The sequence below is a fragment of the Holdemanella sp. MSK.7.32 genome, from assembly GCF_024460475.1.
GTDB lineage: Bacteria > Bacillota_I > Bacilli_A > Erysipelotrichales > Erysipelotrichaceae > Holdemanella.
Map to the genome: position 1 here is coordinate 1 of NZ_JANFYN010000003.1, position 57,671 is coordinate 57,671.

A 57,671-nucleotide genomic window follows, 5' to 3' on the forward strand; every position below is an offset into this window, starting at 1 on the left:
CCAACACAAATCCACTCATCAATAGTAAACTCAACCATTGATTCATATTGTCTGAATAAGCCGTATTCAAAGACTTCTTCTTTTCAGACTTAACATTCGCTTTCTTATCTACCTTTGAAGTTGTTGGCTTTTCTGTATTCGTACTAGGCTTTTTATCTTCTTCTGGCGTTGTCGGATTTTCTGTATCCGTACCAGGCTTAGCATCTTCTTCTGCTCCAGGCTTTTCAACAACTTTATTCTTCACTTCAAATTCAGTTGTACATTCTCCATCCGTGTAAACCACACTCAATGTATGTTTACCAACAGACAACGTTTCAAGATAATCCTTCTTCAATGTGACAAGAGTAGAACCAGTAATCACTGTATACTTATCTGCACCAATTAAAGTGCCATCCACCTTAACACCTGTAAATTTAGAGAATTCACCATCCGCTTTGAAGCCAAGATCCTTACCACTATTTTTGATCCACTCTCCACTTGCTCCGTCAATAAAGTTATATGTTGGAAGAGTTCGCTTGTAACCACAAACATTACATGTAGTATCTCGGCTCGTACTAAACTGATGATAACCTTGATATTTTATCGTATACGCTTTATTTGGACACAATGGATCTGTACACTCTTGCCAATGTCCAATATTATCATAACTCCACTTACCATAAGTATGCGTATGAACTGGAACTATTTTCTTATATAAAGCTTCAATTTCAGCATTGGAATCCAAGATTGTTACAGTTGTATTTATACTCTTGTAATTGTCAAAAGTTACCTTACCTGAATTTGTTTTCCACCGATCAAATTCCATACCAGCAACAGGTGCATCCGCTTGAATACTTACAACTTCATTTTCTTCATACGTTCCAGAACCCGTACCATTCTTCACAATTAAATCAAATTTCAAAGTTGGTGCAGGAATAGAACTTTCCTTATATACAGCCCTAATGTTTGCGGCCATTGCCTTCGTTGTAACTTTTGTGATTACACTATTTACATCTTCAATGACTGCATCACCAGAAACAAGTTCCCACTTATCAAATTCTTTACCTAACTCCGGCGCATATGCCTTAATAATGACCTCACTATTTTCACCATATTCTCCAGAACCAATTCCACCATCAACCTTTAATGCGTATTTTGCAGGTCCCGGTGGCGTAATTGGAGTTGCATCCTTATATACTGCTTCAATCTTTACATCAGCTTGTTTAATAATCACTTCGGTAGTATCTTCTAACCAATTTTGAATATACGGATGTCCCTCTTTTACTTCCCATTTCCAGAATACTTTTCCTGCAGGGGGAGCATCTGCTTTGATTGTTACAACAGTACCCTGTGTAAAACTTCCAGAACCCGTACCATTGACAACATTAAGTTTAAAGCACTTATCCTTATAAACAGCTTCCACTGTAACTGGGCCATCCACATTTGTAATTGTTGTAGTTTCACTATTTACATCTTTAATTGTCGCTTTACCAGCCTTTATGACCCATTTATCAAATTCTTTATCATAAGAAGCAGACGTTTTGGCTACAAGCGTTGCAACATCACTCTTGGAAACAATTAAAGAATCACTACCATTCACAGTTCCATTACGAACAATAATTTTACTTGTTGTATCATCATATTCTGGAACTATAACCTTCGTATAAGGACTTGCAGCATAATTCGGTTTCTCAGCATACCAAACTACATACTCGCCCGGTTCTAAACCCGTGGTTTCCCCATCGTCACAATAATGAACATAGTCACCTGTTATAAATGCTCTCTTATAACGCATTGCGGATGTTGTACCCGTAATCTTACCATCCTTAGCACTTGAACTCGAAGGAGCTACACCCTGTAAACCACCTGGCGTATCTTGCTGGGCCTCACGAATTTCCCATTCAATCGTTTTTTCATCCGTCGAACCATCTTCCCATTCATAACCTTCAAGTAAATTCACTTTCGCTGTATAATTTCCAGCATTCGTTGCCTTATAGTCACCACTAAGTGTATAGCCTTCACCTGCATCTACACCTACTTGTTCTTTCCCATTATAAGTGTAGAAATTCATATATAAATATTTATATTTTGCCCAAGGCACAGATACTTGTTTAATGCTGGAATACACTCTAAATCTAAAATTCACTTTATGACCATTTCCACAATCATAATCATACGTAACAAAATCTTTCCCATTCTCAACAATCAACACACCCGAATTCACAGTCGCATTTTGCCAATTCGAAGCTTTACTCACATCAAATCCAGCCGGAAGCTTTGATAAATCAAATCTTCTTCCCTTACCAACCGTTATTGGATATATATTATTTGCCATATATAGTGTCATAGATGGGGAATTATTACTCAAATCAATTGATGTTAAGTTATTCAATTCGCTCTGTAACTCCATTAACTTCACATTGTTTTTCACATTTAAAGTTTCAATCGGATTACGCCCAATATACAAAGTCTCTAATTCTGTATTCTGACTTACATCAATTGAAGTAATCTTATTACTATAAATATCAAGCTTCTTTAACAATGGATTATAACTCGTATTTAAAGAAGTTAATGCATTTTTACTACAAATCAATTTAACCAGCTTTGTATTTTTACTGACATCTAATGAAGTCAATTGATTATTATCACAATTCAACTCTAAAAGCTCAGTAAAATACTCAATACCCTTTAAATTCGAAATTGTTTTTGATGGTGCATAAATGTATTTAACATTCGCAATCTCCTCATCATCCAACTTTTCATCTCCATTCGAATCGAATGATGCTAAAACATAGCTTCTAAAGTTCGCATCTGGAAAGTTTGTTTCATCAATTGCCAAACCACTCGATACAGGTGCAGGAGCCGTCAACATCATCGGTAAAGCTTCTAATACCTCTTCTTCAATAATTTCTTCTTCAACAATCTCCTTTACAACCTCTTCTGGTTCAGATTCAACTATTTCTACCACTTCTTCAGATTCACCCTCAACAATGGGTTCTTCTTCCTCCACAAGATCTAAATCCTTTTCTTCAACTATTTCTTGATCCATCACACCCTCATGAGTATCGAACTCATCCGCATAGATTGCCGTAACCGGAGTTAAAGTCAAAACCATACATAAACTAAGCCCCACACTCGTCCAACTCTTTTTCATAGATTATCAACTCCTATTCCATTTTTCATATCACCCATTTACTTATTATTCCCGAATAGGTAACGGAAACTTCTCAAAACCTCCTCTCTCCTTTAATTATTTAAGGTAGACAAAACATACCCCTTAAAATCACTATAAGACTTCAATTATACTGATTTTAAGAGATAAGGCTCCCTCCTTAAAAAGAGCCTTGATCTTATTTAATCTTTTCTTCATACCCAAAGCCAACACAAATCCACTCATCAATAGTAAACTCAACCATTGATTCATATTGTCTGAATAAGCCGTATTCCCTATATTATTAAAAGTGGAAAATGCAGGGGTTTGATCCTGCATTTTGCGGCATTAGAAGCTACCGCCACCACCACCATACGTGTCGCCACTACTACTAGTGAATGTGCTACTTCCTCCGCTCGAACTATCATCATCGTCAGATTTAATTCGATTTCGAGTTATTGTATGATACAAGAAGTAGTCATGAGACTCTTTCATCTTCAACGTATTTTTCTTCATATAGTTATGTGCCTTGTCTTCAAAACTAACAGAATGAAGTTGTTCACGCTTTTTACTAACCACAAAGACTGCACAAACAAAGCCTACTAAAAGACTTATTGGAACGCAGTACCATGGAAGCCATTTAAACGGCATATTTCCAACATCATAAGGCTTACCATTATGTGCTTTTTCTACAAACTTTTCGCAAAGACTACCAAACGTTGTAAAAGCCATCATGTACTTCTCTTTCTTAAAAGAAGGACCTAGCTTTTCACTAATATAACTAATTCCGGCATCCGTAAATGCTGTAATACCATAACCATGAGTAGCCATCCAGAACTTACGTGTTTCCATGTTGACCACTAAAAGAATTCCATCTTTATTTTTACCCTGACCATACTCAAGCGCTTCATACATCGTCATCGCATAATCAAGAAGTGCCTTACCACCCGTATCTTTTGTAGTCAATATCGCAACATCTAAACCTTGACGCTTACCAATTTGGGTTAAAGTATCATTTAACTCTTTTCTTTCATCCTCAGTTAATAAACGCGCATCATCATTCACAAATCTTAGTCCATCTTGTAATGAAGTAAGACCACTTAAAGCTTGCGCATACTCTTCGGAAAGATTAGGTGCTCTAGTAATATAGTCATCGCAAAGTCTAGCGTATGTATAGAATGCACTCGCATATTCTCCATTACTTAAATAAGGTGCAAACTCACTACCAATCGTACTAATATCTTCTGATGAAATAGCTGTAGTACCTTTTCCATAAGTAGACATCCACCACTTGCGAACTTCCATATTGACAACCAATAAAGCCCCATCATCACCATAGCCACGCTCATTATATTTCGCTTTTGCGTAGTCTTCTATGGATTTATCACCCATATCATTCGCAGTAATTACGGCAACATCTACACCTTGTCTTTCACTAATTTCGGTTAAAGTATCATTTAATTCCTGCTGTTCACTTACAGTTAATAAGTCTGCATTATCCTCTACATATCTTAGATCTTCACTCGCAAAAACCGGGAAGCACATCATAAGTGCAAGTAGAAGAGATGAACATAAAATACTAAGTTTTTTCATAAACAACCCCCTACTTTCCCCAACTCATAATCAATATTACGATATAAGCTAAAACACTTCCAAGAAGCGTAACCACTACATAGTATAAGTAAACTAAGCTCTTATTTTCTGGAAGATTCCCTACAAATTTACCCGTTTGACCATTCATCGCAAAACTGTAGTTTTCACCCTTCCATTTCGTATTTAAGATCCACACTGGATACAACGCATATTTTGCCGTACCATTCTGAATCTGAACTGCACTGTCCTCACAAGTAACCGTGTCATACTTACCACAATTGGTCATAAACGCATCTTCCGTAGACTTCTTCACACGGGTATTGGCACGATCAATACTTGAATCGGCATCCACATCATATTTATCAGCTAAAAAGCCAGCTAAATAAGCCGTCTGGAAGTCTACCGCATCTTTTAAGTCATAAGGCTCAATAGACTCCATCATATCATCTGGCATCTTACTCGAACCATCCACCGGAATGTTTTCAAATCTTACATGCCCCTTACGATATAAACGATAGTATTTGGTTTCCGTATAATCATATTCTGAGTCCGACCACATACGAACCTTTGTCGCATTATAACGAACCTCACCATCGGCATCCGCATCAAACAACCAGAAAGGAACATATACACCTTTAATTTCTTCAATATGATTTTCTGATTTGAATTCTTTAGGCAATAAAGTCTTACCCTTATAGTGCTGTTTCAACCCTTCCTTAGCCGCCTTTTTATCCAATTTAAACGGAATCACTAAATCTGGCTTTAAGATACCACCCAATTTTTCCTTTACGACAATCGGACTTCCACAAAACGGACAAGATGCAGCCGCCATATTTTCATCCGCAACAATTTCACCACCACACGAATTACAAACATATGTCAATAATCCATCAGTTTCATTTTCAGCCCACTCTTGACCTGGCTTCACATCCCACTCAAATTGATCTTCTTCCTCGATCTTTACAGAATCATATTGCTGAAGTGTTTCCAGAGAAAATTCTGTATCACAATAAGGACACTTCATCTTCTGAAGTTTTGTATCAAACGAAATGGAACCATTACAACAAGGACATTTAAACTCTTGTAAAGCACTCATAATTAAAACCCTCTACTTTTCTATGTCATTATCATCAAATGGGTCACCACACTCCGGACAGAATTTAGGTGGATGATGCGGATCCTCAGGTTGCCAACCACACTTATCACAACGATACAATGGTTCATGTGCCGGCTTTTTTGCACCACACTCTGTGCAGAATTTACCCTTATTTACCGTTCCACAAGTCGGACAAGCCCAACCCTCAACACTAGGCTTAGGCGTTCCACACTCCGGACAGAATTTACCACTTGCTAGATGTCCACAAGTTGGACAAGTCCAGCCATCTGCCTTTACCTCAGGCGTAGGTGCAGGAGTCGGTGTTGGAGTTGGATCAGGAGCTGGTTGAGTAGCAGCACCCGCCGCATATAAGTTTTGCGCACTAATACCACCCTGATTCATGGCCATACCCATGCCCATAAATCCAGTCATTGCACCTGACGCATTATTGGCAGCATCCTTCATAGCTGTAGCCTGGGCACCAACCAAACGACTTGCCGCAACCGTTTGATTCATCGTCATCGCATTTTCTTCCCACTCTGTGATCTTCTTTTCTTGATCCTCAGGAATACTCAAAGAGTTAATATTGAAAGATACAACTTCCAAGCCACGCTTAGCACGCCAAATATCACTCAACTCATCATTTAAAGCTGCCGCAACATCCATTGTGTGAGCTGGAATCTCATAATACATCACACGATCCGCACTCAATTTTGCCAAAGCAGGCTGTAAAGCCGTCATCAATTCACCTTTTAACTTGCCCTCAATGGTTTCAGACTCAAAATCCTCTGCCACATTTCCACAAACATTCGTATAGAATAAGATTGGATCGGCCACACGATATGTAAAGTTACCGTTACAACGCAATTTCACAGACAACTTGAAGCCCAATTCTTCATTCACAACCACTCTAAATGGAATTGGAGTCGCCGTTCCATAAAGAACCTCGCCCATTTCTTTTGTGTTCACATAATACACTCTTTGATCCTTAGCCGTATCTCCACCAAAAGTGAAACGCTTAGCCATTGTTGAGAAAGAATCCTTAATACTCTGGCCTAAGCTTCCCGCAAAGATAGAAGGTTCACTTGAAGAATCATACACAAATTCTCCTGGCGTTGCACAAAGCTCAACAACACGACCCTGATCAACAATCAACATACATTGACCATCCGCAACCGCAATCACACTACCATTTGAAATGATATTGTCACTTCCTTTATTACTCGACTTTTTACCCGTCCTTTTAGAACCCTTACGAACCAATACATCCTGCTCTAATGCATCACAATAAAAGTACTCCTTCCATTGATCGCCAAAAACAGAACCAACAGCTCCAGCACCCGCTTTAATTAATCCCATATTATTTACCTACCATTCTTCTATTGTTTTTACTTGTATTTCTTTTACAATCGCTCTTACTAAAGAATCAAATTCATTCGATTTACTCAGAATTTCGATTCTCAATACACCACTTGATATATCTGGATAGTCCACAAGATATGTACGTTTTATATAATTACCATCCTCTTCCTCATATATACATGTCTTATAAGCAAGTATCTCTAAATCTTTATAATCTAGATTTTCAAACTCAACACGAACCACTTCATCATAAGACATCGCATTGTTTCGAATATAAGGAATAGTATCCACAAACACTAAAATATCCGTATTCTGACCAAGAATGCGATACATCATTCCAGACGCAACCACTTTACTTTTATACGAAACCCGCTCATCCTCTACAAGAAAATAAGCATCAATATTCGAAAGAGTGAATGTACAAGCCAATCCTTGTACACTCATCTCTTTTCTTTTGGCATATCCATCATTCGGATTCGACATAAAGTACAATTATTCAACATCTAAAAGTTCAACAACTTTGAACTCTTTAATGATTGCTTCTGCCAATTCATCGGAAATATCATTATCATCATATTCACAGACTTCAATACAAACGATTCCATTTGGAAGATCTGGATGTTCAATATAGTATTCTTTCTTTAAATTATCCTCATCCGATAAATCTGCAACTAAAGCTCTATAGCCACCGACTTTTGTCTCTGTATATTCAGCTTCCCCATTCAAATCTTTTGTCGCAAGCTCTTCAATAGTATATCCATCACTCCATTCTGCGAATGCATCGTCTCCTACATATACTAGAAGAGCCGGAAGATAATCATCACGAACTTCATATTTTATGCTTCCAAGTGATAATTCCGTATTGTAAACAGGCTTTTCTAAACCCTTCACCAAATAGAAAGAATCCAAGTTTGGCAATTTAAAATTACAAGCTAGACCCTCCGATTCATACTCTTTTCGATCCGCAAACTTCTGCTCCTCTTTCTTCTCTACCGTTTTTGTACCATCCGTCTTTGTAGTCGTACCACCATCACTTGCACCACACGCAACTAGACTTAAGCCCATACCAAGCACAAACAGACTTGTTAATAACTTATTATTTTTCATATTATGTTCTCCTATTATTATTTAATTTCTACCTTCAATTGCTGCAAAGCCGCCAATAATATATCTTCTAATCCTGTCGTATCATCCGAATTATCACGAAGTGTTACAGAACATGACAATATTACATTTTTATCGCCCACTGGATAATTTAACTTATACCTATACGTCGTATCATTGGCACTATTCCAATAATTCGTGTAGCTCATAGAACGATATCCAGAATATTCACCCAATGTATACTCTGTAAATGGCTCTTCTCCTTTACTTAAATGTTCATTATGGAAGACGATAGCCTCTTCAAGCGTATCACTTGAATCCGTACATATGTTTACGTATATTGAACGATCTGGATCTTTTCGACTTAATGTATAACCAATGTTTCCCTTATCTTGCTCACCCTTGATCGTGTCATACTTTTCACTAGGCGTATAGAACGAAGTCAAATCCCTTGGTAAAGTTAATTTTGCACGAGACGATTCACCAACAATTTCCTTGCTGTTTTCATCCACCTTCTCTTCTTTAACTTCCTGCTTTACTTCCTCTTTCTTTTCTTCCTTCACCTTTTCTAGCTTCATATTCTTAATGATAGCCTTCGCAAAAGGTTCTAAATCAGAAGTATCCTTTTCTTTATCATTCTTCTGGTTGATCTCAATAGAAACGACCTTATTGATATCCTCGACTGGATAATCTACATAATAGTGAAGTCTAGTATTTTCAACTGTACCCAGATTGATGGTGTGACTATACGCATCAAAGCCCTCAAACGTACAAGGCTTATACTTTTTATCCTCGTCATTTTCACCATACATTGAATTCTGTAGATCCGCACTCTTTTCAGCAGAGCTAGACGACAACAATTTAATTTCAGCATTCAACTCATACTTATTCTCTTCATTTAAACACTTATAGACAATCGAACCATTATCCTTTAACATACTCTCCATTTTACCTACACCCTCTCTAGATGAAGTAAAATAAGGAGATAGATCTTCAGGAACACTCAATTTAGCCGTTCGATCCTGCGTATCCATTCGTTTTTCTTCTTTTTTCTTTTCTGCTACCTTAGCCTCATCTTTTTTAGGCTCGGGCTTATCACTTGAACAAGCCACTAAACTCAGTCCCATACCCAAAACTAAGAAGCCGGTTAATAACTTATTCCCATTCATATTATTCTCCTATTAATTCAATCTTTAAATTATGTACCACATCCAGCAACAATGGCTCTAACAAGGAAGTATCGTCATCATCACGTAATTCTTCACGAATGGTTAGTACGACATCTTGACCATCCACTAGATAATCAAGCACATAATGATATTCAATCGATTTATCACTTGACACCATATACTTATATCCAGAATATTCACCTACAGTACATGGCTCATACATTTTTGATTCATCCTTACAAACCTTGTTGTGAGAAATACTGGCAGCCTCTGCTGAATCCCAGCCATCCGTTCCAATTGAGAAATGAATGGTAAACGTACGATCTTTCGCATACAATGAATAACCAAGAACATTCGATTCTTCCATATAGCTATATCTAGAAATTTCTCTAGCAGGCGTATGGAAAGAAGTCAAATCTTTAGGTAAAGTAACTCTTACCTTTTTATTCGCATAACTAATAATCGTACTATCCTTTTCTTTTTCTTCCTCAGCTGCCTTAGCCTTTTCTTCTTCCTTCTTCTCTTCTTTTACCTTTTCTTCTTTTTCTTCGATTGCCTTAGTCTCTTCTATTTTCTTTTCTTCTACCTTTTCTTCTGGCTCATTAGATGAACAAGCCACTAAACTTAGTCCCATACCCAAAACCAAGAAGCCAGTTAATAACTTATTCCTTTTCACTCTTATCACCTACTCTTCCATACAAATTTCAACAACGATATTATCCAATACAGCAAGTGTTACCTCATCCAAATCATTGGCTTTTTCTTGTTCTACATAAATTTGTAAGACAACATTATCTTCACCAACCGGATAATCGATCAACATCTTAGAATAGGTTTTATCAGACGAATCATATACCGTTGTTTTCTTGTAACCCGAATACTTACCAATCGTAAATTCCTTATATTGATCTGCCTCATCTTCAAAACCTGCATTCAAGACATCCGCCGTTTCCTTGGCCGCCTTACGATAATCACAATCAATTGAAATTCGCGTTATATACGTACGATCATCCGAATGTAAATCATATTTAAGAATACGACCACCCTCTAGCTTACCCGATATGTTTAAACCTTCTTGTTTCGGTGTATAAACCGACAATAAATCTGGCATTGTCATCTTAATGAAATAGCCATTCATTTGTGCGACTCCAGTCATTTCACCAATCTCTGTCTTTTCTTCTTTTTTCACTTGTGAAGACCTTGGTTCTTCTGGCTTTTTTGCACAAGAAACTAGGCTTAAGCCTATACCTAGCGCAAGCAAGATCTTAGCTAGCTTATGATTCATAGGCTTACTCACATTTCTTCTTTTCGACTTTTACATTATCTAAAATTGCAGTAATAATAGCTTCTGTATCCGAATCATCCGCTTCCGCTTTTAGCTTTTCAACAACAACCTTAATTGTTCCTTTAAAACCATCTCGATCCAAATTGAAATACATATTGTACGTTACATAATCATCATAAGAATAATCCGAAATCTTATTTACACCTGTATAGTTTCCAACCTGATAAGGCTTATAAAGCTTACTCTCATCTTCCTCACCCTTATTGAAGATTTCAGCCACTTCATCCGCTGTCGCATCTGCACTAGCTTCAATAGCCGCAATCTTTTTCGTATCGGCTTCTTTATTTTCAAAGCTATAGCGAATAAAGGAATCATTGACAATCTCTCCTGTAACCTCTACACCATCTGCTGGCGTATAAATCGTTGTGAAATCTTTAGGCATTGTGATGATGATCTCATACTTCTTGTTGTAGTTTTTGCTCACCACAAAATCCGTTGTTTTCTCTTCCTTCTTTTCCTCTTTCTTTTCTTCCTTTTTAGCTTCGACAACCTTTGTATCTTCCTTTTTAGGCTCTGGATCATTCGATGAACAAGCAACTAAACTCAAGCCCATTCCGATTACTAATAAGCTCTTCACAAAGTTTGTGTTCATGACTACTTAACCTCAACTTTCATATTGTCCAAAATAGCTTTCATCGCTACTTCCATATCCGCAGTATCCGAATCATTGAATTGTTCTACCGTTACAGACATCACTGCACTTTCAAAATCCAACAACAAGTTATCTTTACATTTGAAACTAGGATTTTCACTTGTAGTCACTTTTCTAAAACCATTGAAATCACCCACCGTGCTAGGCTTATATTGTTTCGATTCATCATCCTTGAATCCTTCATTAATACGATTCGCATAGGCTTCTGCACTCTCAGCACTGATTGGGTTTACATAAATAGCCATTTTAAAATCACCAAATTCATCTTCAAGCGTATATGAGATTTGTTGTTCATTTACTTCTGTTTTAACTTCTAAACCATCTCTACTTGGTGTATAGAATGAAGTAAGCTCAGGAATTGTGACTGTATATGTCTTACTCGAAATTTCTCTTACTAATACAGCATCTGTACTTTCTTCCTTTTTTTCCTCTTTCTTTTCTTCTTTCTTTTCTTCTTTCTTCTCTTCTTTTTTCTCTTCCTTCTTTTCAACAACCTTTGTATCTTCCGGCTTTTCACTTGAACAAGCTGTTAATCCAAAAAACATACTTAGTGCTAGTGCACTCGCAAACAATTTTTTATTATTCATATTGATACTCCAATTCTAATTTGTCATGATCAAACAAATTTTTGATCTCTAATTTTTCATATAACGGCATTACTTTACAATACGATAAGACTTGTTGATTATAGTCATCATATCCATACACAAATCCATCTTCTTCCATACCTACACTAAACAATAGGCCAGAATGCGAATTCTCTTGATCCTGCATTGCATACAAACCATTCTCATCGATTTGAAGTGTTACACTCTCATTTGTATACGTACCCTCAAGACTTTTAAACGGCTGATTTCTCAATGCATCAAATAAATCAATCAACTGATCCTTTTCTGTCAGTGCCTGCCCACTACGAAGGCTTTTTACTTTATCTAACCCATATAATGGTCCTTGACTACAAACACGCTCAATCGGCAAGCCATCCTCAATCGCAATCACTTCCACCAAACCATTTGTCGTTAGCGCAAAACCATAAGTGACACCAGGACCTATTTCATACACATGAACTTGTTTATACTCATTAAAACAACCATGCACCTCATACGTTTTATCCGTTCCACTATAGTAAAGCGATAGCTTATTATTCTTTAATGTCATAGTCATCTGGTCAAAAGTGGAAGAATCTTCTATCTTATAAGACTTCTTGCGACTTGGCCTATACAAAACCATCTTTGTTCCAGAACCAAAATTTGTGGCGACAGGAATCAATACATTCAATTTTCCTTTGTGGTAAAACACATCCAGATTTGAAGGCAACAAGCCAATTGTTTGAGCTCTTAATTCCTTTACATTGTCATAATATTCATTGGCATATTCCTGATCAAAAGCCTGTGCAGCCCATACCTTCATATCTTTTTGACTGATTTTATATTTCTTATATAACTTTTTATTCGAAACACGCTTCTTCGTTTTAGAATCAAAATGATACACCTTATACCTAGGATATTCCGTCTCTACTTCTTCCTTAATAACTAAACTCAATAGATTTGAATGTGTATACACATCATAACTAACCTTTGTGTACGGCAACGTATACCCTTCTTCTTTTGCCTCATCTAAAGAATCTACCAAATCCTTGTATTCATTTTTAATTGTCTGATTCAATTTTTTTGCGCTCTTTGAATCACAATGAATATAAGGTAAGGAAATGTCGTACTTACCAACATTTCCCCATGCATCCTTATATTCTTCATGAATATTGTAGAAATCTGAAATATATACCTCTTCATTAGGTTGTGATTTACAACCTGTAAACATTAGATTCAAACTAAGAAACAAGACCGAACAAAATTTAGTCCAGATCATAGTTCGCAAGAGCTTGATCGGCTGCATCCTTAAACTGTGTACGATCTCCAATGATCGTTGCCCCAAACGCATCCACTGTCGCTTTCGCTTTTTCTTCTAAATTTTCACCATTCTTTTTAGCTTTCGCCAAATCCCACATACTCTTTGTTGCCTTAAATTGAGTTACAGACTTTTTAATGCCACTTCTAAATGAATCATCTAAGCCAAACAATTTATTTAGATAATCTACACATTGATGACATCTTGTTTCATCATCAAATGGAATATAGACATCATTTAAACCTTTTGTATGTACAAAGCCTAAGTGAACACACATTTTATCTTTATCCGAACCACTTGTTCTTGCGGGCATCCTTTCAGTTCTATATAGCTGAAGATTTTCTAAACGATATACACACGCATATGTTTTTGTATTAAACAAACCTCCACGAGCTTCAATAACCGCAATCAAACCTAGACTTGGTGCAATATAAATAGGGTGGAAAGACTGCATCTTTTGATTTTTATCACGTGTTTTTTTCAAAGGTTCCATTAAATCTTGCCAAACCTTTGTACCCACCTCAGTTTGATGAATATGGTCCTTGACATTATCTAAATCAGAATGAACATAGTCGTAATATTTTAATCCCTTTGCACGACAACCCTTTGTACAAATATAGTTTCCATCCATTAATTTCTGTGATTGTAAAACATTAATTGTAGCACCACAAATTGCACATGTATTTGCCATATATGATTCCTCCTTTTCTGTGCATTATTATGATTCAAGCGCATCCTTTAATGCGTTTGCCACCTGTAAAGATTCCTGATACTTTTCGTTTGACTGTACCATTACTTCTTTATCCTGCATTTCTGAAATGATCTTGACATCCTCTTTGGTAATCTTCAAAGAAATCATTTTGATGAATGGATGATTCGTTTGAATATTTACCTTGAATTGGTACGTAAATTCGTATCTTGCTGGTTTATAGGAACATGTCTTCCCTTTCTTATTTGTGAAATGAAGTTCTCGCTTATTCTCTTCAATTTCTACCAAAACATTTTGAATGTCACTTAAGTCAAACACATCTGGATTTTCATCACTAAGCTTTGTTGCCTTTGTCACGACAAACCAGTTGTGCTTTCGATCAACCATTACCTTTGGATACTCACCAAACGTTTCAGCTGCCACAAACGCTTTGACTCTTTGTGCGTTTTCTTCACGATATGTTAGCTGCCCTTTGATCTGTGTTATTGTTGTGTTTTTGTAGTCTGTAAATAATGATGACATTTTTTTCTTACAGTCATTACAGATCGTACCATCCGCACATTTATAACCTTCCATCAATGCCATCTTCTTTTTACACACATCACATTCCTTTTTAGAAAACAACCCCATTTCATTTCCCTCCTTTCTTCGTTTGATTGACTTGTTTACTTGTGCTATATTGTATTTAGAAAGCACTTTCAAAACTTATGTAATCAACTTACAAATTCATTATAGAAAGTATTATAAAATTTACCCCACCCCAAAACTTAAAAAGGGTGGGAACTGCGGTAAATAAAGGGGAAAATCATGAAAAAAGTTATAAAATATTTATTAGTATTTGGTCTAGGCCTATGCAATCTATATGGGTGTTCATCAAAATCTTTACTCGATAAAGATAACCCCGTGACCCTGACAATGTGGCATGTTTATGGAGAACAAGCCAATTCTCCAATGAATCAATTGATTGCTGAATTCAATGAAACAGAAGGCAAAGACAAGGGCATTATAATTAATGTCACAAAAATAACCAATGCGAGTAAAATTGGTTCTGAGCTTGAAGAAAGTTTATCTAAAGAACCAGGTGCAGATCCAATGCCAGATCTTTATACAGGACATATTCATAATGCCAAACAGGTAGGCTTAGATAAGAGTGTTGTATGGAATGATGTATTTACAGAGAAGGAAATTTCAAATTTTGTTGATGAGTTTTTAGATGCTGGAATGCTAGAGGATAAGCTTGTGGATCTTCCATTATCAAAATCAACAATCGTTTTATTTATGAATGGTACACAATTTGAAAAGTTTTCTAACGATACCGCTGTTTCATTAAATGATTTTGACACTTGGAATCAAACGTTTGATGTAGCCGAAAAATATTATGAATGGTCAAATGGAAAGCCGTTATTATGCTTTGATTATCTATTAAATTCCATTGAATCTTATGCGATCGCATTAGGAACAAAGAATATGTTTACAGAGAATGGCTGGTACAATACGGAGGATCCTGCTTTTAAAGAAGCCTTTAGAACCTTTCTAGAACCATTGATCAAAGGCCATATTTCTGCTTCAGATTTCTATTCAAGCACAGAACTTACAACCGGAGAAACACTCATTGGTGTATCCAGCAGTGCAGCCTATCTCTATTTAAATGACATCGTTACATATCCAGATAATACAACGGAACCATTAAATGCGATTGCCCTGCCTTATCCAAAGGCCGATAAAGACCATGCCCTCATGACACAAGCTGGTGTTGGATTATGTGCCTATAAGACTACAGAACAAAAACAAGAAGCCGCTAGTGTCTTTGCACATTGGCTTGTGGAGCCAAAACGAAACATGGACTTTGTGATCCAAGCAGGTTACATGCCAGTCACAAAAAAAGCATTTAAAAACTTAAAAAATGAAAAGTTTGAAGATGAAGAAACACAATCTTTATACAATACACTCACCGAAATGAAATCCGACTATACCGTTATTTCTAGAGAGGTTCCAAATGCGATTTCTAGAAAGGCCTATGCATTTTATGATCAAGTAAGAAGCCACCAACAAGAATGGCAAGCACGAGCTAATGCCGGTGAAGATATTGATGAAATTGTAGATGAAGCAATGAATATTTTAAAAAGCCTTTCTTGAGGTTAGCCTATGCAATTAAGTTTTAAATCAAAAGAAAGATCCATGAAACGAAAGCTTTTCGTATATATGTTCTTTCTAGTGACTACCATCAGTATTACTTTATTAATGGGACTCTTCCTATTTGGAAGACTTGGAACGACCGAACAAGATTTTCATAAAAAACTATCCATTCAAAGTGAATACTCCACAAAGAATATGGAATCCTATTGGGATGACTTGGCCTCTATGAATATCGCATTGGCTGATAATATGGAAGCTATATTAGAAACAACCCTAGCGAATCAAGGATTAACCTTTCAACAGCTGCAGGACAATCCCAATGCCATCTATTCTTTAGAAAACGATATGATTCAGCCTTTAGGACAATATCTTGAACGATCTAATTGTTCAGGAGCTTATGTACAACTAGATACGACAATCAATTCCACTTTGGATAATGCGCAGACACAACGAAGTGGTGTGTATCTTCAAAAAACGACAATGTCCTATTCAAAGGAAGACTTGATTTTATATCGTGGAATTGCCAATATCGGCAAAAAACATGGCATCATGCCACATCGTAAATGGAGACAGGAATTTGATATTACACTTGTACCCGATTATGAAGAATTAAAAAAAGGGAACTTTGATTATTCCCTATCAAATATTATTCAATTGCCATACACAGGTGAAAGAATCGCCCTATTACGTGTTCCTTTAGTTGGAAAGGATGGTACCTTCTATGGTCTTTGTGGTTTTGAAATTTCACAAAGCTGGTTTAAATTTGCGCATCCCCAGCCCTCAACTCTCAACCATTTAACGTGTCTTTTAGTGCCAGACTCCGATTCAATCATCACAAATGAAGGCTTTAGTACGGGAAGCCAAAACGGATTCTATTATATGCCAAATGGAGATCTTTCCATTAAGCCTATTGGCAACAACTTATTGAGAATCATAAGTAAAAATCGTAATTATATTGGGGTTAAGAATACTGTCAAAATTTCTAAGAATCAAACCTATTCAACATATGTTATGATTTTGGATTCTGACTACAATCGAGCCATCGTAAAAAGTAATATTGAATTATTCTTCTTTACCATTGTCCTATTATTATTTGTATTTTTAGGATGTTCCTTCTTCAGTCAAAGATACCTGTCCCCAATTCTAAAAGGATTAGAACAGCTGCGTAAAGACAATAAAAACAGTATGCGCTATGATGTACAAGAAATTGATGATCTTTTGGATTTCTTATCTTCAAAAGACTATGAAGTTGAAAATAAAATGTTGACGCTTGAGCTAGAAATGCAGGAAAATCGCAAGAAGCTTGAACAAATTGAAAATGAACATGAACTCATTCAAAGAGAATATGACAAGGCAAGAGTGGAAGTTGAGCGTCTGGCAAAAAAACGTGAAGCCGATGTAGATGAAGAAGAATATAAACGTTTCCTTGAATGTCTTGCGACACTGACACGCAAAGAAAAAGAGATCTTAGATCTCTATGTGAAGGGATATTCAAGTAAGGATATTCTAGAAACATTAAATATTACGGACAATACATTAAAGTATCACAATCGTAATATTTATAGTAAGCTTGGTGTAAAATCAAGAAAACAATTGTTGATGTACATGACATTATTAAACAACAAAAGGAGCTAACAATTAGCTCCTTTTACTGTACATAGCGCTTTAAATAATCTACATCTAAAATTAAGATTTTATGATATACCATCGTAATAACGTTTTCTTCTCTTAACCCACGCAAGATACGATTGACACTGTTTCTTGTGGATACCCCACAGAAATTGGCAATATCATCGTTCGTGATTTGCAGATCAATAAATATACCTTTTTTAACTTGTCTACCAAATAATGGAATCAAATGATAGATAAATGCACACACAGCTCCATTTTTCCCATTCATTGTCATGAGTTGCTGGCGATAAATAGCTTCGGTCATCTTTTTACGATAATACGATTCTATATATGCATGTAATTCTTCATTTTCTTTCACATATTGTTCAAACAATTTTCTGTTGATTCGATAAAAAGTTGCCGTATCACTTTCGATACGAGCATGAAATGATGCCGTAGTCATTTTATTGATTTCATCTTTCAACAACGAAATCATATCCAAACCTTTTAAATAAGTGATATTGAATTCACGCCCATCACATAAAACAATACTCACTTTCACAACACCATCTTTTAATATGTAAATATCTTCTTGGTCGTGTCCATCCATCATCAAATATGTATGTTTCTTTTTTGTGACTTCAGGAAGATTCTTTTCTTCAAGAAAATTTAAAACTGACTCACTCATAAATAACCCCTTCTCAATACGTCTAATTATAACATACTCACCAAGCCCAATTTAGTAACATATGTTATGAGAGAATATAACATTTAAACCTTACACACTTAATATATCATACTTTTATAAACAACACACAACATCAACTAATTTCTGCAAATAATTGTTAAAAAATATAAGCGATGTAAAGCAATACCATTATAAAATATCGATATTCTCCCCAGATAGAGCTTTATTCATACTTCTTACAGCACAAAATTTACCACACATACTACAAGTATCACTATGATCATCTTCTGGCATACGAGATTGACGAATTGCTTTTGCGGTTTCTGGATCTAGCGCACACTCAAATTGTGCATCCCAATCTAGATTCTTTCTTGCGTCGGCCATCTTATCATCGATATCTCGTGCTCCTTTAACACCTTTGGCAATATCAGCCGCATGTGCTGCAATCTTAGAAGCAATGATTCCTTGTTTTGTATCTTCGACATTTGGTAAAGCCAAGTGTTCTGCCGGTGTTACATAACATAGGAAAGCTGCTCCTGACATAGCTGCAACCGCACCACCAATAGCCGCTGTAATATGATCATAGCCTGGCGCAATATCTGTAACTAATGGGCCTAACACATAGAATGGAGCGCCCATACAGATTTGTTGCTGAACCTGCATATTGGCCGCAACCTGATCTAATGGAACATGTCCAGGTCCTTCCACAATAACTTGTACGTTATGTTCCCAAGCACGTTTTGTAAGTTCTCCTAAACGAACCAATTCTTCGATTTGACATACATCTGTGGCATCTGCTAAACATCCAGGACGACAAGCATCTCCTAAAGAAATCGTCACATCATATTTTTCACAGATATCCAAGATTTCATCATAGTATTCATAGAATGGGTTTTCTTCACCTGTCATTGACATCCACGCAAAGACTAAACTTCCTCCACGAGAAACAATATTCATTTTACGTTTGTGTTTTTTGATTTGATCAATCGTCTTTCTTGTGATTCCACAATGCAAAGTCACAAAGTCCACACCATCTTTGGCATGTAACTCGACTACATCTAAGAAATCCTTTGCGGTTAATGTATTTAAATCTCTTTGGTAGTGAATCACACTATCATATACAGGTACAGTACCAATCATAGCTGGACATTCAGCTGTCAACTTTTGACGGAATGGTTGTGTATTTCCATGACTCGATAAATCCATAATTGATTCTGCGCCAAGATTTACGGCTGCCATAACTTTTTCCATTTCGACATCATAATCTTTACAATCTCTAGAAACCCCTAAGTTTACATTAATCTTTGTGCGTAACATACTTCCCACACCTTCAGGATTTAAAGATTTATGGTTTTTATTGGCCGGAATTACAACCTTACCACATGCGACTAACTCTCTTAGTTCTTCTTCTGTCATTTTTTCTTTTTGGGCTACAATCTTCATTTCTGGCGTAATAATCCCCTTACGCGCAGCATCCATCTGAGTGGTATATGTAGCGCCTGTACTTACTGTACTTTCATTTGTGTTCATTTTAAAATCTCCTTTTCCAAATGATTATTTAACGTGACAAAAAGTGGTGCTCCCATTTTGCCACCAAAAAAAAGTGAGCAACCAATATAGGTATACTCACACTAAAAAGACAAAGTATTTCCCTACGTTGGCATTATCCAAATCAGGTTATAGGTCGAAAGTCACACTTTCCTCTCAGCCTGTACTACAAGCTCCCTTTTTTTATTTACATCTAAGTTATACACTAATTCTAAAAGATAGTAAAGGAGTATAACATTTATTTTCGAACTGGCTTTTCTTCTTTATCCCAAATTCCAACCCCAGTAATGGCACAAATCATTGAGAAAATAGGAACAATAAAGATAAACCATGCGTATGGAATATAAGCTGTTGAGCATCCAAGTACGCCCATGACATAAATTGTCGCAACACCCCAAGGAACGATGGGTGCAGACAATGTACCAGAATCTTCGAGTGTTCTAGATAATACTTTACGAGAAATATTCATATCTTCATAAGTCGATTCAAACGTTTGTTCAGTTACGATGATAGATACTGTTTGTCCGCCAGCTGTTAAGAAGTTCACGACATAACAATATACTAAAGTGACAAATACGAGTACTGTACGATTCTTGATAAATTTTAAAAGAACATTTTTTGCCAAAACATCCAAAATACCAGTAGACGTAATGACAGCGCCCATTACACTGGCAACCATAAATGTCACTAATAATTCAGACATAGAAAGCACACCACCACGATTCAACATAGGATCAACAATGGATACACCTGTTTCAATGCTGAAACCATTAAAGGCATAGTTCATTAAATCAACAAAGTTAACGCCTTGAAATACCATCGCAAAAGCAGCAGATACAACTACGGCTAAGCCCATTCCTAATAAGGAAGGTAATTTAAATACAGAAATCAAAATAACTAGAATGGCAGGTAAAATCAATAGAATATTGATATTGAAATGTTTAGATAATGTGTCTAAAATCAATTTTTGTTGGGCAAGATCCATACTTCCACCACTATAATACAAGCCGGCAATTGTAAATAAAATCAAAGCGACTACAGCTGCAGGAAGTGTTGTATACTGCATAGAATGAATGTGATCATATAAAGGTACTTTACTTACACCACTCGCTAAATTGGTTGTATCTGATAAGGGCGACATCTTATCTCCTAGCCATGCTCCAGAAACAACTGCACCCACAACTAATGGTACGGGAATACTTGTTGTTGCGGCAATTCCCACCATCGCAAGACCCATAGTTGCCACAGAACCAAAGGATGTTCCTGTAAATTCACTCGTTAGGGCACAAAGGACAAAGGCTAGAGGCACTAAGATCTTCGGTGAAATCACTTGCATACCATAATACATCAATGATGGAACGGTTCCACCGGCCATCCAGATTCCCACAAGCATACCGACCATAATGACAATCAAGAATGTCGGCATACATTCAGCCGCTGTTTTAATAATATTCTGTTCCACTTCACTCCATGGAATATTTAAAAGTTTTGTGGTAATAACCGCAACGATCACACCCGCAAATACAGATAGTGTTGTATTGCATCCTAAGTTGATCATAATGATCAATACGGCAATAATAGCCAAAAATGAAACCACCGCAAATAGGGTTGTTGGCTGTTTTCTTTCTTTATTCATATCAAATTTCCTTCTCTTTCATCTATAACAATTCGTCCTTCAAAAAGTCTAGAGTCCCTTTCATTCTTGCTTCTCTAAACGCAAATGATTTAAAGCGATGCTCTGCTCCTTTGACAATAATACATTTTGCTCTTTCCTTAAAAATTTCTTTATACTTGTAACTACACTCACACGAAGCTGTAATGTCTTGATCTCCATGAATAGTACAAACATTTTTATCAAACAATGAAGCCTCTTTATAAGGATCGAGTGTACAGGCATCTTGGTAAAATTTAAGGCTCAACTTCAATCCTTCCACATCCGCACATCCATCTTTTTCAATGTTTGAAACATCCTGACCACACAAAGTCAAATGTTTTTTCAAGTTATAAACTAGATCTGGTGCAGGACACCATAACGACAACGCTTGAATTCTTTCTTTACATTGTCCTGCCACCATACTCGCTACGCATCCTCCTAGACTACATCCGTGAAGCGCAATTTTTTTAGAATCGACAAAATCTAACGATTCCACATAATTCAACATGGCTTTCGCATCCAAAATCTCACTTGAAATAGTCATATCTTCAAAGCGTCCATCGCTTTCGCCGCTGCCATTCATGTCAAAGCGAACACTCGCAATACCAGCATCACACAATCTTTGAGATAACTCATTATGCACAAAATTTATTTCATTGCGATCATCGCAAAATCCATGAAGTAGAATGACCATAGGCACTTTAGAACTTACATTGTCTGGCACATGAAGCATACCTCGCAGTGTCAGTCCATCCCGCTTAATTTCTACATACTTCTGCATATATTTCCCTCCGTTTTGGGTATAATACCACAAAAAATATAATTTGTTTATACTTTTTTAACACATGTATACATTTTGAATACAGCAACAGCCTCTTTGTTCATCAAGAGGCTATTTTTTTTTATATATTGTTGCGCTGTATCCTTCCACTTTTTTACTTTGATACATTGCCATATCGGCTCTGCAGTATAATTCATCAAATGTCAATTCTTCTTTTCCATCATAAATGCAAGCGCCTAAACTCATTATAATCGGATGATCTTTTATAGATTCAATTTGGATTTGTTTCAAATTCTCAAACAAACGTTTAAAGAAAGCATTAGCACACTTACGATCCGTAACACCTGGAATAAATAACGCAAACTCATCTCCACCAAGACGCATGACTACATCTTTATCACGACATGATTTTTGTAGCGTATGCGCAATCGCAACAATGACCTCATCCCCGGCCATGTGTCCATACGTATCATTAATGGATTTAAATTTGTCACAATCCACTAAACACATCATGCCACTGACTTTGTTGTTTAAAACACGCTCAATCATCTTCTCTCCACTACGACGATTTGAAATTCCCGTCATTGTATCTGTTTGAGCTAAATATAATAATTTGTCTTCTCGCTTCTTTTGATCATCAATACATTCCACACAATATAGAACATGGAGTAAACTTCCATCCTCATCATAATCAACCGGAATAAAACGAGCTCGGCACCAGCCAGAAAGCTTACCATAGAAAACACTATCTATGGATTTTTTGTCTTGAAGTCTTTCTTCTAATGTCTCAAGATCCATAAATTCAACTTCTCGATCTACATAATCAGCTTGACAGAATTTTCGATGAATCTTACAAATATGATCCGTAAAATTATCTTCTATATCATAAATTTCATGTTTTCCTAAATACGTTAGAATTTGCGGCTCCATTTTCACAATATGAAAGCGATTGGTTTTCACATTGATATAATGCATAGAAGTATAGATTTGTCCCAAGGCTGAATAGCCACTTAATTTTGCCTCACGCTTGGACTTATTTTGTGAATTCCGAATCTTTAAAAAAGAGATGACTAACGTTGCGATCATATCTAAGAATGTAGTTAAACCCAAATGATCATAAATCGGTGGATTGTCCACGCCAAAGAAACCACTGATTTCATTTTTATAGCGAATTGGACATACCACAAGACGCTTTACATTTTGAATCTTTAACGTATTATATGTATACACATGCTCATTTTTTATTGTTTCAACATCACGAATGATCACATTTTCTTTCTGATCAAAAGCTTTGTACCACCAATCGATGATATCCATATCAACGCCTTGTAGATAATCCATTTCACTTTCAATGCCTTGACGGCACCATTCATATGTATTATCGGTCACATGTTCTTTTTTATTATCTTCAAAAATATAAATTCGATCACATCCAATATGTTTTCCAAAAAAACGAATAAACTCATTGATCTGTTCATCCGGTGTATCCAACATAAGCGCGGAACGCAACGCTTCATTGATGACCAATTCATATCGTATGATTGCCTGCATATAGGACCTACCTTTCATTTATTCAATTATATCTTTAACTTGGTTATATTTTAGTTATTTTTTTCGAATAATTACCAATCGCTTCAATTACTTTTTCCATCGCCAAAGGCTTAGAAAAATGCTCATTCATCCCCACCTTTTTGTACGTTCAATATCATCCCCAAATGCATTGGCTGTCATCGCAAATATAGGTACAGAATCGGCATCTTCCTGACTCCATTCATATGTCTTTGTAAAGCCATTCGACAACTCAAACAGGCAGACATGACTTGCCAAAGAACACATGCCTAGATATTCTAATAAATCAGGAATACATTTGCGTATTTTTTCTTCACTCGTTGCCTGATTGATGATTGCGATCACATCTAAAATATGATTGATATCTGCTACTATATTATTTGTCATAATTCTAGCCTTTTTCTCACTTATTATAATTGTAACAAATCTAACCCATAAAGAAAAGAACCACACATAATGGTTCTTACTTACGCTTTTCTATTTTAATTTCCATAACTGATCAACAACACCACAAGTTCGAACACTTTTAATGGCAGCATCGATTACATCCATATTTGTGCCAAGAAATAAGAATTGCCACCCATGCATCGATCCACTTCAATCGATAATAAAAACAATTTCTGCACAATTTTTTTATCACTTGGTTACAGTATAGTTTTTATCACAACCAAAATGATCGCCAAGAAAGCGACATTTATAAAGCAATCTAAGAACACTCGTGACTTTAGTTATAAGATGAATTAGATTGGTAGATGTTAGATAAATAATTAAAAAATAAATATAGTACTTTAATTATATACATATGTTATACCATGAATCCAAAACATTGGTTTGTGGTATTCGCAATCGCATCTACTTTTAATTTTGTGATATCTTAACGTATGATTTTAAATGGCATAATCTCTTAAACAAGAAAAGAGCTTGATAAAGCTCTTAGTTTCTCAATAAAATCTTCTTGTTTTAAAGGCTTTGAATAATAGAAGCCTTGAATCATATCACAATGCATTTCTTTTAAACAATCCTTTTGTTCTTTGCTTTCAACACCTTCGGCAACAACCTTCATATCCAGTCCATGACCTAAATCAATGGCTTGTTGCACTATTTTCTTTCCACGCATTTGATCTATATAATCAATCAAGCTCTTGTCTAATTTTACAGTGCTAAAGTTCAATTCATTTAAAGATGTCAGTGAAGAATAGCCTGAACCAAAATCATCCATGTGAAGTGTAAATCCTGCATTCACTAATTGATCTGTAATTTCAAGAATCTTCTCTGAATACAATGTCGCAGATTCCGTTAATTCAATTGGAACACATTCAAATGGAATTTGTTTCTGATTCACAATATCCACATAGCGATCCACAACATCGCTAAAATGAATACTGGCACGAGAAAGGTTAACCGAAATAGGAACCATAGGAAGTTTGTTTTCCATTCTTTCCTTTTGGAACTGACAAACGCTCTCAAATACATATTCATCCAAATGAACAACTAATCCATCACTTTCAAACAATGGAATAAAGGCTCCTGGTGAAATCAATGTACCATCTAATTTCTGCCAACGAACCAAAGCTTCTGCACCCACAATATTTTCTGTATTCACATCATACTTTGGCTGATAATATACCTTGAATTCTCTATTCGAAATCGCAGATTTAAAATCATTTTCCATCTGTCTTTGCGCTAATTGTTTTTGATTCAACTCATCTGTATAAAAGGCCACATTGGTCTTAAAATCTTTGGAGATACTCTTTTCTGCCATCAATGCACGGTCACAAATAATAGGGATAGAAAGATTTGTATCTACATCTTCATAAATACCCACTTTGATACGAATATTTGGTATGGGTGCTTCTTCGGCAATTTTATTTATGTTCCTGTTGATTCTTTCAACATCCATCTTAACTTTACTATGGAACAATCCTAACAACTGATCTCCTTCATAACGCGTCAACAAGCCATTCTTCACATAATATCTAAAGGCATTTGAAAGATAAACCAATACTTCATTTCCTTTCTTTGTGCCATATGTACCATTGATCAATTTAAAATCCGCAACATCTAGGATAACCACATTAAACTTTTCTTCCGTCATAAAATGTGTAAATGTTCTTGCGTGATGATAAAAGGCTTGTCTTGTATATAGACCTGTCAATTCATCTTTTTCAATAGCGGCCAAAGTCATGCTTGATTCTCTAAGCTTGATTACACTATCGATTCGACTCTTCACAATTCGCGCATTATAGGGCTTCGTGATAAAATCCACAGCACCTAGACCTAAACACTTTAATTCATCTTCTTGCGAGTTATTTCCAGTTGTCACAATAACGGGAACACTTGCCAACAAGGAATCAGATTTTTGGCGTGATAAGAATTCAAAGCCATCACAAACAGGCATCACCACATCCAATAAGATAAGTGATATATCTTTATAGTATTGAGATAAGATATTTAATCCTTCTTCTCCATTTACAGCTTCAAGTACATCATAATCATCTTCTAAAGTTACCCTTAAAATTTCCCGGTTGATTTCATTATCTTCGACAATCAATACTTTTCTTTTAAACCCATTACTAGGCAATGCATTATTAAACATATCAATATTGTTTCTACGAATATCCAAATCTTCATTCGCAAAACCAATAATGATTTGACTTAATCGACCATCTTCCATTACACGCCCAAAGTGTGAGTACATAAAATGAACTTCCGAATCATTTTTAGATTGGTAATGAATATTAAAATGTTCCGTTTTTTCTAACCTAGAAAATAAAGAGTTAAATGAAAGAGCCATTCGTAACATGTCACGATTCTTTTCGTAAACACGATCATCAATATATTGATTCATCGCATCGTTATAACTCGTATATGACGAAAAACCAGGCAACTTCAATGTTTCCTTAAAAGTATGAATTTGTTGATCTTCACAATCCACAATATAGATGTTTTTAAATTCATCGCCTAGTGTTTGGTAGATGCGATTGGAATCAAAATCTTTCATAAAAACCTCTTCTAAAACAATAACTTATTTATTACTATTATATAACCAAAACTTTCATTACGCAAACAACCTAGGAAAAGAAAAAAAGTGTCATAAGACACTTTATCATTATTTACGGTTTGCGTTTACCGATTTCATGATTTGACGAATCTGTGCTTCACTAGGTTTACGTCCCATTTGTAAGAACATTGCACGAATCATCTTTTCATTAATTGGTGGATTTTCTTTAATTTCTTTTTCAAACTTCTTACGAGTGAAGTAGAAAGTAACCAAGCCACCAATGATGGCTCCCACTATCGTATATAAAATTGATGCAACCATGTTTTAGTCAACCTCACTATCTACTCATCTATTCTACTATCTTTTTGGGGTTTTGACAATATGAATTGACCACTATATTCCGTTAAAATGATGGAAACAAAGATCAAAAGTCCCCCTAAAATCATAATTGGACTTTTCTCTTCATGCAACAATAAGAATCCAAATACATTCGCAAATAAGGATTCTGTACATAAAAGAACACTCGCACTCGATGCATCTGTATATTTTTGTGCCAAAGTCTGAAGTTGAAATGCCAAGAACGTTGCCACTATGATCATATAGGCACAACTCATATACGCATGTACAGTGATTGTTTGTGGTATCGTTTCTAAACTTAAGGCTAGTGGAATCGAAAGGATAGCCGCAACACTCATTTGTACAGCATTGATCGCAATTGAATTCGAATTTTCTGTCGCATACTCTAAAGATATGATGTGACACGCAAAGAAGAAGGCACATGCTAAAGATAAACTATCGCCAAAACTAAATGAGAAATACCCTTTAGATAAGCTTAGGCAGGCAATTCCTGCAAGACAAACAACACTTGCCGCAAGTTGATGATTGCTCGGTTTCTTTTTCCATAATAGCCATACAATATAGGGTACAAGAACGACGTTGACAGCTGTTAAAAAGGCATTTTGACCTGTATTCGTTAAGAATAAGCCGAAGGTTTGAAACGCAAAAGCTAAGTACATTAAAACACCTGAAATACTTCCACGAAACAAAGCTTCCCTAGAAATCTTTACACGACTGACTAAACATACAATAATACTAACGATGCTAGCGCCAATAAAACGAATCATTAAAACAGTAAAAGGATCAAATGTCTGCAAAGCTGCATCGGTCGCGATAAAACCGCCACCCCAAATGGCCGCAACTAAAAGGCATACTAAATTAGCTTGTTGTTTACTCATGCTTTTTCCTCATCAAATAAAGATGGTTGTTCAAAATCATCTTGTTTGACCCAAGAACCATCCGTAACATTTTCAAGTGGTGAGACCCACTCAAACTTGTCCACCTTGCCTAGTGGTGAAGAGAATGTAGCTTGGGCATTCATCAAACTGATTTCTTTTGCCTCAAAACGCATAATATCTTCTGTATAAATTTCAAATGGAGTATTTAAATCGACCATATGTACATTTAATATCACATTCGGATTGGACTTCACTAACTTACAAATACGATTTCCTTTCGCCGGACGATTTAATGGTGCAATCTCCGTTTGTTTCATACGCTTTAAAGAAAGGGTTGTCGTAGAAACTAAGACTTGTTCCTCACGATTTTGACTGACACAAATAGAAGCTACGCAATCATCCTTTGATAAATTCATCGCCTTCACCCCTTTGGATTTATTTGAAACCAACGGAATTTGTTCAACCGGATACATCAAGCCATAGCCTTGTTCACTTACTAGAATGACTTGATCATCTGGTTTATAAGATAAAGATACACTAATCATTTCGTCCATAGCCCCAATCTTCATACAAGCCATTGTTTTATTAGAACGTGAAACTTCAAATTCTTTTAATTCGGTACGCTTGATCATACCATGACGACTTGCACTTATGACATGAACTCCTGTTTTAAAGGAATCCAATACATAGGCTGCGATAATTTTTTCACTTGAATCCATCTTAATATAATTTGAGATATGACCACCCAAATCTTTCCATTTTGCCTCTTCAATCTGGTAAACCGGAATATATCCATATGTACCACGGTTTGTGAAGAAAACTAATGTCTGTAATGTATGACTCGCTCCGTAACAAACTAATGAATCTGTATCTTTTCGTTGTGTCATGGATTCACTAGAAGCATTATAGCTTCTCATAGATACACGCTTGATATAGCCATCACGCGTAATTGTGATCATACATTCTTCTTTGGAAATCATAGCCTTTTCATCAATTACGATTTCTTTCACTTCATGTACAATATCCGAAAGACGAGGTGTATTAAATTCTTCATTCACCTTTTCTAATTCTTCCACCATGACTTTATGAAGTTCATTTTTGTCGGAAATAATCTTCTCTAATTCGGCAATGTCGCATTGTAGTTGTTTAAATTCTGCCTTTAATTCTTTAACATCTGTATTTGTTAAACGATATAAGCGCATTACGACAATGGCTTCTGCTTGTTTTTCTGTAAAGTCAAAACGTTCAATCAAATTCTTTTTGGCATGGGCCTTATCTTTTGATTTACGAATGATACGAATGATCTCATCCATTACACTTACAGCTTTGATCAAACCTTCTAATATGTGTGCACGATCTTTTTTGGAAGCTAAATCATATTTACTTCTACGAATCACTACATCTTCTCTGTGGTTGATAAAGGCATCTAACATCATGGCTAATGACATTTGTACGGGTGCCTTGTTCACAATCGCAATGACGTTGTAATTGTATGATATTTGAAGATCTGTATTTTTATATAAATAGTTTAAGATCTGTTCATCATTACTATCTTTTTTAAGATCCACGACAATTCTTAATCCCGTACGATCACTTTCATCGCGCACATCTAAAATGCCATCGATTTTTTTGTTTAAACGAATCTCATCAATTTTCTTTACCAAGTTCGACTTGATTACTTCATAAGGAATCTCATGAATCACAATTTGTTTAATTGTACGTGTTGGTACAATTTCCACTTTCGAACGAATTAAAATACGTCCACGACCTGTTTGAAAGGCTTGTTTGATTCCGTCAAGTCCCATCACGATGCCGCCTGTAGGAAAGTCAGGGCCTTTCACAAACTGCATCAATTCTTCTAATGAACAATCGGGGTGTGAAATACGATAAATACTTGCTTGAACCACCTCATTTAAATTGTGAGGTGGAATATTTGTGGCATATCCAGCCGCAATACCTGTAATACCATTGACTAATAAGTTAGGAAAGCGTGCAGGAAGTACAGTGGGTTCCATCTTTTCATCGGAAAAGTTGGGTGCCCATTCCACTGTATCTTTATCAATGTCCTGCAACAAAAAATCACTAATTTTGGCTAAACGCGCTTCTGTATAACGCATCGCAGCCGCCGGATCATCATCAATAGATCCATTGTTTCCTTGCATGTCAATTAAAGGATTAGTAATCTTCCAATTTTGTGACATACGAACCATCGCATCATATACAGAGCTATCACCATGAGGGTGATAATTACCAATGACGTTACCGACAGTTTTTGCGGATTTATGATATGGCTTATTGTAAGTATTCCCATCTTCATACATCGCATATAAAATACGTCTTTGTACTGGCTTTAAGCCATCTCTTGCATCTGGTAAAGCACGCTCTTGAATAATATATTTAGAATATCTGGCGAAACGATCGGCCATGATATCTTCTAAAGAATTCTTTAAAACATTATGTTTTACTTCTTTTTCTTTCACGCATTTACCTCCTTATAATCATCTTCTAGAGTAAATACAACATTGTCTTCGATCCAGTTACGACGAAGCTCTGCCTTATCTCCCATTAATTCAGTCACTCTTTTTTCAGCCATCATCGCATTTTCAATGGTCACACAAAGTAAAGTTCTTGATTCAGGATTCATTGTGGTATCCCAAAGTTGAGTGGCATTCATTTCACCAAGACCTTTATATCGTGTAATGGTGTAACCATTTTTTAATTCGGCTTTTTTCTCATCTAATTCTTCATTTGTATATAAATAGTATTCTTTACCCGCCTTGGCAATCCGATATAGTGGTGGCAAGGCAATATACAACATTTCATGCGTAATTAAATCACGCATATAACGATAGAAGAATGTCAATAATAAGTTTTGAATGTGAGCTCCATCATCATCGGCATCGGTCATGATAATGACTTTATAGTAGTTTGAATCTTCAGCCGTAAAATTTGCACCTACACCAGCACCTAAGGCATGAATAATGGTATTTAACTCTTCATTCTTTTCGATAGCTTCAAGACTTGCCTTTTCTGTATTCAATACTTTACCACGCAAAGGAAGAATCGCTTGGTATTTTGAATCACGCCCCTGTTTTGCAGAACCACCCGCAGAATCCCCTTCGACTAGATATAATTCTTTTCTTCTGGCATCCTTACTTTGAGCCGATGCCAACTTTCCAGATAACACTCTTTCCGAACGGTTCTTTCCTTTTCCATTACGAATATCGGCACGTGCTTTTCTTGCGGCATTACGAGCTTGAGCTGCCTTGATGATCTTACGTACTAGAGCATTGGCAACCTCTTTATTTTCTTCCAAGAAGTAACGAAGGTTTTCCGATACCACCGTTTCTGTTGCTGGCTTAGCTTCTGGTGTACCTAACTTTTCTTTGGTCTGCCCTTCAAATTGTAGATAATCTTCTGGAATTGTCAGATTGATGACTAATGTCAAACCTTCTCTGACATCATTCCCATCAAATCCTTTATCTTTTTCTTTTAAGAAACCATTCTTACGAGCATATTCATTAAAGACTTTCGTAAAAGCTTGTTTCGCCCCTGTTTCATGAGATCCGCCATCACGCGTACGAACCATGTTTGTGAATGAGAAAATGTTCTCTTGATATTCATCTGTATATTGGAAACATCCTTCTACAATGATCTGGTTACTTTCACCTCTAAAACTAATTGGATCATGCATTGGCGTATGATCCTGATTCACTTCTTCAATAAAGGCTTTTAATCCATCTTCATATTGGTAAACGACTTCTCTTTCTTCTTTTCGCTTATCACGTACAATCATTTTTAACCCTTTTAATAAGAAAGCATCTTCTTGGGCTCTTTCACAAATGGTTGAATATGAAAAGTGAACCGATTTAAAAATAGACGGATCCGGTTTAAAAGAAACAATACTTCCGGTATGATTGGTTTTTCCTACTTTTTCAAGTTTTCCAATCTTACTTCCCCCGTCTTCAAAAGTCATACTCCATACATCTTTTCCATCATGTACCATAACTTTACACCATGTACAAAGAGCGTTCACAACACTTGCACCTACACCATGCAATCCTCCAGCACTTGTATAGCCTCCATGACTTGTAAATTTACCACCAGCATGCAGAATGGTAAAAATAACTTGAAGTGTACTCACCCCTGATTTATGTTTTCCAACAGGCATTCCACGCCCGTGGTCTTCTACTGTAACACTGCCATCTTTTTCGAGTGTAATTGTGATTTCATCGCCATAGCCATTTAAAGCTTCATCAATCGCATTATCGACAATTTCCCATACTAGATGATGCAGACCCTTTGAATCGGTAGATCCAATATACATTCCCGGACGCTTTCTTACGGCATCCAAACCTTCTAAAATAACGATACTACTTTCATCATATTGTTGTTTTGGCATACTATCCCTACTTTCCAACGTAATCTTTATTATATCAACAAATCAAAAAAAGTGCACATAAATTCCTGTTAAAACACTTTGAATATACACTATTCATGTCCAATTAAAATGGTGTTAAACTTTAGTTCACATTTAACAAGTTCAATAATCCCAACTTAATTTAAATCTGAACTCATTTAATCGTATACATTCTTCAAAACACTTGATTGTACCCAAATTCATTATAAAGGGTTTTAATGTCCACTTTTTAGTTCCAATGTCCACTTTTTGAGTTCCAATATACACTTTTAAATCTACATTTTAAATCCGCATTATTTATGTCAAATTATTAATTTTTCCATACAATTCTCGACTAAGTAGATCAAAACTGCTAAAATAAATTCCGAGGTGGAAGAGATGAAAACTATTTTATGTATTTTATTAGGTTACCTATTAGGATCTTTACCCTTCGCTTTGATCATTGGTAAAGTTTTCTATCATACAGACATTCGCCAATATGGATCAGGAAATCTAGGTGGAACGAACGCAGGAAGAGTTCTTGGAAAGAAAGCGGGAATTTCTGTCATTGTGTTTGATGTATTAAAAGTTGTTCTTGCGATTGCGATCGCAACCCAAGTATCGAAAGTGGCCGGTATCTGGACAGGACTTGCCTGCTGCATCGGACATTGTTATCCAGTCTTCGCAAAATTCCATGGTGGCAAAGCCGTTAGTACAATGTTTGGCTTCTTGTTTTCTACAAGCATCTTCTTATTTCAAGATGCAAGCTACTTACTTGTACCATTTGGCATGTTTCTAGTTGTCCTATATCTATTTAAATATGTATCTTTGGCAAGTATGTGTGCAGCCATCGCAAGCAGCTTATACATTACGGCATTGATGCTAGGATTCAACGTGGAAAGTATTTCAGTTATTGTCGCAAGCTGGCTAATGACAGTTCTTGTGATTTACAGACATCGTACAAACATAGAAAAAATCAAAAAAGGTACAGAAAATACAATTTCATGGTTATAGAAAGTTTTTAAGAAACTTTCTTTTTTTTATGTCTTTTTCACATTGGAATCGTATCATAGTATGTATGAACTATTTATACTACGAATACAAATCCAGTACTGTTTGCACTGTTAAAGAAGATGAAAAGCTATACTACAAGAGTTTAAGCACGCAAAATTATCTAAACGAAAAATGCTTATTAAATGGATCCACCCTTAAAGGAAGACAAGAAGCCTTTGTCTATCAAATGAAAGTAAAAAAATATATTCCTGTTGTTGTATCCATTTCAAGAAAGGAGATCTACTTTCCCAACAAATCGAAAAAAGCACATGACTGTATCTGGATCAATTATGCCAATATTAAAGACGTCACTTACTTTGAGTCCACTTGCACTATCACATTTCATGATGGCTCCAAACTCAATTGTGAGCATCCCAAACGAATCCAACAAACGCTAAAACAAATTTTTCGCTACCTAAATAAAAATACACCGGATTAACCGGTGTATTAGTGGCAACCTCCACCACATGATGAACAATCATGTGAGCAACTTGATTGTTGCATTTGTTCTTCATGACGAAGTGTATTTACGCCAAGACCCTCAATACATACTGTGGCATTATCGGCTAAATTCGATACTTCTACAATTGTACATGCTGGGAATGGTTCATCGACAAAGTTTTTGAATGTATTCAAGAATGCTTCTTTATCCTCGATATTCTTTAAATACACAGTGAACTTCACAACATGGTGAAGCTGTAAACCATAGTTTGATAAAACATCAATTACCTTATTGATAGCTGTAATTGTCTGTTCCTGAATGCTTTCGCCTAGTCCAGTCTGACCACTTAAATAAAAGAAGTCTCCCAATTGAACCATATTTGAAACACAAGATGTTCCCTCTTGTTTTCCTGCTGATTTTAAAAATATATTCATAGTACTAAATTCCTTTCTTCTCTTATTATATAGAATCTACGCCATCTTCTAAAGTGTTTTGCACTAAAATTTCTCTAGGCTTACTTCCTCTTGCAGGACCAATGATACCATTTGCCTCTAAAACATCCATCAATCTTGCCGCTCTAGAATAACCCACAGAGAACTTTCTTTGAATCAAAGACGTACTTGCCTTTCTAGATGCGATCACAAAACGCTTCACTTCCTCATACAAAGGATCGGCCGTAACATTTCCCGCTTCATTTCCTTGATTTTGTAAATCTTTTAATTGAATAAAGGCATCATCATATTTTGGTCTTGCCTGCGATTTCACAAATGCACAAATGTTATTGACTTCTTCATCCTTAATAAAGACACCCTGAATACGTCTAGGACTCGTTTCACCATTTGGTAAATACAACATATCTCCATTTCCTAGCAAACGCTCTGCTCCAGCTTGATCCAAAATTGTTCTTGAATCGACAGATTGTGATACCGCAAACGCAATACGACTTGGAATATTTGCCTTAATAACACCTGTAATGACATCCACACTCGGTCTTTGTGTGGCAACAATCAAATGAATACCGGCGGCACGAGCAAGTTGTGTAATTCTTTGAATACTTGCTTCAACTTCTTTAGCTGCCACCAACATCAAGTCGGCCAACTCATCAATAATAATCACAATACGAGGCAATACTTTTAAATGATCATCCTCATGATTTTTAACATACTCATTATATGCCGTAATATTACGAACACCTAATTCACCAAACAAGTCATAACGACGGTCCATCATTTCTACAATGACCTTTAATGCCTTATTGGCAAGATCACCATCCGTAATCACTGGAGATAATAAGTGTGGTACATCATTATATGGAGTAAACTCTACTTTTTTAGGATCAATCAAAACTAATTTTACTTCATCTGGCTTTGTTCGCATTAAAATCGAAGAAATAATCGCATTGACACAAACCGATTTACCACTACCCGTAGCTCCTGCAATCAATAAGTGTGGCATACGATTTAATTCACCATAGACATTATTTCCCATTAAGTCTTTTCCTAAACAGAAAAGCAACTTTTTATCTTTCATCGAATCCGGAATTGTACGCATCAAATCCTTCATCTGAACGCTTGTCTTTTCAACGTTTGGAATTTCAATTCCAACACTTGCCTTACCCGGGATCGGTGCTTCAATACGAATATCCTTAGCCGCAAGCCCCATCTTGATATCATTTTGTAAGTTACTGATTTTGTTCACACGAACACCAAGTTCTGGCTTAATTTCAAACTTTGTGACACTTGGACCAATATGAATCTGTACAAGCTTAGCCTCCACACCAAATTCATGTAAGATCTCAATCAGTTTTTCACCTTTTTCCTTCGCTGTAGTCACATTCGCATTGGATCTTGATTTTCTTTCCATATCCTCTAAAACATTTAATTTTGGAAGCTTATAGTTCTTAAAATCCGAATTTTCATCCGCAACATAATGTTTAGGTTCAACCCTTTCTACAACACCCTCATTGACAACAGGAACTTCTTTTTTGGTCTCTACAGGACTCGGTTCATCATCCACATCCACCATAAAGCTAGGTTTTCTAGGTTCTAAATCACCAATAATCAAAGGCTCATCCATTTCTTTTTCTTCATCTACAGAATCTGGTTGTACAGGTTTTACAGGATCGGCATTAATAATTTGAAAACTCGATTCATTTGTATCTTCATCTTCAAAAATAAAGTTTTTACGATCAATCGAAACAGGTGTTTCCTTGATTGGAGCACTCTTCATTACTTTTTTAGGTTTTCTTTCAAAACCTACAATTTTTTCATAACCAAACATTAAGATAGCTAGCACAAAAAATAATAGTACCATTACATAGGTTCCAGAATAATCGAATAATGACTGAAAAAGACATAGCAACAAAGCTCCTGCTAATCCAGAATATGTTTTCAAATGACCCGTAATAATATTACCGGCATTTTCCATAATATATTTTAAGCCATAGCTACCTGGGTGTGGTTTAAACTCTATAATCGAAGAAATCAAACTTAAGCCAAGTGCCAAAAATAAGATTCCAAACATATAACGCTTACGAATCACAGGCTGTTCCTTATGGAAAATAAGAACTGCACACAAGGTAGCATTCAAAATAAAAAATCCATTTGTTAAAGCTCCAAATAAGAATTCAAAGAAATGTTTTAAAAAAGCTCCTACAATGCCAAATTCTAAAACGACAATAAAACTAATACATATCATACAAATAAGGAAACACAAACGAAATAAGTTTGAGTGCAACCAAGACGTTTGTGTTTTCTTTTTCGTAGATTTTCTTCGTGTTGTTTTTTTTCTGGCTTTTGCCATACTTACCCCACTTTCTACTTATTTAAGTTTATTTCTAAAATAACCGGTAAAATCATCGGTCTTTTTGCGGTTTGTTTATAAAGATATTTAGAAACCTTATCACGAATCAAGTTACGCGTTTCTAAATTGTCATACGTTTTATTTTCAACCGCCTCGTTGATCGTATCTTCCATAATTTTAGCTACATCACCCGTGATGTATTCTGCATCACGCAAATAGATCAAGCCACGACTTTGTACATCTGGACCATTAATGATTTTCTTTGTCTTTGCGTTGATACCAATTGCTAAAATCATGACCCCATCCGTACTCAATGTTTCACGATCTTTTAATACGACACCTGCCATATCCCAGTTTTCTTTTCCATCGATCATTGTTTCATGAAGCTCTAATTCCATTGCGCAAGAAACTAATTTACGATTTTCAAAAGTGGCAACCTGTCCATTATCTAAAATGATGATGCGACTTGGATCATATCCCATTTCAACCGCAATCTGTGAATTCATGTGCAACAAACGATATTCCCCTTTGATTGGAATATAGTATTTTGGTTTTGTAAGGAAGATCATCATTTTCAAATCCTCTTTACTAGGGTGCATACTCAAAACATTCTTATCTAAGACGATGATTTCACCCTCTTTTTTGTACATGTCATTTTCCATGCTCTTGAATTCATTTTCAACACCAGGTACAACGGGACTTGCGACCACAATGACATCATCCTGATCAAACACAATCGATTCTAATTCATTGTTGGCAATGTTGTTGATCGTTTTGAATAAAGATTTACCTTGCCCTGAAATGATTACGACAACATCTTTCATTGAGTTATCAAAATCAGCTGGATCAATCACTAAAGAAGGATCCACCTCATACCCAATTTCTTTTAATCGTCCTACTAAATCACGTAATTCTTTTGAATAGAATACCATCTTACGACGACTTGCCATACAACAATCAATGATTTCCTGAATACGATATACACTTTGTGTATACACACTCACAAAGACACGCTTATTTTCATGTGTTTCTAAAACCTGTAAAAGTTTAGGGGAAATACGATGACTCGGAGAAGTGTGTCCACTTCTTTCTGCCCCTTTACTTTCCTGTAACAAAACCAATACACCTTCGTTACCAAGTTCTGAAATCGTTGTGAAATCGGCACGATATGCATCGTCTAAATCATCATAGTCTTCAATAAATTCACCAGAATATACAATATAGCCTTGATCTGTACCAATCGCTAAACCAAACGTTCCTGGATACGCATGCGTAATTGGGAAGAAAACAACTCTTCTTTTGCCAATACGCTTTTTATCATTACGCTTTACAGAATGTACACGCACACCTGTAATATGTTCCTGACGAATCATTTTCTGTACTTCTTTTACAGCTAATGGAGCGGTATAAACATCACAAGGGACTTGTTTTAATAAATATGGTAAAGCTCCCATTACGTCATCATGACCATGCGTAATAAAAATACCTGCAACACGATTTTTATTTTCAACTAAATACGTAAAATCCTGAATAATAAACTCGATACCTAATGACTCCTTGTTGTCAGGAAATTTGATACCCGCCTCTATTACATAGATGGATTCATCCACCTCCACACAGAATAAGTTTTTACCATCTTCATCTAAACCACCAAGGGCAAAAATACGGATTTTTTCTGTTAATGAAGGAATTTTTTCTTCTTTCATATTATCTCCTTTTAAATAGTATTATTTTTCTAAATTATATCACACCGCAACGCCATCTAAAGAGAAACTTTTCGCCTCTGTAATTTTAACTTCTACAAAATCTCCAGGCTGAATATTTTCACCTTTAAAGTTCACTAATTTTTGGGTGTCTGTATATCCAGAATATACCTTTTCATTCTTCTTACTTAAGCCATCCACTAATACGGTAACAGTACGACCAACATAAGCTTTATTCTTTTCTAAAGCCAGATCATTCCATGTTTTATTTAATTTCGCTAAACGCTTTCTCTTTGTCTCCATATCAATCGAGTCATGCATACGGCTAGCTGGTGTACCAGGTCTTGCTGAGAAAATAAATGTAAAGGCATTATCGTATTTACAATAACGAACCACATCTAGAGTGTGTTCAAACTGTTCATCGGTTTCATTTGGGAAACCAACAATGATATCTGTTGAAACAGAAACATTTGGAATTGTATTGACAATCTTATCATATAAAGCTAAGTATGATTCTTTTGTATAACGACGACCCATTAACTTAAGTACATCATCATCTCCTGATTGTAGTGGCAAATGAATAAATGGCATGATATTGTCATATTTTGCGATTATATCAATCATTTCTTCAGAGAAATCCCAAGGGTGACTTGTTGTAAAACGAACACGAGGAATGCCAATCTTAGCAACTTCTTCTAATAATGTCGCAAAATCCTGTTCATTATCCATATCTTTTCCATACGCATTCACGTTTTGTCCAAGCAATGTGATTTCTTTATAACCCTCATCCTTAAGTTGCTGAACCTCTTTTAAGATTTCAGACATCTTACGTGAACGCTGTTTACCACGAGTATAAGGAACAATACAATATGTACAGAATTTGTCACAACCATACATAATGTTGACCCAAGCCTTGAATGTTCCAAAACGGTGTACCGGTAGATTTTCGTAAACCTCTCCTTCTTTAGAGTAGATTTTTACAACTTTTTTACCCTCCACCATACAACTATAAAGCATGCTAGGAAGCTCTTGAATATTGTGTGTTCCAAACAATAAACGAACTTGAGGATATTTCGTTAATAAAGTTTCAACTAAACCTTCCTCTTGTGCCATACATCCACAAACACCAATCACAAGATCTTTGTTTTCGCGATATAAACGTTTGAAGTTACCAATCTCACCCAATACTTTTTCTTCCGCATTTTGACGAATTGCACAAGTATTGATAATTATGACATCACTGCCTTCAGCCGTTTCATTCGGTGCAAATCCTAGCTCATCTAAAATACCAGCCAATGTTTCACTATCACGCTCATTAGCCTGGCAGCCATATGTAGAAATAAAATATTTTTTTCCTCTTCCCATCATACGAGCAACTTCAGGAATATTAAATGTATCAATACGATCAATTGTATTTGTTGTACGCTTTTGTGCTTCTTTTAAATCGGGTAATACCCATCCTGGTTTTTGTTTCATGTGATCTCCTTTCGAAAAAAAATGCCAAGCACTAAGCTTGGCAAATGTGTTCAAATTTGAATTACTGGTTGATTGCTCCAACAGGGCAAGTTCCTACGCATGAACCGCAGTCGATGCAAGTTCCTTCGTCACAAACTGATTTTCCTTCATCGTCTAATGAAAGAGCTCCTACAGGGCATCCTCCTACACAAGCACCACATCCGATGCAAGCATCTTTATCGATATTTACTGCCATTGTTATTTCCTCCTTGTTTAATAATTTATACTCAAATTATAGCGATAACCAAGTAGTGAATCAAGACAGTTTAGTAAGTGCAGGCTTACCGTAATTCTTTTACCAAACTAAAAAATTGAAGTCGGGACTAAAGCCCGACATTTTTATTTTGCGTATTCCTGGGCACGTGTCTCACGAATAACATTAACCTTGATTTGACCTGGATATGTCAATTCAGATTCAATCTTATCACGAATATCACGAGCTAATTTTACACAAGTCATGTCATCCACGTGTTCTGGATTTACAAGTACACGAATTTCACGACCTGCCTGAATCGCAAACGCATTTGAAACACCCTCAAATCCATTCGCAATTTTCTCTAAGTTTTCAAGACGGTTGATATAAGCCTGAGCACTTTCTTTACGTGCACCAGGTCTTGCAGCACTAATTGTATCTGCTGCGATAACCAAATGACTCGTCAAGAACTTAGGTTCTACATCCCCATGGTGTGAGTGGATCGCATTTAATACAATTTCTTTTTCACCATGTTTCTTACAGAACTTGTATCCCAATTCAACATGAGATCCATCTTGCTGCTCAATATTCAATGCCTTACCAATATCGTGCAACAATCCAGCACGTTTGGCAATTTGCTGATTCAATCCAAGTTCAGCTGCCATGCATCCAGCGATATAGGCAACTTCCATAGAGTGCTGCAAAGCATTTTGTCCATAAGAATAACGATATTTTAATGTACCAATCAATTTTACAATTTCACGATCAATACGACCAATACCCAGTTTAAAGATAGCTTCCTCACCAGCCTTCATGATCTCTTGATCAATTTCATTCTGGTATTTCTTAACAACATCTTCAATTCGTCCCGGCTGAATTCTTCCATCACGAATCAAGTGTTCCAAAGCTAAACGAGCCACTTCACGACGTACTGGATTAAAACATGTAATCGTAATCAAATCTGGAGTATCATCGATGTTTAATTCAACACCTGTTGCCTGTTCAAAACAACGAATATTACGTCCTTCACGACCAATGATACGTCCCTTCATTTCTTCACCAGGTAAAGAAACAACACTGACTGTCTTTTCTTGAGTTTCCTGCTGAGACATACGCTCAATAGCTAAGGCAATGATATTCTGCGCTTTTTCATTGGCAGTCGCCTTTGCCTCATCCTCTTTATCTTTGATGTACGCAATTGTTTCATGTTCCATTTTCTTTTCCACAATCGCAAATAATTCATCTTTTGCTGCCTGGCTTGACATTTTGGCAACACTTTCTAAAACGACAACCTGTTTGTCGATTTCTTCTTGTAATTTTTTTTCTTTTTCGTCTAATGATGTCAGTTTGTCAGCAACACTTTTCATCTTTTCATTAATCTGACGCTCTTTTTGATTTAACGCTTCATCACGAAAATTCAAGTTATCTTCTCTACGCAATAACTTGTTCTCTAATTCCATTGATTCTTGTTTACGTTCTTTAATTTCTTTTTCAGCTTCTACGCGCAAATCATGAGCCTGTGTCTTTCCGTCTAACACGGCTTGTTTTACACGAGATTCCGCTTCATTTTGAGCTTCTTTTAAAATCTGTTCTGCTTTTTGCTGATTCTTATTTAAACCTGCTTTGGAAAGTCCGACCATACAGCCAGATCCAATCGCAAGACCTGCGACACCAGACAAAACGATCCATAGTACATCCATACTATTTCCTCCTTTTCGTCCTTTGTTCTAGGTAAAACCAAAAATATTATACACGAAAACAGGTATAAAGTCTATCAACTCAACATCCAAAATAAAAGATGTTTGCCTAGACAAACATCTTATAATAAAGCACGAATCGCAAAGAAGATCAAAACAAATGCACCTAATACGATACGATACCATCCAAATACTTTGAAATCGTGTTTTTTTATGTATGACATTAAGAAGCGAATCACAAAAATAGATACGAAAAATGCCACAACCATACCAATCACTAGAATAAAGAATTCTAGAACACTAAACGCAAGCCCAAATTTCACCAACTTCAATAGACTCGCTCCAAACATAACTGGAATCGCTAAGAAAAAAGTAAATTCTGCAGCTACTGCACGACTTACACCAATCATCAATCCACCAACAATCGTAGCTCCTGATCTTGAAGTTCCAGGAAGTACAGCTGCCACAACTTGAAACAAACCAATAATCAATGCATCTTTATAAGATAAAGCAGATAAACTATTTACACTAGGACGCATATCTTTATTTCGATTTTCAATATAAATAAACGCAACACCCACTAAAATCAACATAATCGCTACGACAAAGCCATTATATAAGTGTGCATCGATCCAATCATCCAATGCCAAGCCAATAATTGCCGCAGGAATTGTAGCTACTAAAATCTTAGACCATAAGATCCAGATAGATTTCACAGAAGTATATTTTCCTTCTTTATTTTTTCTAAATGGGAAAATTTTATTCCAGTATAAAACAACAACCGCAAGAATGGCCCCTAACTGGATTACGACAAGAAACATACTCCAGAATGATTTTGATACATTCATAGGCATGATTTCTTCTAATAAAATCATATGTCCTGTTGAACTAATTGGAAGCCATTCGGTAATCCCCTCAACAATACCATACAATATCGATTTTAAAATCTCGATCATACTATCCTCCATACTACAGAAAAAGCCAGGAAATCCTGGCTACATTTTTACTTTTCAACGATTTGTTTGCCGTTGTATTCGCCACAAGAGCACATCTTGTGAGCAAGTTTATATTCACCACAATTTGGACAACGAGTCAACGCTGGTTTCACCAATTTGTAATGTGTTCTACGTTTTGCTTTACGTGTTTTTGAATTTCTTCTCTGTTGAACTGCCATGCTTGCACCTCCTAGTCATCATCCAGTTTGAAATCATTTAATTTTTCCCATCGTGGATCAATTTTTGGCTCTTCTTTATCTTGATCCGATAAAAGCTGCCAACCATCTCCCTTTGGATATTGATCTCGAGGTAAACGAGTGATACTCATTGGAGCCTCATATAATATCGCCTGGAAAATCTCTGGGTTAATATCGATTGTCTCTTTTTTCACCACGATAATTTCCTGATCTTCTGCATCCTGTACCGGAACAAAAGAATACGTTTGTTGCGACTCCGCCTCAAATGGAAAATCAATATCTTCGTTTGTGATGGAATCTAGAACAATCATTGTTCCATCCATTCTCAAATCACTCGATACGAAATTCATTCCGTCAAACTCTAATGTACCCGTAACATGTACATCTGGAATAGTCTTGACAGAAGTATGATGAAGCAGATCGTTTTCTTCAACCGCAATCCACTCATCAATTTCAATAATATGGTTTTTTGCATTTAAGAAGTCTTTTCTATTAAATTTCACGATCTTCACCTCATGTCGCATTTGATATTATAATAAAAGTAATTGATAAAGTCAATATTTCCACAAGAAAAAGATTTTGATATCATAATGAATATGAAAACATGTGGAATTATTACAGAATATAATCCTTTTCATCAAGGACATATCTATCATATCAAAAAAACGAAAGAATTAACACAATGTGATTGTTTAATTGCAATCGTTTCCAATCATTTTACACAACGAGGCCTTTTTAGCCTATTAACTATGGAAGATAAAACTAAGCTAGCCCTCGAAGCCGGATGCAATCTAGTCATTGAGCTTCCTCCTTGTTATGCAGCACAAAGTGCGGATTACTTTGCCAAATACGCTGTTGAATCTTTAAGTCAGTTACATATTGATCAAATCTGTTTTGGCTCTGAAACAAACAACATCAGCACACTAAAAGAATATTCGAAACAAATGGAATCGACTCAAGTGGTTCCATCTTTAAGCATGAATCAAAATCTATACACCAAAAATATTCGTCCTAATGATATCTTAGGCATTCAATATATCAAACAATGCGAGAAATACGGTATTACCCCTTGTACAATTGCTCGTAATGATTCTTTTAAAAGTGCTACGCAAACACGCAAAGAATACTTTGACGGTATTTCGCAATTCAATGATGCCTACTTTAATAAAAACCAAACATGGGATACTTATTATCCATATCTAAGAAAATTTTTACTTTTATCCGATACAAATACTTTATCCACATACTTTTTAGTCAACGAAGGCATTGAATATCGTTTAAAAGAAAATGCCAAAAAATATCAAAAGTGGCAAGATTTTCTTATGGCTTCCATTTCTAAAACTTATACAAAAGCACGTATTCAAAGAACTTGTATGTTCATTTTACTTCAAATCACAAAAGCACAGATGCAAGAAAACAACCATTTCAATCACGTTATTGTAGCAGGCTTTGATTCTGTAGGACAAGAATTCTTAAAAGGTAAACATGTCATCACAAAATTTAAAGAATTGCCTAAATTTCTGCAAGACATTGAGCTCAAATGTCAATATCTATCTTTTGACACATTTAAAGCTAGAAAGGTGATGTATTATGATCGTTAGTATATGCATTTTAATCTTTATTGTATGTATATACATCTATTTTTTTCCATGTATCCCAAAGCGAAAGAAACACTATGCGTACGCACTATTACTTGGATGTCCTGCTCATGATGATGGAACCATGTCTTCAAGTCAAATCAAAAGATGCAATCTTGCGATTGACATGTATAAAAAGGGGCTTTATGATACGTTAATTATCTCTGGGTCAAATGTAAAGAATGAGTATGTAGAAGCTGAAGTTATGAATACTTACATAAGGAAAAGAGTGGAAATCCCAACCATTCTTGAAACACACGCAAGAAATACCTTTGAAAACTTCAAGTTATCTAAAGAATATATTCAAGAGCAAGATGTGCTCATTCTAACATCCCAAACGCACGCCAAAAGAGCTTGTGCAATTGCCAAGCAATTCTTTTCAGATTATGGTTGTGCGTGGTTTAAAGATTTAAAGATGAAGCACATTCTTCGCGAAATTATTTCTCGTATCATCTACATTAAAATTGAAATTCAAAAGAAAATAGGAAGGTATTAGCCTTCCTATTGAATTGTACGAACGACTTCATTGACACTTCGTACTTTTTTTAAGTTCGCAATTAAATTTTGTAGATGCGCTGCATTCTTTACTGCAACCGTTAGTTTTGTGGTTGCCTCTAAGTTTCCTTCATCCACAGCCGAATCTACATGTTTTAAATAGACATTGCACTGCTGCAAAGTCGTCACAATATCACTCAATAAGTAGTTACGATCATCACTATGAACCACCAAATTGACTTCATATTGTTTTTCATCTAAGCCCTCTTCCCATTGAACAGGAATCAGACGTTTCTTTTCATTCAAGATATTTGGACAATCCGCCCTATGGACCTTCACACCTTGGCCTTTAGAAATATATCCAATAATTGGATCACCCGGAATAGGTCGACAACAATTTGCCAAAGATACCGCAATTGTATCAACGCCTGGAACAATAACACCACAATTTGAATGTTTCACTTGGTGAGATGGCTGCTTGTTGTAGATCTTCATAATTTCCTGATCTTCCAACATATTCGAACGATTCTTCACCAAACGATCCACAATGGACTGCAATGATACACGCTTCTTCGCAATACCTACATATAGATCATCCACACTCTTAAATGACAAAGATGTTAAAATCGACTCTAAACGTTTGGTTTCCATTAATTTTGAATCCAGCTTCAAACGCCTAAACTCATCTTCAAGCATCGATTGACCTAGCTTAATACTGTCCTTGCGTGACTGCTGCTCTTGTTTTTGTAAGAAAGTACGAATCTTATTTCGTGCATGCCCACTCTTAACAATTTTGATCCAGTCTGCACTTGGACCTACAGAGTTGTTGTTGGTTAAAATATCAACAACATCTCCCGTTTTTAGTGGCGTATTCAAAGGTACAATAGCCCCATTGACTTTAGCACCAACCGTTTTATTACCAACCTCCGTATGGATTCTGTACGCAAAATCGATTGGACAAGAACCTGTAGGTAACGCAATAACTTTACCTCTAGGGGTTAAACAATATACATTGGCTTCAAAAATATCTTTTTGAAGTACATTCATATATTCAAGTGGATCTTCACTCTCTTCATCGGTCATCATAGAGAAATCTCTAAACCAAGAAAGTTTATCCTCAATCTCTTTTTGTTCATACTCAGGCGCATAATTACGATTTTCTTTATACTTCCAGTGCGCCGCAACACCTCGTTCGGCAATCGCATCCATTTCTTCAGTACGAATCTGGATTTCAAAAATATTACCATGTTCTGGCTCTACAATCGTCGTATGCAAAGACTGATACATGTTGGCTTTTGGCATCGCAATATAATCTTTAAAACGACCAGGAATCGGTCTATATTTGGCATGGATATAACCTAATATTTCATAACAATGCACCACTGAATCTGTAATAATACGAATTGCTAATAAGTCTAAAATTTCTTCAAAACGCTTGTTTTTTGTAACCATCTTTTTATAGATGCTGTAGAAATGTTTAGAACGGCCAAAAATACGATATTGAATATTATACTCTTGTAAAATCGATTCAATATCCGAAATCATTTCTTGAACTTGACCATTACGATCACTTTCACGTTGTTTTACCAAACCTTTAATTTCTTCGTACTTCTTATAATCCAGATATTTAAAAGACAAATCTTCCAACTCATTTTTGATTTCACTGATACCTAAACGGTGTGCAATCGGTGCATATACACTCAAAGTTTCACGTGCAATCTTCTTTTGTTTTTCCGGACGCATATACTGCAACGTACGCATGTTATGTAGACGGTCCGCTAATTTGATCAAGATGACACGAATATCTTTGGCCATCGCAATAAACAATTTACGATGATTACTTGCCAAATATTCTTCTTCATCTTTAAACTTGATGGCACCAATTTTCGTAACTGCATCCACCAAAGTTGCGATTTCTTCACCAAACAATTCTATAATCGTATCTGTAGTTACGCCTTCACAATCTTCGACTGTATCATGTAAAAGACCAGCCGCAATCGTTTTAGGGCCACAATGCATTAACGCTAATGTATTCGCCACCTGAATTACGTGAATGACATAAGGCTCTCCACTTTTACGAAACTGCCCCTTATGGTGTTCATAGGCAAAATCATATGCCTTTTGTATCAACTCAATATTTTCTGGGCGTTTTATATATGTCTGTACATTCTCCATGCACTCTTCAAAAGTAACTTGCTTTTTCTGACTCATAATCACTGCGCCCCCTTTCCTAAATTAAATTCTTTATTCTCCCTCAAAATGTGTTAAAGAACACACTGGGATATCTTTAAATTTTTCTCTTCCTTTTAAATCATCCAATTCAATCACAAAAGCTACACCGACAACGCTTGCCTGCATACGCTCAACCATTTTAATAATGGCTTCTACAGTACCTCCTGTAGCCAATAAATCATCGATAATCACAACTTTTTGCCCAGGTAAAATGGCATCCGCATGGACACAAAGCTCATCTTGACCATATTCTAGATCGTACGTTTCATTCACTGTTTCTCTAGGAAGTTTTCCTGGCTTTCTAACGGGTACAAAACCAACATTATTCTCTAAAGCTACTGGAACACCAAATAAGAAACCACGTGCTTCTGGGCCAATCACAACATCGGCACCAATACTTTTCACAAAGTCATTGAATTGATCTACACAATAACGCATCGCATTCGCGTTTTGTAGAATAGGTGTTACATCTCTAAAAACGATTCCTTCCTTAGGAAATCCTGGAATACTCTCAATATAATCTTTTAAATCCATACTAAACCTCTTTCTAATTGATTCCATTTTACTACGCATATACAATCTCATCAATCACAAAATTTACCTGTTTACGACCCTGATACTGATTGATTTGAACAGTTCCAATAAATGAATAAATCGCATTTACACTTTTTTTATACTCCGCTTCACTCTGGTTAAAACGCATACACTGCAAGCCAGATTCTAAAGTATACTTGCGATGTTTATGATTTTGAAAATCATATAAACTTTTAATTTTTGGCTGAACGATTTCAAAACTAGGAAACACAAAACCAGGGCCAAACGGTCTAAGTATATCTAAAGATTGAATGGTTTCCAAGCTTAATTCTTCATCATCTATGACTAATGTATTTTTCTTTTTTACACTATACGTATATTCCTTGATACGTGTATGAATAAATTTTTCAAACAAATCAAATTCATTTAGATTCAAAGAAAAACCAGCTGCATTTTCATGTCCGCCAAACGTCACAAAATGTGGATATTCACCTAAAAAATCCATACAGTTAAAGCCCTCTGGACTTCGCATACTTGCCTTATACCCCTGCTCATTTTTTGCCAAGACAATACAAGGCTTATTAAAGCTAGCACAAATCGATCCTGCAACTAAACCAATGATTCCCTCATGAAAGCTTGCATCTTCAATCATAAAGATATCTTCATTGCCTTTGCACTTCATCAAAGCTGTTTTTTGCATCTGATCCGATAATTGTTTACGAATCGTATTGATCTGTGTAATCTGCTGACCCAATGTAAAAATACTCTCATCGTCCTGTGCTAAAAAATAACGAACGACATTGTTCGCATTCGCAAGATTACTTAATCTTCCAATCGCATTTAATTTTGGGACCACCTGAAAACCAATACTCGTTTCATTTAACTCACGATCGGTAGCTAATGAAAATATATGTTTTTCATGCGTTTGATTCATCAAACGTAAAGCATTTTGAATTAAAGCACGCGTCTGCCCTTTCACAATCATCATATCTGAAATACTCGCAAGGCCTGCTAGCTGTAAAAGATAGTCATTGTCAACGCCTAATACACGCATACATTCATAGGCAACGCCAGCTCCACATAATGTTTCAAAACAAGATTCCATCAATGTTGGATGCACTACAATATCGCAATTCACCTCTTCATCCATTGTATGATGGTCCGTTACGATTACATCCATACCCAATTCTTTAGCCAATGCTAAAGCTTGCGTACTCTTAATTCCATTATCTACTGTGATAATCAAGGAATAACCTTTTTTGTGTGCGAGTGTAACTGTCGCCTCACTTAATCCATACCCCTCTTTGATACGGTCTGGAATATAGAAACCACACTCAAGACCTAGTTGTCTTAATCCTGAAACCATAATGGTTGTTGCGCTGATACCATCACAATCATAGTCACCGGCAACGATTACTTTTTCACAATTCGAAACAGCTTGTGCTATACGCTTTTTAAACCTTTCCATACATGCAGATTCAGAAATTGAATTTAAAGGCTGACTCGTTGTCCAATATTCCCATTTTGATGTATCGGGCTCTAAAAATTCTAATACTTTTTTTGTTAATTCTGTCATTTGTTCCATGCTAATTATTATACCATATATTAAAATGTTCACAGACTATTAATCTGTGAACAATTCTTTCTGATAAGGAATTTGAAGATGCTCATACGCTTTAGGCGTTACAATTCTTCCTCTTGGCGTACGATTGATAAAACCAATCTGTAATAAATAAGGCTCATATACATCTTCGAGTGTCATCGGCTCTTCTCCAATACTTGATGCGATTGCTTCAAGCCCGACGGGACCTCCTTTAAATCTTTCAATAATACCCTTTAAGTATTTGTGATCAACCGCATCCAAACCTAAATGATCTACACGAAGTCGATCTAGAGCTGTTTTGGCAATTTCACTTGAAACCACACCCTCATTATAGACTTGTGCAAAATCACGCACACGTCTAAACAAACGGTTTGCGATACGTGGAGTACCACGTGAGCGTAAAGCTATTTCTGTGACAGCATTTTTATCAATTTCCGTATTCATAACACAACTTGTACGATAAACAATTTTTTCTAAGTCTGATAAATTATAGTACTCCAATTGGGAAATGATCCCAAAACGATCACGTAAAGGAGCACTTAAATCTCCGGCACGAGTTGTGGCACCAACAAGTGTAAAAGGTGGTAAATTAATACGAATATTGTGTACCGTAGCTGAATCTTTACCTACCACAATATCTAGACAATAATCTTCCATAGCCGGATACAACACTTCTTCTACTTGTTTTGGCAAGCGGTGGATCTCATCAATAAATAAGACATCTCCTGGTTCAAGCGTCGTAAGAATCGCAGCTAGATCTCCACTTTTTTCAATCGAAGGACCACTGGCTGTTTTAAGATTTCCATGCATCTCATTAGCAAGAATATATGCCAATGTTGTTTTTCCAAGTCCAGGAGGGCCGTAGAATAAAACATGATCCAAAGCTTCATTTCTAGATCTCGCCGCATGAATAAACACATTTAGATTTTCTTTTAATTCCGATTGCCCAATATATTCATTTAAACTTTGCGGACGCAATGTCTTTTCAAAGTTATCGCACTCTTGTAAATTTCCATCTACTTCTCTAGGCATTTATCTTATACTCCATTTCTTTTTGCGAGTAAGATCAACGCTTGTCTTAGCATTTCATCTTCTCCTAATTCTGTATTTTCTAATTCCTTTTTAATTTTCGTTAATTGATTTGTCTTATATCCAAGTGATAAAAGCGCATCCTGAACTTGGCCCCACACTGGATTTGATGTAGCACCATCACTGGTTTCCAAAGATACAAACTTACCTTTTAGATCTAGAACAATTTGTCCTGCCGTTTTTGCACCAATACCAGGTAAAGACTTAAGTTTTTTGATATCATCATTTTCAATGGCTTCAATCATTTCTTTTCCCGAACATACCGACAACATAGTCTGTGCTGTTTTAGGACCAATGCCTTTCACATTGATCAAACGCATAAACACTTCATAGTCTTCTTCTTTTAAAAAGCCAAACAACAAGATCGCATCCTCACGTACATGTTGATACGTATAAAGAAACAATTCATCTCCCATTTTTTGACTTAAAGCATTTGCCAGATAGACTTCGTAGCCTACGCCATGCACATCCAACACAACACGATCACTTCGAATAATTCTTACAACGCCATTCACAAACGCAATCATATTACACCTCAACATCTAATTCTACAGGACAGTGATCGGAACCATATACATCCGTCAAAATCTTGGCATCCACAATTTTATCTTTTAATTCAGGTGATACTAACCAATAATCAATTCTCCATCCCGCATTCTTTTCGCGAGCCTTAAAGCGATAACTCCACCAAGAATATTCTACTTTTTCAGGATACAAAGTACGGTATGTATCTACAAAATGAGACAATAAATACTTCTTAAAGCTATCTCTTTCTTCATCTGTAAAACCTGCATTTTTATGATTTGTCTTTGGATTTTTAATATCGATCTCTTCATTGGCCACATTAAAATCGCCACAAACCATAACTGGTTTATCTAATGATTTTAAATAGGCACTAAACGCTTTATCCCATTCCATACGATAATCTAAACGTTTTAGACCATCTCCTGAGTTTGGTGTATAAACAGTCACAACATAATATGCAGGATATTCAAGCGTAATCACTCTTCCTTCTGTATCATGTTCTTCCATATCCATTCCATAACGAACCGACACTGGTTCTTCTTTACAGAAAATCATTGTTCCACTATAGCCTTTTCTTTGTGCGCTATTTATATATTGATACGGATAAAATTCACAATCCACTTCAATTTGATCGGGTTGTGCCTTCGTTTCTTGAATACAGAAAATATCTGCGTCCAAAGCATAAAGAATTTCCACAAAATCCTTCTTTAATACGGCACGAATCCCGTTTACGTTCCACGAAATACATTTCATAAAAAAACACCTCAGAAGCATTATACCACACCAAAAGAAAAGGCTACACAATGTGTAACCTTAGTTTTCAATAAATTCAAATTCAAAGCCTAATAAACGTACTGTATCTCCATCTTGACATCCAGCTTCTCTTAAGGCTGTATCAATTCCAAGATAACGCATCTTATTGGCAAATAAATAGAAGTCTTCTTCTGTATTCAACTTATTGATGTCAAATACACGCTCAAGTTTAGGACCTGAAACATTCCATACGCCATCCTCTTCTTTTTCAATAATGATGTCTTTCTTCTTCTCTTCAAATGTATACATAACACCTGTCTCACCTGTATCTTCCGTAATTGGGAATGCTGGTGTTGTCGCAAGAAGATCGGCTGCTTTTCTTAGTACCGGGTCTAAGCCTTCATGAATAATCGTTGTTGTTTCATATACTGGAATATCAGGATACTTTTCTTTAAAACGACGAACATTTTCTTCGGCATTTTCCATATCCATTTTATTTGCGACAACGATTTGTGGTCTTTCCAACAAACGAATTTGATAAGACTTCAACTCATTATTAATGACTTCATAATCATTTAATGGATCTCTTCCATCTTCTGCACCCATATCAATAACGTGAATAATAACACAACATCTTTCAATGTGACGCAAGAACTGGTGACCTAAACCTTTACCATCACTTGCTCCTTCAATAAGTCCTGGTAAATCGGCTAGTACAAAGCTTCTTCCATCTCCGGTTTGTACAACCCCAACATTTGGTGTGATTGTCGTAAATGGATAATCTCCAATTTCTGGACGCGCTTTACTAACAGCATCTAGGAATGTAGATTTTCCTACACTAGGGAATCCTACCAATCCAACATCGGCAAGTACTCTAAGTTCTACAATACAATCAAATTCTTCACCCAATATACCTTGTTCTGCATATTTTGGTGCTGTATTATGACTTGATCTAAAATGCCAGTTACCACGACCTCCACGACCACCATGTGCTACAACTTGGCGTTGGTGTGGTTTTGTCAAGTCAGCAAGTACTTGATTATTATCACTTCTCTTTACAATCGTTCCTAATGGAACTTTTACTACTTTATGTTCTCCATTGGCTCCGTGCATTTTTTTGTTTTTACCTTTTTCACCTGGAGTTGCGATAATTTTACGATGATAACGTAAATCTAAAAGTGTTGTCATTCCTGGATCGGCTTCAAAAATGACATCTCCGCCGTTACCTCCATCGCCTCCAAAAGGTCCACCATAGGCAACATATTTCTCATGGCGAAAACTTACTAAACCATCTCCACCTTTACCTGCTTTTATATGAACTTTGACCTGATCTACAAACATATATACCCTCCTTTCTTTCTCATTAAAAAAGATCCCAGCAACGGGATCTTAAATTTCACACTTGTTAAGCTTGTGGATAAACAGAAACTTTCTTTTTATCTTTACCAAGACGTTCGTATTTAACAACACCGTTAACTAATGCGAACAATGTATCATCAGCACCACGTCCTACGTTAGTTCCTGGATGAATTTTTGTTCCACGTTGACGATAAATAATGCTTCCAGCGTGACAAGATTGTCCATCAGCTAATTTAGCTCCTAAACGTTTTGAGTGAGAATCACGACCGTTCTTTGTAGAACCAACTCCCTTTTTAGAAGCGAATAACTGTAAGTCTAATTTTAATAACATTTTTTACACCTCCTGTACTTGTATGTATTTAGGATAACTCTCTTCAATACTTTGAAACTGAACCAATAGCGTATTCAATATGATTTGTAGTTCAGCACATTCCGTATTGTTTATTTCTAATTCAACATCTCCTGCATCTACTTTATAAGAAATGAAACTTAAATAGCCAAGCTGTGCGATTGCGTTAATACCACCAATAATAATGGTACTGGCTGCAGAACAGACGATATCTTTTCCATACTGATCATACTCAGCATGTCCCTGCATAGAGATCAATGAAATCCCATGTTCATCTCTAGCAATTTTAATTTTAATCATAATTAAGCTTCGATAGCTTCAATTTTTACACGAGTGTAAGGTTGACGGTGTCCTTGTTTACGACGTGTTGAAGATTTTTTGGCTTTATATTTCACGATAGTGATTTTCTTTCCTTTGCCTTGTTTTTCAACAACACCAGTTACCTTTGCACCTTCTACGAATGGTTTACCAAATTTTCCATCAGCGTATAATACTTTGTCAAATGTAACTGTGTCTCCTTCGTTAGCTTCTAATTTTTCAACGAAGATAACAGCATCCTTTTCAACACGGATCTGTTTTCCACCAGTTTCGATAATTGCGTACATGTGTGCACCTCCTATTCATTCTTTTTTCACATTTAGCTTGATACTCGCCATCAAGGTGTGAAATTTCAACTTAAAACCTTTTCTGGGCGGTTGCAAGTCCATACACGGAGTTTGCAACATTGATATTTTAAAGGATATAAAGCAATACGTCAAGTTAAAATTCTATTTTTTAGCTCTATGTTTTATACTGATAAACTGGAATTCGGCTATTTCCTTGCAACAATACTTATCCAATGATTTTTTGCATTTGAATACGTTTTGATCTCTGTAAAACCCGCTTCTTTCAAAGTGGCAACAAGTTGTTCAGATGTGTAAATCTTCATACCATTGATCATCTTTGTCCATTTTTCATCTGCGGCATTCGTTCCGTCACTCTCGTTACAAATCAGGAATATGCCTTCGCTTTTCAGCACACGATTGACCTCGGAAAAGCATTTTACTAATCCTGGCCAAAAGTAAACTGTTTCGAAGGCAGAAACATAATCAAAAGTCGCGTCAGAAAAGGGTATAGCAGATACATCTCCTTGAACTACATTACATTTCCCTTGTTTAATGGCGAGGGCGTTCAATTTTTGAGATTCTGCCACACTAACCTCAGAATAATCCATTCCTGTCACGTGGCCATTTCTACATCTATCAAGCCAGACCGCAATATTTGCTCCGCCGCCACAGCCGACATCCAGCACTACAGCATCAGACTTCGCGGAGATATTTGAGAATCCCCATTGCGATAATTTGGCGTGACCGGTGTTCATCATCTTCGTCATCAATTTTCCGCCGAAGCCTTGTGGCTTACGGGTATTTTCAAAAAATTTCATTACAGAATTCCTCCTCCACAAATACCGATTTCCTTACTTCTACAAACTGAAAGTTGTTTATTAAACCTTTTTAACCTTAACCAACAACATCATAGGTCTACGCATTTCATCACACATTTCCGGCATACCCATCATATCTGCCGGAGGCATTGCTTCCTCAATAGCCTCAATTTGAAAACCACATTTTATAAGTGGATTCAATATCTGCGTTAATGTGTGGTGCTGTTTAATTACTCGTTGACCAAGAAAATTGGTTTCTCTTTCGCCTGTGTAATAGTAATTGTCGATTGGCCAATATTTAGGTTTCCCATTTTCATCATAAATCCAATCCTCATTAACACCTGCGGTGAAAGTCGGATGTTCAATGTTGAACAGGAAATCCCCACCTACTTTTAATGTGCAATACACCTTTTGATAAACATTGGCTAAATTTTCAATATAGTGTAGTACCAAATTAGAAACAACTAGGTCATAAGTATTCTCAGGATAAATGTATTCTTCAACACTGCAAACTTCATACTTGATTTTGTCATCAGAGTTATCAGCTACAGCTTTTGCAATCATTTTTTTACTACTATCAATACCAAGAATTTCAGCAGCTCCCATTTGTGCGGCATATTTGCAATGCCACCCGTAACCACATCCTAAATCCAAAACTTTTTTCCCCTGTAATTCGGGGAATAACGGTTGCAACTGATGCCACTCTCCAGCAGCTTTCAGACCATCTTTGCTTCTTCCCATTTCAGCATATGCGGCAAAAAATTCACTATTATCGTAAATATTTCTCATTGATAATTACCTCCACAACTTCCGATTTATCTTTTTCTTCTTAAATAATACAATTGTACGAAGTATACAAATCATATTTTTAGACTTAAATCACTAAGATTCCTGCCATTTCCAAAATGATACAAAGAATAAATAAAATGACAATCAATAATACGGGTGAAAAACCTTTTTTTAATATCTTTGTACAACCAAAGAATAGACATAAAGAAAGAACTCCAGGCAATACCATATCTAAATCCGATTGAATGTTAACTACATTGATTTGTACAAATCTCTGAACTAAAATTCCAACCACAAACATTCCGAGCATACTTGCAGCTAATGTTACGTTCTTTAAGAATGTATCCGATAAGTCCGTAATCAACTTAGTACCTTTCTTATAACCAAGCTCTTGTGTAATCCAAAGAAAGCCAAAGCGAAGTACGTTCCATGCCACAAAGAAGAAAATAGGTCCTAGAATATTTTGTGATAAAGCTAATGATGCGCCAACGGCTGCAAGAATTGGACGCATTGTAAACCAGAATACTGGATCTCCTACACCTGCCAACGATCCCATCAAGCCAATCTTTACATCTTGAATGGATGTATTTGAAATATCAGCACCTTTTGCCTTTTCTTCTTCCATAGCCAAGACAATACCAACAATGGGAGCAGAAACATATGGATGTGTATTATAGAACTTTAAATGGCGCTCTACAGCCAAATCATAATCTTCTTTGTTTGGATATAATTCTTTCAATGCCGGAAGCAAGCCGTAGCACCAGCCACCATTTTGCATACACTCAAAGTTCCATGAACCTTGTAAATATTGATGGTTTAAACAAACCTTTAATCTTGTACTCTTTTTCATATAAACCACCTACTCATAATCATTTAAGATGTCCCCTAACGGATCATCACTTGTCTTATTCGATTTTTCTTTCGCATTCAACAACATATATAGCCAAACTAAACCACCACCAATAAAGCATAACGATAGTAAAGACAAGCTTGTCATGCATGCCAAACCAAATCCAATCATAAAGAATGGATATGTAAATTTAGAGCCTAATACATTCGCTACAATCGCAAAGCCAACCACACAAACGACTCCAGAACCAATCAATAATCCTTTATAAATTGAAACAGGAATCATTTCCAAGATTGAACAAATCACGGATGAAGGGATCAATAATAATACAACCGTCGGAATTAAAACACGAATTCCTTGCATACAAATGCCAATCCATTGATAATAAGAAACTTTCTTTGTTTCGTCCATTTTATGTACAAGTTGGATTGCTAAATTACGACATACCTTTGTCAAAGATAAACCAACTAAAGATAATGGAATTGCCAATGCAATACTAAACGCAATCACATATCTAGCTTCAATTGCACTTTCAAGTCCATGAATCATCAATATAGATGAAATCACACTCGCTAAACATACATCGGGTGCAACGGCCGCACCAATATTGGCCCACCCTAAGGCAATCAATTGTAAAGATCCACCTAATAATAATCCTTCTGCTAAATGGTTTGTCACTAAACCAATTAAAGTACAGGCAACAATGGGTTGATGAAATTCAAACTCATCCAAGATGCCTTCAATGCCTG

At 36.1% G+C, this 57,671-nt stretch carries 53 protein-coding genes, 1 pseudogene, 1 riboswitch and 1 other annotated feature (1 of these 56 running past the window's edge); of the genes and pseudogenes, 6 read left to right on the forward strand and 48 right to left on the reverse strand.

The window, feature by feature from the left end; translation table 11 throughout:
* The 14 genes and pseudogenes from NE544_RS01105 to NE544_RS01170 form a co-directional block, all read right to left on the reverse strand.
* A pseudogene (locus NE544_RS01105) lies at window positions 1–3,133 on the reverse strand (hypothetical protein); the annotation flags it as partial.
* Window positions 3,134–3,478: 345 nt separating this feature from the next.
* Window positions 3,479–4,723 carry a TPM domain-containing protein gene (locus tag NE544_RS01110; RefSeq protein WP_256268038.1) on the reverse strand — a complete coding sequence of 415 codons (1,245 nt, stop codon included), beginning with the start codon at window positions 4,721–4,723 and terminating at the stop codon, window positions 3,479–3,481.
* 10 nt (window positions 4,724–4,733) lie between these two features.
* Entirely contained in the window at window positions 4,734–5,819 is a 1,086-nt protein-coding gene (locus NE544_RS01115; RefSeq protein WP_118115088.1) for a hypothetical protein, read from the reverse strand.
* Between the two features lie 12 nt (window positions 5,820–5,831).
* Window positions 5,832–7,178 carry an SPFH domain-containing protein gene (locus NE544_RS01120; RefSeq protein ID WP_256268039.1) on the reverse strand — a complete coding sequence of 449 codons (1,347 nt, stop codon included), beginning with the start codon at window positions 7,176–7,178 and terminating at the stop codon, window positions 5,832–5,834.
* Between the two features lie 9 nt (window positions 7,179–7,187).
* Complete coding sequence (locus NE544_RS01125) at window positions 7,188–7,664, reverse strand: hypothetical protein (RefSeq protein WP_256268040.1); 477 nt, start codon at window positions 7,662–7,664, stop codon at window positions 7,188–7,190.
* Between the two features lie 9 nt (window positions 7,665–7,673).
* Window positions 7,674–8,288 carry a hypothetical protein gene (locus NE544_RS01130; protein ID WP_256268041.1) on the reverse strand — a complete coding sequence of 205 codons (615 nt, stop codon included), beginning with the start codon at window positions 8,286–8,288 and terminating at the stop codon, window positions 7,674–7,676.
* A gap of 17 nt (window positions 8,289–8,305) precedes the next feature.
* Window positions 8,306–9,454, reverse strand: coding sequence for a hypothetical protein (locus tag NE544_RS01135; RefSeq protein ID WP_256268042.1), 1,149 nt, complete (start codon window positions 9,452–9,454; stop codon window positions 8,306–8,308).
* A gap of 1 nt (window position 9,455) precedes the next feature.
* A complete protein-coding gene (locus tag NE544_RS01140) occupies window positions 9,456–10,130 on the reverse strand; it encodes a hypothetical protein (protein WP_256268043.1) in 675 nt (224 codons plus the stop codon).
* A gap of 9 nt (window positions 10,131–10,139) precedes the next feature.
* A complete protein-coding gene (locus NE544_RS01145; protein ID WP_147487073.1) occupies window positions 10,140–10,739 on the reverse strand; it encodes a hypothetical protein in 600 nt (199 codons plus the stop codon).
* A gap of 4 nt (window positions 10,740–10,743) precedes the next feature.
* Window positions 10,744–11,391, reverse strand: a complete 648-nt coding sequence (locus NE544_RS01150) for a hypothetical protein (protein ID WP_256268044.1) — start codon at window positions 11,389–11,391, stop codon at window positions 10,744–10,746.
* 2 nt (window positions 11,392–11,393) lie between these two features.
* Window positions 11,394–12,038, reverse strand: coding sequence for a hypothetical protein (locus tag NE544_RS01155; RefSeq protein WP_256268045.1), 645 nt, complete (start codon window positions 12,036–12,038; stop codon window positions 11,394–11,396).
* Window positions 12,031–13,269 (reverse strand): hypothetical protein, encoded by a 1,239-nt coding sequence (locus tag NE544_RS01160; RefSeq protein ID WP_256268046.1) that lies wholly within the window; start codon window positions 13,267–13,269, stop codon window positions 12,031–12,033. The genes NE544_RS01155 and NE544_RS01160 overlap by 8 nt, the downstream gene beginning before the upstream one ends.
* Window positions 13,270–13,303: 34 nt before the next feature.
* A complete protein-coding gene (locus NE544_RS01165; protein WP_256268047.1) occupies window positions 13,304–14,047 on the reverse strand; it encodes a hypothetical protein in 744 nt (247 codons plus the stop codon).
* Window positions 14,048–14,074: 27 nt separating this feature from the next.
* On the reverse strand, window positions 14,075–14,695 hold the full coding sequence (locus tag NE544_RS01170; protein ID WP_256268048.1) for a DUF4428 domain-containing protein: 621 nt from the start codon (window positions 14,693–14,695) through the stop codon (window positions 14,075–14,077).
* Window positions 14,696–14,872: 177 nt separating this feature from the next.
* Between NE544_RS01170 and NE544_RS01175 the strand changes: the two genes are divergently transcribed.
* Window positions 14,873–16,201 carry an ABC transporter substrate-binding protein gene (locus NE544_RS01175; protein WP_256268049.1) on the forward strand — a complete coding sequence of 443 codons (1,329 nt, stop codon included), beginning with the start codon at window positions 14,873–14,875 and terminating at the stop codon, window positions 16,199–16,201.
* A gap of 9 nt (window positions 16,202–16,210) precedes the next feature.
* Entirely contained in the window at window positions 16,211–17,836 is a 1,626-nt protein-coding gene (locus tag NE544_RS01180) for a LuxR family transcriptional regulator (protein ID WP_256268050.1), read from the forward strand.
* Between the two features lie 13 nt (window positions 17,837–17,849).
* Here NE544_RS01180 and NE544_RS01185 read toward each other — a convergent pair whose 3' ends face one another.
* From NE544_RS01185 to parE, 11 genes are all read right to left on the reverse strand, one after another.
* Window positions 17,850–18,500: a Crp/Fnr family transcriptional regulator gene (locus NE544_RS01185; RefSeq protein WP_256268051.1), complete on the reverse strand. Its 651-nt coding sequence runs from the start codon at window positions 18,498–18,500 to the stop codon at window positions 17,850–17,852.
* A 189-nt stretch (window positions 18,501–18,689) separates the two neighbouring features.
* On the reverse strand, window positions 18,690–20,030 hold the full coding sequence (gene thiC / locus NE544_RS01190) for a phosphomethylpyrimidine synthase ThiC (protein ID WP_117572394.1): 1,341 nt from the start codon (window positions 20,028–20,030) through the stop codon (window positions 18,690–18,692).
* A gap of 101 nt (window positions 20,031–20,131) precedes the next feature.
* A riboswitch (TPP riboswitch) is annotated at window positions 20,132–20,238 on the reverse strand.
* 48 nt (window positions 20,239–20,286) lie between these two features.
* Window positions 20,287–21,684, reverse strand: coding sequence for a Na+/H+ antiporter NhaC (gene nhaC / locus NE544_RS01195; RefSeq protein ID WP_256268052.1), 1,398 nt, complete (start codon window positions 21,682–21,684; stop codon window positions 20,287–20,289).
* Window positions 21,685–21,706: 22 nt separating this feature from the next.
* On the reverse strand, window positions 21,707–22,483 hold the full coding sequence (locus tag NE544_RS01200; RefSeq protein ID WP_256268053.1) for an alpha/beta hydrolase: 777 nt from the start codon (window positions 22,481–22,483) through the stop codon (window positions 21,707–21,709).
* A gap of 111 nt (window positions 22,484–22,594) precedes the next feature.
* A complete protein-coding gene (locus NE544_RS01205) occupies window positions 22,595–24,034 on the reverse strand; it encodes a GGDEF domain-containing protein (protein ID WP_256268054.1) in 1,440 nt (479 codons plus the stop codon).
* Between the two features lie 126 nt (window positions 24,035–24,160).
* Entirely contained in the window at window positions 24,161–24,439 is a 279-nt protein-coding gene (locus NE544_RS01210; RefSeq protein ID WP_256268055.1) for a hypothetical protein, read from the reverse strand.
* A gap of 517 nt (window positions 24,440–24,956) precedes the next feature.
* Window positions 24,957–27,053 (reverse strand): EAL domain-containing response regulator, encoded by a 2,097-nt coding sequence (locus tag NE544_RS01215; RefSeq protein ID WP_256268056.1) that lies wholly within the window; start codon window positions 27,051–27,053, stop codon window positions 24,957–24,959.
* Between the two features lie 108 nt (window positions 27,054–27,161).
* A complete protein-coding gene (locus NE544_RS01220; RefSeq protein WP_117926088.1) occupies window positions 27,162–27,374 on the reverse strand; it encodes a YneF family protein in 213 nt (70 codons plus the stop codon).
* Between the two features lie 20 nt (window positions 27,375–27,394).
* Window positions 27,395–28,288, reverse strand: a complete 894-nt coding sequence (locus tag NE544_RS01225) for a DMT family transporter (protein WP_256268057.1) — start codon at window positions 28,286–28,288, stop codon at window positions 27,395–27,397.
* Complete coding sequence (parC, locus tag NE544_RS01230; RefSeq protein ID WP_256268058.1) at window positions 28,285–30,768, reverse strand: DNA topoisomerase IV subunit A; 2,484 nt, start codon at window positions 30,766–30,768, stop codon at window positions 28,285–28,287. Before parC ends, NE544_RS01225 begins: the two co-directional genes overlap by 4 nt.
* Window positions 30,765–32,690, reverse strand: coding sequence for a DNA topoisomerase IV subunit B (gene parE / locus NE544_RS01235; protein ID WP_118114559.1), 1,926 nt, complete (start codon window positions 32,688–32,690; stop codon window positions 30,765–30,767). Before parE ends, parC begins: the two co-directional genes overlap by 4 nt.
* Window positions 32,691–33,086: 396 nt before the next feature.
* On the opposite strand from parE, the gene plsY reads away from it, so the two are divergent.
* Entirely contained in the window at window positions 33,087–33,701 is a 615-nt protein-coding gene (gene plsY / locus NE544_RS01240; RefSeq protein ID WP_227992222.1) for a glycerol-3-phosphate 1-O-acyltransferase PlsY, read from the forward strand.
* A 64-nt stretch (window positions 33,702–33,765) separates the two neighbouring features.
* Entirely contained in the window at window positions 33,766–34,179 is a 414-nt protein-coding gene (locus NE544_RS01245) for a competence protein ComK (RefSeq protein ID WP_158570473.1), read from the forward strand.
* Window positions 34,180–34,187: 8 nt separating this feature from the next.
* Here the strand turns inward: NE544_RS01245 and NE544_RS01250 are convergent, their stop codons facing one another.
* From NE544_RS01250 to NE544_RS12255, 9 genes are all read right to left on the reverse strand, one after another.
* The gene (locus NE544_RS01250) at window positions 34,188–34,616 is read right to left on the reverse strand and encodes a RidA family protein (RefSeq protein WP_118114556.1); all 429 of its coding nucleotides are present in this window, start codon (window positions 34,614–34,616) and stop codon (window positions 34,188–34,190) included.
* 25 nt (window positions 34,617–34,641) lie between these two features.
* Window positions 34,642–36,984, reverse strand: coding sequence for a DNA translocase FtsK (locus tag NE544_RS01255; protein WP_118114555.1), 2,343 nt, complete (start codon window positions 36,982–36,984; stop codon window positions 34,642–34,644).
* A gap of 14 nt (window positions 36,985–36,998) precedes the next feature.
* A complete protein-coding gene (locus tag NE544_RS01260) occupies window positions 36,999–38,690 on the reverse strand; it encodes a ribonuclease J (protein WP_256268059.1) in 1,692 nt (563 codons plus the stop codon).
* A 39-nt stretch (window positions 38,691–38,729) separates the two neighbouring features.
* A complete protein-coding gene (gene miaB / locus NE544_RS01265) occupies window positions 38,730–40,163 on the reverse strand; it encodes a tRNA (N6-isopentenyl adenosine(37)-C2)-methylthiotransferase MiaB (RefSeq protein ID WP_256268060.1) in 1,434 nt (477 codons plus the stop codon).
* Between the two features lie 61 nt (window positions 40,164–40,224).
* On the reverse strand, window positions 40,225–40,398 hold the full coding sequence (locus NE544_RS01270; protein WP_040466055.1) for a 4Fe-4S binding protein: 174 nt from the start codon (window positions 40,396–40,398) through the stop codon (window positions 40,225–40,227).
* A 143-nt stretch (window positions 40,399–40,541) separates the two neighbouring features.
* Window positions 40,542–42,095 (reverse strand): ribonuclease Y, encoded by a 1,554-nt coding sequence (gene rny, locus NE544_RS01275; RefSeq protein ID WP_118114552.1) that lies wholly within the window; start codon window positions 42,093–42,095, stop codon window positions 40,542–40,544.
* Between the two features lie 119 nt (window positions 42,096–42,214).
* On the reverse strand, window positions 42,215–43,048 hold the full coding sequence (locus NE544_RS01280; protein ID WP_256268061.1) for an undecaprenyl-diphosphate phosphatase: 834 nt from the start codon (window positions 43,046–43,048) through the stop codon (window positions 42,215–42,217).
* Window positions 43,049–43,095: 47 nt separating this feature from the next.
* Complete coding sequence (gene rpmF, locus NE544_RS01285) at window positions 43,096–43,266, reverse strand: 50S ribosomal protein L32 (protein WP_003864180.1); 171 nt, start codon at window positions 43,264–43,266, stop codon at window positions 43,096–43,098.
* A gap of 11 nt (window positions 43,267–43,277) precedes the next feature.
* Window positions 43,278–43,787 carry a YceD family protein gene (locus NE544_RS12255; RefSeq protein ID WP_256268062.1) on the reverse strand — a complete coding sequence of 170 codons (510 nt, stop codon included), beginning with the start codon at window positions 43,785–43,787 and terminating at the stop codon, window positions 43,278–43,280.
* Window positions 43,788–43,874: 87 nt separating this feature from the next.
* Here NE544_RS12255 and NE544_RS01295 point away from each other — a divergent pair, with 87 nt between their 5' ends.
* Window positions 43,875–44,885: a nucleotidyltransferase family protein gene (locus NE544_RS01295; RefSeq protein WP_118114550.1), complete on the forward strand. Its 1,011-nt coding sequence runs from the start codon at window positions 43,875–43,877 to the stop codon at window positions 44,883–44,885.
* Complete coding sequence (locus NE544_RS01300) at window positions 44,875–45,417, forward strand: YdcF family protein (protein WP_256268063.1); 543 nt, start codon at window positions 44,875–44,877, stop codon at window positions 45,415–45,417. Before NE544_RS01295 ends, NE544_RS01300 begins: the two co-directional genes overlap by 11 nt.
* 5 nt (window positions 45,418–45,422) lie before the next feature.
* Here the strand turns inward: NE544_RS01300 and NE544_RS01305 are convergent, their stop codons facing one another.
* The 14 genes from NE544_RS01305 to NE544_RS01370 all read right to left on the reverse strand — a co-directional run.
* Window positions 45,423–47,627, reverse strand: coding sequence for a bifunctional (p)ppGpp synthetase/guanosine-3',5'-bis(diphosphate) 3'-pyrophosphohydrolase (locus tag NE544_RS01305; RefSeq protein ID WP_256268064.1), 2,205 nt, complete (start codon window positions 47,625–47,627; stop codon window positions 45,423–45,425).
* Window positions 47,628–47,660: 33 nt separating this feature from the next.
* On the reverse strand, window positions 47,661–48,182 hold the full coding sequence (locus NE544_RS01310) for an adenine phosphoribosyltransferase (protein WP_147568182.1): 522 nt from the start codon (window positions 48,180–48,182) through the stop codon (window positions 47,661–47,663).
* A gap of 31 nt (window positions 48,183–48,213) precedes the next feature.
* The gene (locus tag NE544_RS01315) at window positions 48,214–49,758 is read right to left on the reverse strand and encodes a DHH family phosphoesterase (RefSeq protein ID WP_256268065.1); all 1,545 of its coding nucleotides are present in this window, start codon (window positions 49,756–49,758) and stop codon (window positions 48,214–48,216) included.
* Between the two features lie 48 nt (window positions 49,759–49,806).
* Window positions 49,807–50,817, reverse strand: coding sequence for a Holliday junction branch migration DNA helicase RuvB (gene ruvB, locus NE544_RS01320; protein ID WP_117926609.1), 1,011 nt, complete (start codon window positions 50,815–50,817; stop codon window positions 49,807–49,809).
* Window positions 50,818–50,822: 5 nt separating this feature from the next.
* Complete coding sequence (gene ruvA, locus NE544_RS01325) at window positions 50,823–51,401, reverse strand: Holliday junction branch migration protein RuvA (RefSeq protein ID WP_118114543.1); 579 nt, start codon at window positions 51,399–51,401, stop codon at window positions 50,823–50,825.
* Window position 51,402: 1 nt separating this feature from the next.
* Entirely contained in the window at window positions 51,403–52,152 is a 750-nt protein-coding gene (locus NE544_RS01330; RefSeq protein WP_256268066.1) for an exodeoxyribonuclease III, read from the reverse strand.
* Between the two features lie 60 nt (window positions 52,153–52,212).
* Window positions 52,213–53,493, reverse strand: coding sequence for a GTPase ObgE (obgE, locus tag NE544_RS01335; protein ID WP_256268067.1), 1,281 nt, complete (start codon window positions 53,491–53,493; stop codon window positions 52,213–52,215).
* A gap of 64 nt (window positions 53,494–53,557) precedes the next feature.
* A complete protein-coding gene (gene rpmA / locus NE544_RS01340) occupies window positions 53,558–53,842 on the reverse strand; it encodes a 50S ribosomal protein L27 (RefSeq protein ID WP_003864191.1) in 285 nt (94 codons plus the stop codon).
* A gap of 3 nt (window positions 53,843–53,845) precedes the next feature.
* Window positions 53,846–54,160 (reverse strand): ribosomal-processing cysteine protease Prp, encoded by a 315-nt coding sequence (locus tag NE544_RS01345; protein WP_117573511.1) that lies wholly within the window; start codon window positions 54,158–54,160, stop codon window positions 53,846–53,848.
* Window positions 54,161–54,162: 2 nt separating this feature from the next.
* A complete protein-coding gene (rplU, locus tag NE544_RS01350; RefSeq protein WP_003864193.1) occupies window positions 54,163–54,465 on the reverse strand; it encodes a 50S ribosomal protein L21 in 303 nt (100 codons plus the stop codon).
* 30 nt (window positions 54,466–54,495) lie between these two features.
* Window positions 54,496–54,567, reverse strand: a sequence feature (ribosomal protein L21 leader region).
* A gap of 104 nt (window positions 54,568–54,671) precedes the next feature.
* Window positions 54,672–55,283, reverse strand: coding sequence for a class I SAM-dependent methyltransferase (locus NE544_RS01355; protein ID WP_256268068.1), 612 nt, complete (start codon window positions 55,281–55,283; stop codon window positions 54,672–54,674).
* A 60-nt stretch (window positions 55,284–55,343) separates the two neighbouring features.
* Window positions 55,344–56,072, reverse strand: a complete 729-nt coding sequence (locus NE544_RS01360; RefSeq protein WP_256268069.1) for a bifunctional 2-polyprenyl-6-hydroxyphenol methylase/3-demethylubiquinol 3-O-methyltransferase UbiG — start codon at window positions 56,070–56,072, stop codon at window positions 55,344–55,346.
* 85 nt (window positions 56,073–56,157) lie between these two features.
* Window positions 56,158–56,922: a PTS system mannose/fructose/sorbose family transporter subunit IID gene (locus tag NE544_RS01365; RefSeq protein WP_256268070.1), complete on the reverse strand. Its 765-nt coding sequence runs from the start codon at window positions 56,920–56,922 to the stop codon at window positions 56,158–56,160.
* 9 nt (window positions 56,923–56,931) lie between these two features.
* Window positions 56,932–57,671, reverse strand: partial view of a PTS sugar transporter subunit IIC gene (locus tag NE544_RS01370; protein WP_256268071.1) — the 3' portion only. Its footprint extends 37 nt past the window's final position; 740 of the gene's 777 nt are visible here — the last part of the coding sequence; the start codon falls outside the window, past its right edge; the stop codon is at window positions 56,932–56,934.

Bases quoted from the DNA above. Each gene is read 5' to 3' on its own strand.
- NE544_RS01225 (WP_256268057.1), bottom strand. From the start codon at position 28,288: ATGAGTAAACAACAAGCTAATTTAGTATGCCTTTTAGTTGCGGCCATT.
- NE544_RS01250 (WP_118114556.1), bottom strand. From the start codon at position 34,616: ATGAATATATTTTTAAAATCAGCAGGAAAACAAGAGGGAACATCTTGT.
- NE544_RS01295 (WP_118114550.1), top strand. From the start codon at position 43,875: ATGAATATGAAAACATGTGGAATTATTACAGAATATAATCCTTTTCAT.
- NE544_RS01175 (WP_256268049.1), top strand. From the start codon at position 14,873: ATGAAAAAAGTTATAAAATATTTATTAGTATTTGGTCTAGGCCTATGC.
- NE544_RS01245 (WP_158570473.1), top strand. From the start codon at position 33,766: ATGAACTATTTATACTACGAATACAAATCCAGTACTGTTTGCACTGTT.
- NE544_RS01255 (WP_118114555.1), bottom strand. From the start codon at position 36,984: ATGGCAAAAGCCAGAAAAAAAACAACACGAAGAAAATCTACGAAAAAG.
- thiC (WP_117572394.1), bottom strand. From the start codon at position 20,030: ATGAACACAAATGAAAGTACAGTAAGTACAGGCGCTACATATACCACT.
- NE544_RS01145 (WP_147487073.1), bottom strand. From the start codon at position 10,739: ATGAATCATAAGCTAGCTAAGATCTTGCTTGCGCTAGGTATAGGCTTA.
- NE544_RS01115 (WP_118115088.1), bottom strand. From the start codon at position 5,819: ATGAGTGCTTTACAAGAGTTTAAATGTCCTTGTTGTAATGGTTCCATT.
- NE544_RS01365 (WP_256268070.1), bottom strand. From the start codon at position 56,922: ATGAAAAAGAGTACAAGATTAAAGGTTTGTTTAAACCATCAATATTTA.
- NE544_RS01315 (WP_256268065.1), bottom strand. From the start codon at position 49,758: ATGACAGAATTAACAAAAAAAGTATTAGAATTTTTAGAGCCCGATACA.
- NE544_RS01310 (WP_147568182.1), bottom strand. From the start codon at position 48,182: ATGGATTTAAAAGATTATATTGAGAGTATTCCAGGATTTCCTAAGGAA.
- nhaC (WP_256268052.1), bottom strand. From the start codon at position 21,684: ATGAATAAAGAAAGAAAACAGCCAACAACCCTATTTGCGGTGGTTTCA.
- rny (WP_118114552.1), bottom strand. From the start codon at position 42,095: ATGGATGTACTATGGATCGTTTTGTCTGGTGTCGCAGGTCTTGCGATT.
- NE544_RS01165 (WP_256268047.1), bottom strand. From the start codon at position 14,047: ATGGCAAATACATGTGCAATTTGTGGTGCTACAATTAATGTTTTACAA.
- NE544_RS01200 (WP_256268053.1), bottom strand. From the start codon at position 22,483: ATGCAGAAGTATGTAGAAATTAAGCGGGATGGACTGACACTGCGAGGT.
- NE544_RS01185 (WP_256268051.1), bottom strand. From the start codon at position 18,500: ATGAGTGAGTCAGTTTTAAATTTTCTTGAAGAAAAGAATCTTCCTGAA.
- NE544_RS01205 (WP_256268054.1), bottom strand. From the start codon at position 24,034: ATGCAGGCAATCATACGATATGAATTGGTCATCAATGAAGCGTTGCGT.
- NE544_RS01330 (WP_256268066.1), bottom strand. From the start codon at position 52,152: ATGAAATGTATTTCGTGGAACGTAAACGGGATTCGTGCCGTATTAAAG.
- miaB (WP_256268060.1), bottom strand. From the start codon at position 40,163: ATGAAACAAAAACCAGGATGGGTATTACCCGATTTAAAAGAAGCACAA.
- rpmF (WP_003864180.1), bottom strand. From the start codon at position 43,266: ATGGCAGTTCAACAGAGAAGAAATTCAAAAACACGTAAAGCAAAACGT.
- NE544_RS01260 (WP_256268059.1), bottom strand. From the start codon at position 38,690: ATGAAAGAAGAAAAAATTCCTTCATTAACAGAAAAAATCCGTATTTTT.
- rpmA (WP_003864191.1), bottom strand. From the start codon at position 53,842: ATGTTATTAAAATTAGACTTACAGTTATTCGCTTCTAAAAAGGGAGTT.
- NE544_RS01170 (WP_256268048.1), bottom strand. From the start codon at position 14,695: ATGGGGTTGTTTTCTAAAAAGGAATGTGATGTGTGTAAAAAGAAGATG.
- NE544_RS01280 (WP_256268061.1), bottom strand. From the start codon at position 43,048: ATGATCGAGATTTTAAAATCGATATTGTATGGTATTGTTGAGGGGATT.
- NE544_RS01135 (WP_256268042.1), bottom strand. From the start codon at position 9,454: ATGAATGGGAATAAGTTATTAACCGGCTTCTTAGTTTTGGGTATGGGA.
- NE544_RS01300 (WP_256268063.1), top strand. From the start codon at position 44,875: ATGATCGTTAGTATATGCATTTTAATCTTTATTGTATGTATATACATC.
- NE544_RS01130 (WP_256268041.1), bottom strand. From the start codon at position 8,288: ATGAAAAATAATAAGTTATTAACAAGTCTGTTTGTGCTTGGTATGGGC.
- obgE (WP_256268067.1), bottom strand. From the start codon at position 53,493: ATGTTTGTAGATCAGGTCAAAGTTCATATAAAAGCAGGTAAAGGTGGA.
- plsY (WP_227992222.1), top strand. From the start codon at position 33,087: ATGAAAACTATTTTATGTATTTTATTAGGTTACCTATTAGGATCTTTA.
- NE544_RS01120 (WP_256268039.1), bottom strand. From the start codon at position 7,178: ATGGGATTAATTAAAGCGGGTGCTGGAGCTGTTGGTTCTGTTTTTGGC.
- NE544_RS01160 (WP_256268046.1), bottom strand. From the start codon at position 13,269: ATGTTTACAGGTTGTAAATCACAACCTAATGAAGAGGTATATATTTCA.
- ruvA (WP_118114543.1), bottom strand. From the start codon at position 51,401: ATGATTGCGTTTGTGAATGGCGTTGTAAGAATTATTCGAAGTGATCGT.
- NE544_RS01270 (WP_040466055.1), bottom strand. From the start codon at position 40,398: ATGGCAGTAAATATCGATAAAGATGCTTGCATCGGATGTGGTGCTTGT.
- NE544_RS01180 (WP_256268050.1), top strand. From the start codon at position 16,211: ATGCAATTAAGTTTTAAATCAAAAGAAAGATCCATGAAACGAAAGCTT.
- NE544_RS01215 (WP_256268056.1), bottom strand. From the start codon at position 27,053: ATGAAAGATTTTGATTCCAATCGCATCTACCAAACACTAGGCGATGAA.
- parE (WP_118114559.1), bottom strand. From the start codon at position 32,690: ATGCCAAAACAACAATATGATGAAAGTAGTATCGTTATTTTAGAAGGT.
- NE544_RS01305 (WP_256268064.1), bottom strand. From the start codon at position 47,627: ATGAGTCAGAAAAAGCAAGTTACTTTTGAAGAGTGCATGGAGAATGTA.
- NE544_RS01155 (WP_256268045.1), bottom strand. From the start codon at position 12,038: ATGAATAATAAAAAATTGTTTGCGAGTGCACTAGCACTAAGTATGTTT.
- NE544_RS01345 (WP_117573511.1), bottom strand. From the start codon at position 54,160: ATGATTAAAATTAAAATTGCTAGAGATGAACATGGGATTTCATTGATC.
- NE544_RS01360 (WP_256268069.1), bottom strand. From the start codon at position 56,072: ATGAGAAATATTTACGATAATAGTGAATTTTTTGCCGCATATGCTGAA.
- NE544_RS01220 (WP_117926088.1), bottom strand. From the start codon at position 27,374: ATGGTTGCATCAATTTTATATACGATAGTGGGAGCCATCATTGGTGGC.
- NE544_RS01210 (WP_256268055.1), bottom strand. From the start codon at position 24,439: ATGACAAATAATATAGTAGCAGATATCAATCATATTTTAGATGTGATC.
- NE544_RS01150 (WP_256268044.1), bottom strand. From the start codon at position 11,391: ATGAACACAAACTTTGTGAAGAGCTTATTAGTAATCGGAATGGGCTTG.
- NE544_RS01355 (WP_256268068.1), bottom strand. From the start codon at position 55,283: ATGAAATTTTTTGAAAATACCCGTAAGCCACAAGGCTTCGGCGGAAAA.
- ruvB (WP_117926609.1), bottom strand. From the start codon at position 50,817: ATGCCTAGAGAAGTAGATGGAAATTTACAAGAGTGCGATAACTTTGAA.
- NE544_RS01110 (WP_256268038.1), bottom strand. From the start codon at position 4,723: ATGAAAAAACTTAGTATTTTATGTTCATCTCTTCTACTTGCACTTATG.
- NE544_RS01125 (WP_256268040.1), bottom strand. From the start codon at position 7,664: ATGTCGAATCCGAATGATGGATATGCCAAAAGAAAAGAGATGAGTGTA.
- rplU (WP_003864193.1), bottom strand. From the start codon at position 54,465: ATGTACGCAATTATCGAAACTGGTGGAAAACAGATCCGTGTTGAAAAG.